This window comes from Olsenella sp. Marseille-P4559 (assembly GCF_900605015.1).
Lineage (GTDB): Bacteria > Actinomycetota > Coriobacteriia > Coriobacteriales > Atopobiaceae > Tractidigestivibacter.
On the sequence record NZ_LR027574.1, the window covers coordinates 388,479 to 446,149 of the forward strand.

The following is a 57,671-nucleotide window of genomic DNA, read 5'->3' on the forward strand; positions in this document are numbered from 1 at the left end:
CATGTGCTTCGCATTATACACCGCGTAACACAACGTAACAAGATAAATACTTAAAATTTGACATAAAAAATGCCCATCTAGCTGGGCAAGGGGTGGGAGGTCAGACTAGGGCAACTGCAAAACTACGGTGGGCCAGGTGGGTCCTATGTCGACAACAATTTCGAGGTTCTGGCGGTTTCCAGTTGATGTGCCGTCGGCCCCGTGTTAGAGTATCTACTCGTGTGGGAGATGGCTCGCACGAAACGGGTGGTGGCGCAGCTTGGTAGCGCACTTGACTGGGGGTCAAGGGGTCGCTGGTTCGAATCCAGTCCACCCGACCACGAGACAGCAGGTCAGACGGGGTGTTTTCCGCCTGGCCTTTTCTTTTGCACCACCTCAACCTGTGGGCAATCTCCAAATGCCGCATGCCAGTACACCAAACGCGATTCAGCGAGCGGCAGTTCGAATTAACGTGCGCCTTGCAGTTATACGAACCTCACATTCGAGTGTGAACCGTACGTCACCGATTGCCGCGATGCCACTTACTGCGGCTTGAACGGAAGGTCGGAATGGCTCTTCGTTCAGTCGATGGAAAGAAGAAGGAGTCACTTTGCACGAAATGGCCCTATCGCCGGGAAATCTGGACTCCGCTGCACAAAACGGACCTACCGCTGGGTGCTTTTTGCGCATCGGTTTCGATATTGATGGAATGTATCCATATATTTGATAGTTTTAGCTAAGATATACATAACCATGAAAATGTAGTTGCGTAATTTATATTAATCCCATTAAACGCCCCGCGATAGCGCGGTTTTGTGCAGTGGCATCACAATCTCCCAGCGATAGCACCGTTTTATGCGTCCCACGAGTCCCCTAGAGCAACTTGCGGACACCCCACAGCAACGACCTTTCCCAGTACCGCTTGCCCTCATTGTTACCGCAGCAAAATCTATGTGCCGGCGCAAAGCCCATCGAGACAGACGCCAGCCCGGGAACTGGCTGTTCAGGCATCTCATCCCCGAGCCAAATACCAGGATGGGCATCAGGTCGTACGAGCAGAGCTGCCTAAGCTTGTGAGGTGCGCTCTTCTTTTGCTCTGGTATTGCCGTGAACGGTACTTCGAACGTGACTCCGATGGGCCATTACTCCTCAAAACCTTCAACACAGTATTGACATTACCGTATATATACGATATATACGGTAATAACAGTAGAGAGGAGATGAGCCCATGGTAGACATTCTGCTTTCGAACGCATCGGGAAAGCCCATTTACGAGCAGGTCGCCGATGGAATCAGGGCTCAGATCATGTCAGGGGACTTAAAGGCGGGGGAGCAGCTACCATCCATCCGCCAGCTCGCGGCGAATCTGAGAATATCGGCAATCACGACAAAGCGAGCCTACTCGGACCTCGAAGCCCAGGGCTTTATCGCAACGGTATCCGGCAAGGGCTCCTTCGTAGCGGAGGACACCCTTGGCCTCATCCGCGAAGAGCAGCTGCGGCTCGTTGAGACAAACCTTGCGACGGCCGTAAAAGAGGCGCACACGATAGGGCTTTCCCTGGAAGAGCTCCGTGACATGCTCAATTTGGAATGGGAGGAATCATGAGCACGACGTCCGCATCCTTGGCATTCGACAGACTTGTGAAGCGCTACTCCGGCTTCACGGCCGGCCCCATTACACTGGACGTGCCCAAAGGCACTGTCTGCGGCCTTATCGGCCAGAATGGCGCCGGCAAGACGACCCTCATTCGATCTGCGCTCGGCCTCGTGAGGCCCGACTCTGGACGTATCTTCCTGTTCGGCAGAAATCCGGCAGAAGCGCCTTCGCAAGAGACGCTCGCTCTGAAGCAGAGGGTCGCCTCCGTCGCAGCCGTTTGCCCCTATCCCGGCGAGTACACGACGGAAGACATTGTGCGCGTCGAATGTGGTCTCTACCCTTGCTTCGACATCGCCTATTTCGATGCGCTTCTCGGCCGCTTTGGGCTTGCTGAGAAAGACAGGGATTTCCGGCATGCCAGCATCAAGGCCTTCTCGCGCGGACAGGGCATGCAGCTCCAGATTGCGCTTGCCCTGGCCACGGGGACAGAGCTCCTTCTCCTCGATGAGCCGACGGCCGGACTCGATCCCGTTGTGCGCGAGGAGGTGCTGTGCGCCTTGCGCGAGCACCTGGCCCAGGCCCCGGAGACCTCGGTTCTCATCTCCTCTCACATCACGTCTGACCTCGAGTCCCTTGCCGACCGCATCCTCCTTATGGACAAAGGCCTGATCTGCTTTGCCGAGGACGCTGACGTTCTCGAGGAACGTTTCGCCACGCTTGCTATGAGAACTGCCGACTTCGAGCAGGAGCGGGGTGCGCTGAGAGAGGCGGGGGTCACTCGCTGCCTTGCGGAAGGCGGGCATGTGCTTCTCCTGGTAGAGGACCGTAGGCGTCTTGAGCGCGCCTTCCCGAGTCTTTCCCTCGACACGCTTTCCCTCGACGTTCTTCTTCGCCTTGCCGTGAAAGGAGAGGATCTGTGATGATGAAAAGTCTGCTTCTCAACGAATGGTTCTCGTTTCGCCACTCCCTGAAGGCCCTCGCCACCATGCTTGTGTTTGCTGCGGTGATTTTCATCCCTAGCTTTATGGAGGGAAGCGCGACGCAGCTCATTGTTCCTGTCTGCCTCGTCTCTTCCCTCCTCGGAGGCACGATTCCGTTCTATTTTTGCATCCAGGTCTTTGCGGCTGACGAGAAGAGCCAATGGAGGGAGGCCCTGCTTGCACTTCCCACCACGCCTCAAGGTGTGGTGCTAGCCCGCTATCTTTTCTGCCTCATGCTGCTTGCCATCTGCCTTTCTCTTTCGCTCGTGGTAGATGCTGTGGTATTGGCCGCCTCTGGGAGTGGGCCTGACCTCTTCATATCGGAGCAGCTCTTCCTGATTCCCATGTCCATTCTCTTCATTTTCCTCGCAATCCTCGCCCTTCTTGTACCCCTGCTCTATGCCTTTGGCCAGAGAGGGTACGTGGCGGTTCTCGTCTTTCCTCTTGCCCTTGGTGTTGCAGCTCCCATGTTGAAGCCCAGTATCGAGCCCGTCGTGATCTATTTGGTTCAGGAGAACCTGTCGGGTCTGCTTGTTGCCATCCTCGTCGTCATAGGCCTTGTGCTCTACGTAATCTCCTACCTCATCTCAACCCGAATCATGAAGCGCCGCTCGTTCTAAGCGCCATTGCAGGCGTGGGCGCGTGGTTGCCTTTTTGGTCAGAATTGGCGGTTGGTGGCAGTTTTTCGGGGATACCCCGAGTACAAAGAGGTTTAGTAATTGATAAAATGCAGGTCAGAGATTTGCGCCTGTGTCTATGTCATATAAGGTGTTGTACAAATTCTGCCACCAACCGTCAAAGTAGGTTTTGGCCTTCGACACCGGCCTTTGTCAACTGCGGGGTTCTCGGCCGTTACGCCGTCTCGCCCACAACCATGCGGTGGAACCGACGAAAACCGCAGCCACCCATAATGATGATAGCGACAACCAGGCCGGCAGACGGTACCCATTTCCTAGATTGACGGTTGGTGGCAGCTTCCAGCAAATTCTTGATATGTTATTTTTTTTAGTCACAATTTGTCTACCTGGTGTTTATCAGAAATGCAATTAGTTAATACTCAGGGGCATCCCCTAAAACTGCCACCAACCGTCAATTCATGCCATCAGCTATGCTTGAAGCGACGGCGCAGGCAACCAGGCCGTCTCGACTACCCCTGGAGCGACGCCTCGCCCCACTCCCTGAGTTCCATGAGGATGGGAATCAACGATTGGGCGCGCGGCGTGAGGCTGTACTCCACGCGAACGGGCATTTCCGGGTACTGCCTGCGCTTGACGAGGCCGTCGGTCTCGAGCTCCTTGAGCGATGAGGCTAGCATGGTGTTGGTAATCCCATAGACAAGTCTCTTGAGTTCGCCGTAGCGTAGCTCCTCGGACTGCGAGAGGGCAACCAGCAGTAAGATCTTCCACTTGCCGCCGATGGCGTCTAACACGCGACGTAGTGCGCATCCGGATCCCGTGATGCTGGGGTCGGCGCTGCCCAGGCAAGGGGAGACTGCCTTCTGCTGGTCTGTGGTCATGGTCAGATATTCCTTACCACCTAAATATAAACTGCGTACTTGCTCAGCATTTTATACCACCTATGCTGGTACTCAAGAAACGGATGCGTCCCCAAGGGGCGCTCACGTGGCCAGCGCCGCAAAGCCAGGGCGCGGTCACCAGCGGAGAAGGAGTTTTGTCATGGAGTACCAGTTCACGTCCAGAAACTTTCAGCAGGAGGTTCTCGACAGCAAACAGCCCGTCCTCGTCGACTTCTACGCAAACTGGTGCGGTCCGTGCCGCTCGATGATGCCTACGATTGCCCAGCTTGCAGACGAGTACAACGGCCGCGTGAAGGTCGGCAAGGTCAACTCCGACGAGGAGCCGGAGCTTGCGCGGCAGTTTGGGGTCATGAGCATCCCCGCGTTCTTCATCCTGAAGGACGGCAAGATCGTTGACCAGATGGTTGGCGCCATGCCCAAGCCTGCGCTTGAACAGCGCCTCAACGCGCAGCTCTAAACGATGTGGCTGCATTCGGGGGAATCCCGAGTGCATGATGCTGGGGAAGCGAGCATTGCCAGCCCGTCCACGGCCGCATCAACCGCACGCTGGAATGGGACGCTGTCCAGCCCTGTCTCGACGGTCACGCGAAGCGCTCCGCCGCCGCCCTCGACCTGTCTCACACGGGAGAGGGGCATGCCGTCTATTGCTGCAATGACCTGCTGCCTGCTTGCGCTGGCGGCAAGGGAGAGTGGAAGCGTGACGGTGGAGCTCCAGGGCTCGGAGGCAGCCCAGAACCCATCTAGGGCCTGAGCCATGCCGGCAACGTCGTGGACGCGCAGGATGCGTGCCCCGCGAGCGACCGCCGCAAGCGAGATTCCAATGGTTGCATCGTCACGATCTGCTGCCGCGACAACGCCGCTTACGGTGCCAACGAAGCGCTTGCGCGAAACAGCGCACATGAGGGGGTATCCAAGGCTTGCCAGCTCACTGGTGGCGCGGAGAATGACGATGTTGTCCTCAGGGCTCTTGCCAAAGCCCACGCCCGGGTCAAGGCAGATGCGAGATGCCGCGACGCCATGTGCCTCGAGGTCGTGAGCGCGGTCGAGAAGATACCCCCCAAGTAGCTTCATGACGTGGGCGGAGTCGGGGAGAAGCGGACTGCCCTTCTCGGCCTCCCAAGATCTATCGCCCGCGGAGGCGCCACCCATGAGGGCGGACAGATCGTCCTTGTCGGCTGATGCCATGACCGCGGAGCTGCCGGTGGCCGCACCAGACACGGGACCCGAGTGCATGACCACGCATCCGCAGCCGGAGCTTGCGGCAACGTTGGACATCCTGGGGTCCGAGAAGCCCGTCACGTCGTTGATGATTTGGGCGCCAAGGTCAACGCATCGGCGCGCGACCTCGGGATGGCGCGTGTCAATCGAGACGAGCGCACCCTCCTTCACAAGCCAGCGTACCGTGGGCTCCAGGCGGCGGAGCTCCTCGTCTGGCTCAACGGGAGTGAATCCCGGGCGCGTGGACTCGCCCCCGACGTCGATAAGGTCCGCACCATCTGCCAACATGCGCTCGGCCGTCGCGATTGCCGCCTCGGGGGCGTTGTGCGTCCCTCCGTCGGAGAAAGAATCGGGGGTCACGTTGAGGACCCCCATCACGCGGGGGCGTGACAGGTCGAGAGTAACGTCCGAGCAGTTCCAGATCGGTGAAATCGGCATAACGGTCTCCCTGGGCACATGGTCGGACCGCCCCGAGCCAGCGTTGTTCGGCGTCGCTGCCGGTTGGGCGCGGTAGGCCCAACGATTGAAATGATACAGAACATCAGTAGTGGGGTGAAGCGGGAGTCGGCTGGGTGGGGTATTGGTGCCGTTGGGGAGTGCCGTTCGCATCTGGTCGCGAGAAAAAAGTTCAAAATGACGGTTGCATCCCTCGAGGCAACCCGTATACTTATTTCTCGCATTGAACATTCCCCGGTGGCGCAGTGGTAGCGCAGCTGACTGTTAATCAGCGTGTCGCAGGTTCGAATCCTGCCCGGGGAGCCAGAATTTGATGAGTGGGGCGGCATCAGCCGCCCCACTTTTTGCATCGCTTGGCCTTGGGCGCTGCCTGCTAAGCCCTCTGCCGTTTATGTGACAGCTGAGCCCCTGTGCTAGCATTTTTGCAAACACATGGCACCCGGGGGGCACATATGCCCCAATAATTCCTTCGACGGGAGGAACCTTGGCATCAGACATCGAGTCCGCGGAGAGGGACGCGAATCAGGCAGCAGTGACAGCTCCTGTCGCCGCGGTCCCAGTGCATGTAACCTCCGCGCGCGACGCGTGGTATCCTGCGGGTAAACGCGACCTCTTCATCCTGCGCGAACTTGTCTCGAAGGACTTCAAGCTCAAGTATCGCCGCAGCGTCCTCGGCGTCATCTGGAGCGTGCTCAACCCACTCTTGATGATGCTTGTGATGTCGCTGGTCTTCTCGTTCTTCCTTCGCTACGACAACATCGAGCACTACCCGCTATACCTCATCGTGGCCAACATCACGTGGCAGGTCTTCTCGGATTCAACCAATTCCGGCATGATGTCAATCATCGATGCGGCGCCGCTGCTCAAAAAGGTGCGCGTCAAGAAGGCCGTCTTCCCGGTCGAGAAGGTCCTGTTCTCTCTGGTCAACTTCCTCTTCTCGCTTATCGCCGTCTTTGTCGTCATGTTATGGGAGGGCGTGGCGCCTACGCCCCTGATCCTTTTGGCCCCCGTCTGCATCGCACTGCTCATGCTGTTCTGCGTGGGACTCTCGCTTCTCCTCTCGGCGCTCGCCGTCTTCTTCCGTGACCTCGTGCACCTGTGGGGCGTTCTTCTCATGGCGTGGATGTATGCGACGCCGCTCTTCTGGCCCGTCTCGATGATCGAGCAGGTCCCTTACCATGCCGTTCGCGTTCTCATGTACGCAAACCCCATGTACAACTTCGTCACCTTCATGCGTGACACGGTGATTTACGCGACCATACCTCCCACCGAGGTGATTGTGAGCTGCGTTGTGTGGGCGCTGGTCTCGCTTGCCTTGGGCTACCTGGTATTTCGCACCAAGGAGCATCGCTTCATCCTCTTCATCTAGCATCCAGGCCGGGCGGTCGCTTCAAGCGACCGCCCACAGGCTCAAACCGTAAGGTCAGGTGGCACAAAGTGCAGGACACGCTCAAACTGGACGGCGGCGGAAGCGTCTTTCTCGGCCTCTCCTCCACATCCATCCGCGTGGGTGACACGCTCCAGGTCACACCGCATTTTCGTGGGGTCGAGAGGGAGAGCTACCTCTGCAACTACGTCTGGAACCTGGACGGCAGCTGGGAAAAGGGCGACTTCGATTCCACCATTGAGCGCATGGGGCATACCATTCCCCAGTACACCTGGGAGTTTGTGCCAAAGCGACCTGGACGCTACCGCATCGCCGTGGACATCGAGGACTCCAACAGGCGCTTCCTCGGTAACGTCGAGCGTTGGATTATTGTGGCGGGCAAGAACAGCTTCATGCGTCCGTCTGTCCCGTCACCAGACGCCCCCACGGCGGTTCTCGCTGACGATGTCTCGATGATCTTCAACATCGCTTCCGAGCAGTACAACTCCCTCAAGGAGTACTTCATTGCGGCCGCCAGGCACGAGCTCACGTTCAAGGAGTTCCGCGCGCTTGACCACGTTTCTTTCGAGGTCAAGCGTGGCGAGGCGTTTGGCCTGGTAGGGACCAACGGCTCCGGCAAGTCGACCATGCTCAAGATCATCGCGGGAGTGCTCGAGCCCTCGTCCGGCAAGGTCAACGTGGCGGGCACCATCGCGCCCCTCATCGAACTTGGCGCAGGCTTTGACATGGAGCTTACCGCCAAGGAGAACATCTACCTCAACGGCGCACTCCTCGGCTACCGGAAGGACTTCATCGAGGAGCACTTCCAGGACATCGTCGACTTTGCCGAGCTCGATGGCTTCATGGACATGCCCCTCAAGAACTACTCCTCGGGCATGGTCGCGCGCATCGCCTTTGCCATCGCCACGGTGACCGAGCCCGATATCCTCATCGTGGACGAGACCCTCTCTGTGGGCGACTTCCTCTTCCAGCAGAAGTGCGAGTGCCGCATTAAGGAGCTGGTCGAGTCCGACAACGTGACCGTGCTTCTCGTGAGCCACGACATCAGTCTTGTTGAGCGCATCTGCGACCGCGTGTGCTGGATCGAGAAGGGCCACATGCGCATGCTGGGCGAGACGGACGAGGTCTGCGAGGCGTATCGCTCACTCGAACGGGAGTAGGGGCTGGGCCTTTGCGAGTCCGGGTCCCGCTGTGCGCAATTTCGGCGGTCCGGCTCCAACGCCTGTCAACAATCCGCGGTCGTGCGTACGCACGATGGTGGGAATTTGACGATTTCGACCTTCTGAAGGGGCCATTAGGCAGAATTGCTCGGTCATGCGTACGCACAATCGACGCTTTCTGACATTGCGCTGACATTTGTCCAGTTGGCTGAGAAGGGCATGGCAGCAGGCGGTCATCGTGCGTACGCACGATAATGGTTTTCTGCCCTGTGGCCTCCCGTGCCGGAACTTCGTGGTAAAGTGTCCACGACCTTTAAGCGCGCACGAGATGCCCGCAAGGCTCAGGGGAGTTCGCATCGCCATTCGTATGCGAGCAAACCAGACACATGGCCTTCCATCATGGGATGTCTCGTGCCGGCTTGCGTCGGTTCGGGCATCTTTTTTGAAGGGAGTCCCATGGGAGAGCCAAGGCTCAAGGCCGTCATCATGGATGAGCAGGCCATGGAGCGCGCAACAACGCGCATCGCTCACGAAATCATCGAGCACAACGAAGGCTCAGCAAACATCCAGGTGATTGGCATCATCCGTCGCGGGGAGACCCTTGCCAACCGTCTCGCTGACGAGATCGAGAAGATCGAGGGCATGCGTCCCCCCGTCGGCTCGCTCGACATCAGCTTCTACCGCGATGACGTCATGCGCCACATCCAGCCCGTCGTCCACGGCACCCACATCCCCTTCGAGATCGACGGCAAGGACATCGTCCTCGTCGACGACGTCCTCTATACGGGTCGTACCGTGCGCTCCGCGCTCGACGCCCTCATGGATTACGGCAGGCCCAAATCCGTCCAGCTTGCCGTGATGGTCGACCGCGGCCATCGCGAGCTGCCCATACGTGCCGATTATGTCGGAAAGAACGTCCCCTCCTCGCACGAGGAGGATGTGCGCGTCTGCGCGCGTCCGCTCGACGACCACAACGGCGTCGAGATCTGGGGCATCGAGGGAGGGGAGAGGTAATGCTCTCGGTCAAGAACCTCATTGACACCTACAGCCTCACGGCAGATGACATCACCCAGATTCTGGATACCGCCGCGTCGTTCGAGTCGGTAAACAACCGCGCCATCAAGAAGGTCCCCGCGCTGCGTGGCCGTACCGTCGTGAACCTGTTCCTCGAGCCCTCCACGCGCACGAAGAGCTCCTTCGAGCTGGCCGAGAAGCGCCTCTCGGCAGACTCGCTTTCCATGGGTGGCAACACGTCATCCGTCGTTAAGGGCGAGAGCCTCGCCGATACCATCCAGACCATCTCGGCCATGAACGTTGACATGTTCGTCTGCCGCGCAAAGCTCGCCGGCACGCCGCAGCGCATCACCGAGAACACCGACGCGGTGGTCATCAACGCCGGAGACGGCAAGCACCAGCACCCCACCCAGGCCATGCTTGACCTCTACACCATCCGCAAGAACTTCGGCCACCTGGACGGCCTCAAGGTCGCCGTCGTGGGCGACCTCGCGCATAGCCGCGTGTGCGGCTCGCTGGCACCAGCGCTCAAGACCATGGGTGCCGAGGTCACGCTCGTGGGCCCCCCTACCTTCCAGGTGGATGACCCGGACTGGTTTGGCTGCCCCCAGACGGCAAGCCTCGACGACGTGATCGAGGACATGGACGTGGTCTACATGCTCCGCGTGCAGCTCGAGCGCATGGAGGGCGCGGCCATCCCGTCTCGCCGTGAGTACAACCGCCTTTACGGCCTCGACGTGACCCGCGTGAACCGCATGAAGCCTTCCGCCATCATCTGCCACCCGGGCCCCATGAACCGTGGCATGGAGATTAACGCCGACGTGGCCGACTGCGCCCACTCGCGCATCCTGGACCAGGTCAACGCGGGCGTCCTCACGCGTATGGCCGAGATGTACCTGCTTTTGGGAGGAGAGAACAATGGCCTTTCTGCTTAGGGGTGCGCACGCGGTCGATCCTCAGATCGACCTCGATGACGCCTGTGACGTGCTCGTCGATGACGGCAAGGTCGCTGCCGTGGGGGAGGGCCTCGAGCCTCCCGAGGGCTGTGAGGTTATCGACGCCCGCGGCAAGTACCTCGTACCTGGCCTTGTGGACATGCACGTGCACTTCCGCGATCCCGGCTTTGAGTACAAGGAGACCATCGAGACCGGTGCCCGCGCGGCAACGCATGGTGGCTTCACCGACGTCGCGACCATGCCCAACACCGATCCCGTGACCGACACCGGCGCCGAGATTCGCTACCAGCTCGACCACGCCCGCCAGGCGGGCCTCTGCCACGTGCGTCCCATCGGTGCGCTTACTGTCGGCGAGAAGGGCGAGCAGCTCGCCGAGATTGGCGACATGGTCATGGAGGGCGCCTGCGCCTTCTCCGATGACGGCCACGGCGTCCAGAGCGCCGGCATGATGCGTACCTGCATGGAGTACGTCTCCCAGTTCGACCGCGTGGTCTCGGCACACTGCGAGATCGAGACGCTCACCACGCACGGCGTTATCAACGAGGGCAAGGCCTCCACGCGCCTGGGTATGTTTGGCTGGCCCGCGCTTGGCGAGGAGCTCGAGATCTACCGCGACATCGAGCTGTGCCGACTCACCGGCTGCCCCCTGCACATCGCCCACATCTCCACGGCTAAGGGCTTGGGCCTCGTGCGCAAGGCAAAGGCCGAGGGCCTGCCGGTGACCTGCGAGGTCACCCCGCACCACCTCTTCTTGAACGAGGGCGACATCACCCCCGCCTACAACACCAACCTCAAGATGAATCCGCCCCTGCGTACCCCCAAGGACATGGCGGCGCTCGTCGAGGGCGTCCTCGATGGCTCCATCGACTGCGTGGTCACCGACCACGCACCGCATGCGCCGCACGAGAAGGACTGCGAGTGGGAGATTGCCTTCTTTGGCACCGTTGGCCTCGAGACCTCGCTGCCGCTCATGCTCACCAAGCTCGTGAACACGGGCCGCATGAGCTGGAAGCGCCTGGTCGAGGTCATGGCCGTGAACCCCAGGCAGATTCTGCGCCTTGCGCCCGTGTGCATCGAGCGCGGATCGGCCGCAGACCTCACCCTTGTCGACCCCACTGCCGAGTTCGAGGTCACGCCCGATTATCTGGTGGGCAAGTCCAAGAACTCCGCCTTCATGGGCTGGCACCTCACCGGCCAGGTCTCTGATGTCTTCGTGGACGGCCGTCGCACGCTGGCCAACGGCGTGGTGGCCTAGGTGAAGGCGGCAAGGGACAGCGCACGTGCGCGGCTCTTCGACTTCGAGGTTGTCTCGAACGAGAGGGTTGCCGAGGACGCGTGGTGCATGGTCTTTACCAGCGGGGTCGCGGGGCTTCTCGCCCCCGGCCAGTTCGTCGAGGTTTCCGTTCCCGGCGATGCCTCGCAGGTCCTGAGGGTGCCGCTGTCATTTTCCAAGGCAGATGCGGCTGCGGATGCCGTGCGCATCGAGTATGCCGTCGTGGGCGACGGCACGCGCCGGCTCTCCCTCATGCGTCGCGGTGACGCATCCACGCTGGTGGGCCCCTGTGGGAATGGCTGGTGGCTGCCTGGTGGAGAGGGCCGCTCGCTTCTCGTGGCAGGAGGTATTGGCCTTCCGCCCGTGCTCGCCGCAGCCGAGATGCTCACGCGTGCGGGGCTGCCGTTCGACGCCGTGGTGGGTGCCCAGCGTGGCTCCAAGCTGGTAGGCGTTGACGTTGACCTCCTGCGCGGGGCAGCATCCGGGGACCCGGAAGGCCGTGTGGTCGTGTGTACCGATGACGGCAGCCTGGGGCGTGCCGGCTTCACCACAGACGCCATGGCGGACCTTCTCGCCGAGCGCATCTACGAGACCGTGTTTGCCTGTGGTCCTACGGTCATGATGGCGGGGGTTTCCCGCCTCGCCGAGGAGGCTAGTGTGGCCTGTCAGGTCTCGCTCGAACGCATGATGGGCTGCGGCTTTGGTGCCTGCAGCTGCTGCAACGTGGCGATGCGCGATGGCAGCAGCCGCTCGTGCTGCATGGACGGTCCCGTCTTCGACGCTAGGGAGGTGGCCTGGTGAGCAAGGTGAACATGGCTGTCGACCTTGGCGGCATTCGCATGAAGAACCCCGTCAACACCGCGTCGGGCACCTACGGCCACGCCTGGCAGTTCGAGGGATTCTACGACGTGGCGCGCCTTGGGGCCGTGACCTGCAAGGGCGTGGCAGCCGAGCCCTGGCCCGGCAATCCTGCGCCCCGCGTGTGCGAGGTCTCCTCTGGCATACTCAACTCCGTGGGCCTCGAGAATCCCGGTGCGCGCGCCTTTGCCGAGCAGTACAGCGCCTACCTTGCCGAGCTTGTGTCTCGCGGTTGCGCGGTTATCGTGCAGGCCGTGGGTCACTCCGTTGACGAGTGCCGCCGCTCGGTGGAGCTTCTCGACGAGATGGCCCCATGGGCCGCGGGCATTGAGGTCAACGTCTCGTGCCCCAATCTTTCACGCGGCGGGCGCCTCCTCGGCGGTACGCCAGCCGACGCGGCCGAGGTTGTGTCGGCCGTGCGTCCGTTGACGAGAAGGCCGCTGCTCGTCAAGCTGGCCCCCGTGCGTGTGGCCGAGATAGCTCGCGCCTGCGAGGCTTCCGGCGCAGACGCGCTCTCGCTGGTGAACACTGTGAACGCCATGTCCATTGACGTCCACACCCGTCGCTCGAGGCTCTCGCGACCCACGGGTGGCCTTTCCGGTCCCGCGATACACCCCATCGCCGTGCGGATGGTGTGGGATGCGGCGCAGGCCGTGAGCATCCCCATCAACGGCATCGGCGGCGTTGCCACGGCCGAGGACGCGGCTGAGATGATTCTTGCGGGAGCCACCACGGTATCGGTGGGAACTGCTAGCCTGTACGACCCTGCCGCTGCCTCCCGTGTTGTCGACGAGCTTGAGGCCTGGGCTGTCGAGCAGGGTGTGCCTGATATCAACGAGCTGATAGGAGCCTTCGAATGCTAAGCGAGAACGAAGCGCGCGACGCCGTTATCGTCGCACTGGACTGCGACCACGACCGTGCCATCGAGCTTGCGGACGCCCTCTCTGGCATTGCCTCGTGGGTCAAGGTCGGGATGATGCTCTTCTTCCGAGAGGGACCCTCCATCGTGCATGCGATGCAGGAGCGCGGTCTCTCAGTCTTTCTCGATCTCAAGGTGTTCGACATCCCGTTCCAGGTGAGAGGTGCTGTTGAGTCTGCGTCGCTCTCCGGTGCGGACATCCTGTCCATCCACGCCCTGGGCTCTTCTGCCATGGTCGCTGCTGCCCGTGAGGGGGTAGAGGCTGCGGCCAAGGGACGAGGCGGAAAGCGCACCCAGCTCGTCTCCATCTCGGTCCTTACGAGCATGGACCAGTCCCTGCTCGAGGAGATCGGCATTGAGCGCCCGCTTGAGGAGGAGGTCGCCCGTCTCGCAAGCCTTGCCGTAGGTGCGGGCTCCGATGGCATTGTGTGCTCCCCGCAGGAGGCTGCCGAGATGCGCACGCTTCTCGGTCCGGAGGCCCTGATCGTGACGCCCGGTGTGCGCCCTGCCGGTGCTGTCGCAGGCGACCAGCGCCGCATCGCCACACCTGCTGCCGCCATTGCCGCCGGTGCCTCGAAGCTCGTGGTGGGCAGGCCCATCACGCAGGCAGGGGACCCCGCTGCCGCGATGGAGGCCATCGTAGGCGAACTCTGCCACTAGCAGGGGCGTTTCTGTGCATCCCAGATGTGCAATTTGTGCCTTTGGATGTGCGCTCATTTCGATCTGATTGTGTATACGCTGCATTCCTGCTGCTAGTAGTGATAAAAGACTTGTAAACTGGTCGAGGAATTGGCAAACTAGCTAATTGTGTCGCTGGGGCGGTCCTGTGGTTCCCTCCCAGCCCCTCATAGCAGTTTGTCTCGATGTTTGGAGGAACAATGGCTCTACCCCAGCTTACCGATGAGCAGCGCAAGGAAGCACTCGAGAAGGCCGCCAAGGCTCGTCATGAGCGTGCCGAGCTTCGCGAGAAGATCAAGAGTGGCAAGGTCACCCTCGAGGAGGTCCTCGATTCCGATGACCCCATCGCCAACCGCATGAAGGTCTCTGCGCTCATCGAGTCCCTCCCTGGCTATGGCAAGGCCAAGGCCGCCAAGATCATGGACGAGCTTGGCATCTCCGCCACCCGTCGCGTCAAGGGGCTTGGTGCCCGTCAGCGCGAACAGCTCATCGAGGCGCTTTCCAAGTAGTGGAGCGCTCCGCTAGGCTCTTCGTCGTATCTGGACCGTCAGGCGTGGGCAAGGGGACCCTGGTCGCAAAGGTTCGTGGCGACCGCCCCTCGCTTGGCCTGACGGTTTCGGCTACAACGCGACCTCCTAGGCCCGGGGAGGTTGATGGCGTCTCGTACTATTTTCTCGATGACGCCGAGTTCTCTCGCCGGGTGGGCCAGGGCGAGTTCCTTGAGTGGGCCAACGTGCACGGGCACCGCTATGGCACACTGCTCTCCGAGGTGAGGAGGAACCTCTCCGAGGGGAGGTCGCTCATCTTGGAGATTGATGTCCAGGGCGGCCTTAACGTGCGCCGCATTCATCCTGATGCGGTTCTCGTGTTTGTCGAGCCGCCATCTATGGATGAGCTCGAGCGTCGCTTGCGTGGCCGCGGTACCGAGGATGAGGCGTCCATCGAGTGCCGACTCGAGAATGCGCGGCGCGAGATGGCTATGGCTGAGTCCTACGACGAGAGGATTGTGAACGATGACCTCGAGCGTGCCGCTGGTGAGCTCGAGCGAACCATCGACCTGTACGAGTCAAATGGAGGATCTACCAAAGATGTCAGTGATTAAGCCCGAGATCGATACCCTGCTCGAGAGTACCGAGCACAACCCGTTCCTGCTCTGCTCGGTTGCTTCCAAGCGCGCATGCGACATCAACAACATGCTGCGTGGCCAGCACCTTCGCGTTACGGCCATCCAGGACTTCGACGATATCACCACCATCGCGTCTGGCAAGGACTCGGTCTCCATCGCGATGGGCGAGATCGCTGACGGCACCCTTAGCTTTGTCCAGGATGACTTCGACGAGGCCATTCGCGGCGAGAATGCGGGCATTCAGTAGGCCATGACCGAGAGACTCTGCCTGGTCCACTACCACGAGATTGGCCTCAAGGGAAAGAATCGCTCGACCTTCGAGAACCAGCTCGTGACCAACCTGCATCGCGCCCTCAAGGCGTTTCCCGTCTCGAACGTTCAGCGCATCTCTGGCTACATTGTGGTCGAGACCGAGGACCGCATGGCTACGCCAGAGATGGCCCATGCTATCGCCAAGGTGCCTGGCGTCGCACGCGTCTCGCTTGCCTATAAGTGCGGGCTTGACGAGGGGGAGTACAGCGCTGCCGCCATTCGCGCACTGCGCGAGGCGGGGGAGTTCTCCACCTTCAAGGTGCATGCGCGGCGCAGCTCGACCACCTATGCAGTGCATAGCATCGACATGAACCACATTGTGGGGTCTGCGCTTTGCGAGGCATTCCCTGGCAAGCTCGTCCAGATGCATGACCCCGACGTTACCGTGGTGGTGCATGTGGTACAGGGCTCGAGTTTTGTCTATGCGGCTTCGATGCCGGGTGTGGGCGGGCTTCCCGTGGGCACGGCAGGCAAGGTCGTGACGCTGCTCTCGAGTGGCTTTGACTCGCCTGTGGCCACGTGGATGGTCGGAAGGCGTGGCGCAACCTGCATTCCCGTGCACTTCTCGGGCAGGCCCATGACATCCGATACCAGCGAGTACCTGTGCCATGACATTGTCGAGGCACTGGCGCCCTCGGGCGTGGTGGGCCGCATGTACGTGGTGCCGTTTGGCGAGTGCCAGCGCCAGATTTCGCTTGTAGTGCCGCAGAGCCTGCGCATCATCATGTATAGACGCGTCATGTACCAGGTGTCCGAGAGGGTCGCACGGCTCGAGGGCGCAAAGGCCATCGTTACGGGCGAGTCTTTGGGACAGGTGGCCTCGCAGACGCTCGACAACATCGCTGCCGTGAACCAGGCCGTTACGATTCCCGTACTGCGGCCTCTTATCGGCTCGGATAAGCAGGAGATCATCCGGCGTGCCCAAGAGCTGGGGACCTATGACATTTCCTCGCAGACGGCTCCCGACTGCTGCACGCTGTTCATGCCGCGCCGTCCCGAGACGCACGCGCGCATGCGCGAGGTGCTCGACGCGTGGGAGCTCTTCGACCATGAGGCCATGGTGAACTCGCTGGTGGATTCCATCGAGTACGAGGACTTCTCTCAGTGCCCGAGCTACCATGCGCCCAAGGGGCCGCTGCGCACGCACCACTCGTCGCTTGCTCCCTGCGACGGTGAGGGGATGCGGTAGCGCGGCGGCTCTCCTCGAGCGGTGCCCGTCGCAAGGCACGTTTACGTAGATATCGCGTACGCAACGCCCCTATGGTGCCAACCTGCGCCATAGGGGCGTTCTCTGCAGGTAACGCCTGCGGAATTGACGCCTGCGGCGTCATTTTGCAAGAAGCCCCTCGGCGACATCAGGGGACACTCCAGAGCGCCTCATTGCCGCTCGGGAGAAATCCTGCCATTCGCGCCTGCGAAAACGCTGCGAGCGGTTGTGCGCGATAACAGGAAAAGCATCTCTCACATACCTGTTTTCCTGCAATAACAATGCTTTCTGACAGTAACGCGCCAGCATGCTGCCAGCATCCTGCCGGGCTTTCTGAGAAGGATGGCCGGACAACTCGATTGCGCCCCCATCATTGGCGTATGGAGGTGGTAGCGATGGCACAGGAATCAAGAGTGCATGAAGACATGGGCGCACGGGCTCGGTGCAGGGCGCGCGCTCTGGCGAGAAGGGCGGGGCTCTCGCCGGCGCTGATGGCCGGGATTGCGGGAACCGTGCTCGTTGTGGCTCTTGTGGCAATTGCCGGAATCAGCTTTCTCTTGCGCCAGCCAGCGGAGTCCTTTGCCATTGAGCGAGGCGAGGCCGCTGTGGCCGAGGTTGGGCCGGTGGGGGAACCCGTCCAGGACGAGGACGGCAACGCTGCTAACGCTGCGCCCACAGATGAGACGCCCACCATAGTGGTGCACGTCGATGGCATGGTGGCAAACCCCGGGGTTTACAGCCTCCAGGGTGACGCTTTGCGCATGAACGACGCAGTTGAAGCGGCAGGTGGGCTAGCGGAAGGGTCTGATACATCGCGGCTGAACCTTGCCGAGCCTCTCACTGATGGCGAGAAGGTACATGTGCCCGCCGTAGGAGAGACCGTAGCAACGGAGGGAGGCAATGGCTCGGCATCGTCCTCTGGCGTTGTGGCGTCGTCTGATGGCAGTGTCTCAAGCGCTTCGGCCGACGCCCTTGTGAACATCAACACCGCGACGGCAGCGGAGCTCACGACGCTTCCTGGCATCGGTGAGGCAACCGCCACAGAGATTATCCGTGACCGAGAGGCCAATGGAGCCTTCACCAGCACGGAAGACCTTATGCGGGTCTCGGGCATAGGCGAGAAGAAATTCGCCAAGATCAAGGACAAGATTCGTGTCTGAGGTTGCGAAGCGGGCCGTCATCGAGAGACGCGACGCTCGAATGCCCGCGCGTCCGACGATTCCCATGACGCTTTGGGGCTTGGTGGCCACCATCGCTGCAGAGCGCATGGTCCTATGCTACGGAATGGCGCCGAAAGAGAACTCCACGGCCTTTCTCGTGGGTGCTCTGGTTGCACTTGGAGCGGTCGGCGTCCCTCTCGCGCTCTTCCGCGGGGCGATGCGTGGCGGCAAGCAGGTGCCACAGGTACCGGTTGCCTTCGCCTTTGTTGCCACTACGGCGCTTGCCGGCGCTCTTCTCGGGTGGCTTGCACTCGAGCGGGTCCTTGATGCCGCGCAGTCGCTCTCGACGACTCCTGTCTCTGCATGGGAGCTGCAAGTGGAGGGGGACATGCCCGAGGGCGGGCACGGGTGGTGGGGACGCGCCCGCGCGAGGGGAAGCGAAGGGACGGAGGTGGGGATGGTCTGGCTCAGCTCCTCCGTCGAGCTCGAGTGTGGCTCGCGTGTGCGCTGCGTGGGGAGGTTTGAGCCCAACGGTGATGATGAATGGGGCATCTCTTCGCGCATGCAGGGCATCGCGGGTACGGTGTCGGTTATCCGCGTGACGTCTGTGCGCGGGGCGGAAGGTCCTCTGGGCACCGTGCTGTGCATGAGGCGGGCTGTGCTTGCATCCTTCTCGCCCTACTCGTGCGATGCCGCGGCCGTGCTTGCCGGCAGCGTCTGCGGCAATCGCGCTCCTATACGCTCACGGGGGTTAGACGGTGCCTTCTCCACCTGCGGGGTCTCCCACCTCGTTGCGGTCTCCGGGGGTCACCTTGCCATCCTCACGGGTGCCCTTGCCGCCATGCTTGGCAGGTCGCGGTTGAAGCCCGGGATGCGCGGGACGCTGACGCTCGGTGTGGGTGCGCTTTTCATCGCGTTCTGTGGGGCACCTGTGTCCGCCGTGCGTGCAGGCATCATGAACTGCATATCGTTTGGCGGAACTCTTGTGGGGAGAAGGTCCCACGCGCTTTCTTCGACGTGCGCAGCCGCCCTCGTCATGGCCCTGCTCGACCCCTTTGCCTCCGGTCAGCTGGGATTTCTCCTCTCGATTGCCTCGGTGGTGGGAATCTGCCTCTTTGGCAGCCATTCCAGTCACGTGCTCGATGTGCTCACGAGAAGCTCGCGGCACCACAGGGGGCGGACTCCGGGGATTACGCGCGCACTTGGCCGCCTGAGGTCAGACTCTTGCGACGTCCTTGGCGTCTCCCTGGTCGCGCAGCTCTTCACGCTACCCCTGACCTGCCCGGTATTTGGGGAGGTTTCGCTCATTGCACCACTGGCGAACCTCATGCTGGCACCGCTCTTTGCCGGTCTGGTCTCGCTGGGCTTGGGTGCGGCCCTCCTCACGCCGCTGCCGGCTTTGCAAGCGCCGGCTCTTGGCGCTGCGAAGGAGGTGTCTGCCGTGTTCTGCACGCTGCTCTCCGCCCTGGCGAGGCTTCCGCTTGCCTGCATTCCTGTAGAGGTGGGAGGCATCGTCTTGCCGGCGGTGCTTTGTGCTCTGTGGGTCGCGCTCTATGTGGTGTGGCCCGTTCCCAGGCGCCGGCATCTTGCGGGGGCTGTGGCGGTGCTCGTCACAGTTGCGTCGGTGGCTCTGCTCGGCCTTCGCTTCCTGCAACCCACCAGGGTCACGGTTCTGGACGTGGGCCAGGGTGACGCCATTCTCGTGGCGGATGGCGGTGCGGCCGTGCTTATTGATGCGGGACCGGACGAGGTGGTAGCCCAAGAGCTTGCAAGGCAGGGCATCATCCACCTGGATGCCATCGTACTGACCCACCTCCACGACGACCACGTGGGGGGCATCGATGACCTGGCGGGTCGCGTTGGCTGTGAACGCGTGCTTGTCGCCCAGGGTGTAGCAGACAATATGCCGGCCTCGCTTGGTGAGAGCGTCATCAAGCTCACGGGCCACGATGCGGAGGAGCTTTCCTATGGGGATTCCATCCTCGTGGGGTCGTTCCTGCTTCGCGTGGTCTCGCCGGTCGGGGAGGTCACAGGGAACGACAATGCGGACTCCGTGATGCTCTCGCTTTCTTGCGAGCAGGGAGGTCGCACGCTTTCGGCTCTGCTCACTGGTGACGCCGAGAAGGACGAGACGGGTGCCTGCCTTGCCCGTGGCGATGTGGGCGACATCGACTTTCTCAAGGTGGGACACCATGGCTCCGAGATTTCTGTGACGGTCGATGAGGCGGCCCGCCTCGACCCCGAGGTCTCTGTGGCAAGTGCTGGGGAAGGGAACAGGTACGGTCACCCACGCGCGGAGTGCGTGGATGCTCTCGAGGGCGCGGGTTCGCTATTTCTCTGTACAAAGGATGTTGGGTGCGTCACCGTCCGGCCAGGAGTCGAGGGGCCAATTGTCTCCACGGAGCGCCCGCTGGGAGGAGAGGCAGGAGAAGCGCTTGTGTCTGGCCTATAACGATGCTCGGGTTGTGGCAAAGTAGGGAGGTCTACTTGATGAGGGGGACGCATGGCAAAGACGGCAAAGCTGCTGCCGGCATATCTGGTGGTGGGCGCAGACGAACTCAAGCGCAAAAGCGCGGTCACGCGCCTTAAGGGCTATCTGGACGAAGGCCTTGCGGCGTTCAATCTTGATGAAATTACGCCTTCGGCAGATATGGACCCTATTGGCGTGATTTCGTCTCTCAACACGATGCCTGTGGGCAACTCGCCGCGCATCGTAATCATCGAGCCTGCCGACAAGCTCCCCAAGTCCGTCTCAGAAGCCATCGTGAGCTACCTCAAAGACCCCAACCCCGTCTGCACGTTGCTTCTCTCGGCAGCCACCCTCGCAAAGTCAACCCGCCTCTACAAGGCGGTGGCGAAGGTTGGCGCCAAGGCAATCATCGACTGCACGCCAGCTACGAAAAGGGACCTTCCCGCATACGTGCAGAAGCTCGCTCGCTCTCACTACCTCTCGATAGACCAGAAGGCGGCGCGGGCGCTTGTGGACCGCGTGGGCGAGTCGACCACCATGCTCGACACCCAGCTGCGCACGCTCTCCGCACTCAAGGGCGGACAAGGTCAGGTGACGCTCTCGGACGTCGAGAGAAACGTTGCCCGCATCGCCGAGGTGAAGCCGTGGGAGTTTCTGGACCGCCTGAGCGAGCGAGATGCCCGCAGGTCGTTGGAGCTCTTCGCGCTGCTCAGGGGCTCCTCTCAGGTGGGGCTGCTTACACTTGCAACCATTCGCATCCGCGAGTTGATTTGTGCGCGTGCACTCGACGCCCGTGGTGAGGGCGCAGACGTTGCGAGGGCGTTGGGCAAGCAGGACTGGCAGGTGAGGAACTACGTCCGCTGGGCCCGTCGCTTTGGGCCGGGTGAGCTCGAGCATGATCTGGCCGCATGTGCCGCGTGCGAACGTGCCCTCAAGGGGTCGGCAGACTCCGAATCAGCGTTTCTCTCGCTTATTGCGACCATCTGTGGAGTGTGCGCCTAGCAGTCGCCTGACCGGGCGCGAGGAGGGGGCGGACCTTTTCTCGCCAAAAAAGGAGCCCGGCATGCACCGGGCTCCCGAAGGTTCGTGCCATCTCAGAGGGGCGGCTCTACTTCATGGAGTTGACAAGCTTCTGGACGCCGGACTTGCGGTCGGCGGCCTGGTTCTTGTGGATGATGCCCTTCGCAGCGGCCCTGTCGAGCTTGCGGCATGCAGCGTTGGCTGCAGCCTGGGCGGCCTCGACGTCGCCGGCCTCGACGGCGGCGTGGACCTTCTTGACGTAGGTCTTCAGCTCGGAGCGGACTGCCCTGTTGCGCATGCGGGCCTTCTCGGCAGTGATGATGCGCTTCTTCTGAGACTTGATGTTTGCCACGGTGCGGATCCTTTCAAATGCTTGTTCCTAGGGGCCTCTTAAGAGCTAGTAGGTGGGAAGTGGGGGTTCCGCACCAGACACGGCGAGGTCAACTAGAGCAGTATAGCAGAGCCATCAGCATTGGTTCCCTCTATTCGGGGCGATTCTTGGGCTTTGGGCATTCATCGGGCAAACTTCACATGTCGGGAGTCGTTGGGGCTTGGCATCTGCACCTGTTGGCGGTGCCTTTTCGCGAAGCAGGCAATCGCGACCGCGGGCCAGTAGGACCTGAATTCGAGAGAAAGCGATGAACTCCGGCCTCCAGCGGTTGGCTCAGGCGAGACGTGCGGGGCATGCGCTATGATGTCTCGCATGAAGACGACACACACCTCACACATCCGCAACTTCTCGATTGTTGCGCACATAGACCACGGCAAGTCGACCATCTCGGACCGCATCCTGGAGCTCACCCACACGGTGGACGAGCGCGACATGGCCGACCAGCTCCTCGATACCATGGACATCGAGCGCGAGCGCGGCATCACCATCAAGTCGAATGCCGTGCGCATAGTCTACGATGCCGATGACGGGGAGTCCTACCAGCTCAACCTCATCGACACGCCGGGACACGTCGACTTTACCTACGAGGTCTCCCGTTCGCTTGCCGCCTGCGAGGGCGCGGTTCTCGTCGTCGATGCCACGCAGGGCGTGGAGGCGCAGACAGTCTCCAACGCGACGCTGGCCATGAATGCCAACCTCGACATCGTGCCTGCCATCAACAAGATCGACCTACCATCGGCCCATCCCGAGGAGGTCAAGAAGGAGATCGAGGAGGACCTGGCCATCCCGGCAGAGGATGCCGTGCTTGTATCGGGCAAGACCGGCGAGGGCATCCATGACCTGCTCGAGGCCATCGTCTATCTCGTCTCACCTCCCAAGGGCGATGCTACGGCGCCGCTCAAGGCCCTTATCCTGGACTCGTATTTCGACGAGTACAGGGGCGTCGTAGCCACGGTGCGCGTCTTTGATGGCAGCATCAGGAGGGGCGACCACCTGCGCATGATGGCGCTCGGTGACACGTTTCTCTGTGATGGCGTGGGTTGCAAGCGCCCCGTCGAGACGCCGCTTGACGAGCTGGGCGTGGGCGAGGTGGGCTACGTGGTCACGGGCCTCAAGGACCCCGCGCTGGTCAAGACCGGTGACACGATCACCTCTGAGGAGCGCCCCTGTGCCGAGGCATGCCCCGGCTACCACGAGGCAAAGCCCATGGTCTTCACGGGCCTTTTCCCCATCGACAACAAGCAGTACGAGAACCTTCGGGACGCCCTCGAGAAGCTCAGGGTGAACGACCCCTCGCTCATCTGGTCGCCCGAGACGAGCGTTGCCCTTGGCTTTGGCTTCCGTGTGGGATTCCTCGGCCTTCTTCACATGGAGGTCGTGAAGGAGCGCCTTGAGCGCGAGTTTGGCCTCGACCTTATCGCCACGTCACCCTCCGTCGACTATCACGTGTTCAAGACCGATGGCGAGATGATCGACATCACGAGCCCTCAGGACCTTCCGGACGTAACCCGCATAGGCCACATCGAAGAGCCCTACCTCAAGGCAAAGGTCATTGTCCCACCAGATTACATGGGTGCCGTGATGCAGCTTGTGGTCGACCATCGTGGCGAGACGAGCGACATGGTCTACCTCTCGGAGAAGTCCGTCGAGATCCACTTTGACATCCCGCTGGCCGAGCTGATCTTGGACTTCTTTGATCAGCTCAAGAGCCGTACCAAGGGTTACGCGTCACTCGACTACGAGATTGGCGACTACCGCACCAGCGACCTCGTGAAGCTCGACATTCTCCTTTCGGGCGAGCAAGTCGACGCCCTCTCGTTCATCGTCCCACGAGACCGTGCCTACGATATGGCGCGCAGCCTGTGTGACAAGCTCAAGGAGATCATCCCGCGCCAGCAGTTCGAGGTGCCCATTCAGGGGGCCATTGGCAACAAGATCATCGCGCGCTCCACGGTCAAGGCGGTGCGCAAGGACGTTCTCGCCAAATGCTACGGTGGCGACATCTCGCGCAAGCGCAAGCTTCTCGAGAAGCAGAAGGAAGGCAAGAGGCGCATGAAGTCCATCGGCTCTGTCGAGGTGCCGCAGGAGGCCTTCCTTGCCGTCCTCAAGGTGGATGACGAATGACGCCTTCCCAAGTTCTGGCCGAATGGGGGCCGACAGCTGGGCTTTTGGGCGAGTTGCCGCCTGTCCCCATGGCAGCGGGTGGACTCGGCCTCAAGTCGAGGTTGGGGAACAACCCCCTTCTCATGGCTCCCATGGCGGGCGTGTCTGACGCGGCATACCGAACCATGGCACGCGCGGGTGGAGCGGGCCTTGCCTACACCGAGATGGTCTCATGCGCAGGGCTGCACTTCGGTGGCGAGAAGACCTGGGAACTCGTGGACCCTGCCGAGACGGAATACGACGTTGCGGTGCAGCTGTTTGGATCAAAGCCGGAGTTCTTCCGCGAGGCAGCTGCGAGTGTCGTCGAGCGCCTGGGGGACCGCCTTGCCCTCATTGATGTCAACATGGCCTGTCCCGTCCCCAAGGTGACCAAGAAGGGCGAAGGGTCCGCCCTCCTGGATGACCTCGGGCTGTCAGGCAGGCTTGTGCGCGCCTGCATCGAAGGGACGGGCGGAGCCGTGCCGGTGACAGTGAAGATTCGTCGTGGCAGGCGTATGGGCGAGGAGGTCGCTCCGGACTTCGCCCGTGCCATGGAGGACGCTGGGGCCTCTGCCATCGCCGTCCACGGCCGCTTTGCCAATCAGCTCTACCACGGCGAGGCCGATTGGGACTGCGTTCGTCGCGTGGCCGACGCGGTGAGCGTGCCCGTCATTGGATCGGGAGACGTCTCGTCTGCCTCGGCTGCGGCGCGGATGCTCTCCGAGACCGGTGTGGGGGCCGTGATGATCGCCCGGGGAAGCTATGGCAACCCGTGGATCTTTGGGGATGCGGCAGCAATTCTCGCAGGAGAGGGGCCGCGTGTCCACGACTCGCGCGAGAAGATTGCCGCGTTTCGCTGCCATGTGCGCCTCCTTGCTGCAACGAGCGCACATCTCAAGCGTGCGCGAAGCCTCGCTGGGTGGTACCTGCGCGGCATGCCGGAGGCGGCACGGGTCCGCGGCATGGCAGTAACCTGCCGGACCCTTGACGACTACCTTGCCGTGGCAGATGCCGCGGAACGGATGCTCCAAGATGCCTGACGGGTACGGGCTCGGGCGGAGTGCCGGCTGGTCCGAGCGCCTTCACGCCACAGGTGCAGATGCCCTCTACCTGCATGTGCCTTTCTGTGCCAAGAAGTGCGCATACTGTGACTTTGCCTCCTGGGCGACGCCACGTGGCGACGGCTTGTCGCAGCCCTATGCCCAAGCGCTGGCAGAGCAAGTGGAGCAGGTTGCGTCTCTCGGCTTTCTCGGAAGGTGCGAGACTGCCTACATTGGCGGTGGCACGCCCACGTTCCTAGGCAAGGGGCTGGGGGGCCTTGTTCGACGCGTCACCGCCGACGCTCCCGGGCTTTGCGAGCTTACGTGCGAGGCAAACCCAGACTCCCTGACCGATGGGGTTCTCGCTGACATTGCGTCGGCCGGAGCCACTAGGATTTCCATGGGCGTACAGAGCCTTTGCGATGCCGAGCTTGTCGAGCTTAGCAGAATCCACGATGCAGAACAGGCCCGCAACCGCGTCCGGGCTGCCGTCTTGAGCGGGCTTGACGTCTCCTGCGACCTCATGTGCGCCATACCGCGCCAGATGCCTGCCTCGTGGCGGACCACTCTCGAGGAGGCTGCCTCGCTGGGCGTTGGGCACGTGAGCATCTACCCCCTCCAAATAGAGGGGGGCACCACTCTTGCGAGAAGAGTCGGTGATGAGCAACCCATATGGAACTCTCCAGACGTGCAAGCCTCCAGGATGAAACAAGCTCAAGTTGAGCTTGAGGATTATGGCTTTCACAGGTACGAAGTGGCAAGCTATGCCCGTTCGGCTGACAAGGAGTGCCTGCATAACCAGGTGTACTGGACAGGCAGGCCCTATTTGGGTCTGGGTAGTGGGGCTGCATCGATGCTCACTGCCGAGGGTTATCTCAGGCTTCTTGAGGCCTGCCCTCAACTTGGGCCTCTACCTGACGGAATGACTCGCGTACGACTCAAGGTTCTTTCCGGAAGAGATGAGATTTCCAATAACCGTGGCCTCGCGTCTCTCTCGTTTGAAGAGGAGTTCCTCACCGAACGTCAGGCGGTGGCCGAGGACCTCATGCTCGGCGCGCGCCTTGCGCGTGGCCTTGACGCGGGACTCGTCTCGTATGCTCGCAGCATCCTCGCCCCATCTCTTGATGAGAGGCTGGAGCGCCTTGTGGGGGAGGGGCGTCTTGACGACTCGCTCGCCCCAACCGAAAAGGGCTGGCTTTTGGGCAACGAGCTCTACGGCGGGCTGTGGGACCTGGCGGGGGATACCGAGACGCTGGTGAGACGCAGCCCCTAGGCATTGCGGGTGGAATGGCCCTTGCAGGCGGACTTCCAGTTACCACGACCCACCGTCGGAACGTAAACATCTTGATTTGTCGGCTCCCTCACGGCATGCTAGGCCAAATTGCAATCTACGTCCTCTCCTTTGGGGCGACCGAACTAGAAGGGAACACCATGGCTGGCGAGCGAACAGACGTTATCTCTTGGGATGAGTTCTTCATGCGGGTTGCCATTGCGGCGAGCCTGAGGAGCAAAGATCCCAACACGCAGGTAGGGGCCTGCATCGCGGACACGAACCACAGGATCCTCTCCGTGGGCTACAACGGGACGCCCTCGGCGCTTGCCGACGCAGACTTCCCCTGGGGCACTTCGAGCGACCCCTTGCACGATAAGCACAGCTACGTTATCCACGCTGAGGCAAACGCCATTCTCAACTATCGAGGTTCGCTCAAGGACATGGCCGGAGCCACCGTCTACGTGACGCTCTTCCCATGCCACGAGTGCGCCAAGACACTCGTCCAGGCGGGTGTCGGCGAGGTCGTCTACCTGGATGACAAGTACGATGGCACCGAGGACAACCTCATCTCCAAGCACGTGCTCGACGAGTGTGGAGTGACCTATCGTCCCATCGGCATCGACCTCTCCGCGGCCTCGTGCCGGTAGTGGGACATGGGGACAGCCCCCTTGCCTCATGGTAAATGCGTTGGGCCGTGTCCCCGCCCTGTATAGAAATACCGCCTTCCGGCTACAATCGTGCGAAGTCGGACCCATCGAGGGCCCGCCCCAATCTCGGCAGGAGACTTCGCATGGCTTCGATGAACGACAAGGACTACTACGCAATCCTCGGCGTCGACAAGGACGCCTCGACGGAGGACATCCGTAAGGCCTTCCAGCAGAAGGCCCGCAAGCTTCACCCTGACGTCAACAAGGCTCCCGACGCCGAGGAGAAGTTCAAGGAGGTCTCGGAGGCATATGCCGTTCTCTCCGATTCCGAGAAGCGCTCCCGCTACGATGCCATGCGCTCGGGCTCGCCGTTTTCGGGTCCCACGGGTTCTACGGGCTCGCCCTATGCTGGCGGTTACGGCGGGGGAGACCCCTTTGGCTGGGGCTTCCCGTTTGGCACCAACGGGTATGCCCGTCGCTCCTCCACGCGTGGCCGATCTCGCTCCTACAACCCGCGCGTGGGTTCGGATGTGGTCTTTGACCTCACGGTTGATGCCGCCACGGCCCAGAAGGGCGCCAGCCGCGGCGTCACCTACCAGCGCTATGCCGCGTGCGAGGTCTGCCAGGGTAAGGGCTCCGTCCAGACCGAGCATTCGGAGACCTGCCCCACCTGCCACGGTACGGGACGCATCTCGGTGGATCTCACCGGCCTCTTCGGCTTTGGCGTCATGGACATGGAGTGCCCGGAGTGCGAGGGTACCGGCCGCGTGGTCGCAGACCCCTGCGAGGCCTGTGGTGGCTCGGGGCGCGTCCTCACGGCGAGCGAGGTCGTGGTGAACGTCCCTGCGGGCTCCCACGATGGCGACCTCATCCGCGTAAAGGGCATGGGCAACGCGGGAACCAACGGCTCGGCATCGGGCGACTTTGTCTGCAGGGTCGTGGTCCCGGAGGAGCGCCTCGATCCCTATCAGGCCATGGGCTTCCAGATTCTCGGCTTTGACGTGCCGTTCCTTGTCTTTGGCGCGCTCGCGAACACGCTTTCGGGGCTTCTTGCGTTCATCGTTGTCATTGCGGTGGTGGGTGCCGTCTTCGTGGTGCGTGGCGGCGGCTTCAAGAGCAATTCGCACTGGTGGAGAAACGCTCTTGCCTCCCTGGGCAACGGAGCTACCACTGGCCTACTCATCGCCCTGCTCACGGTGTCGATGTTCTCGTGCACGGCGGCAAGCCCAGGCACGAGGTACTACGGCTTTCTCTGGTAGGTCAAGGCAACTTGCGCCCCCGGCTTTTTCTCGCGTTCATCGGGCGTGCCTTTGGGTAGAGAAGACCCTTGTACGCGCTGCTACGGCGGTGCCATGTCTGCAGGTTTTGGCCCCGGGGTTGGGGTGGCATCGGGAGTTTGGTGAGATTGGATTCGAAGAAGGACTACTACGAGGTCCTTGGCGTGCCTCGTGATGCGGACGCAAAGACGATAAAGAGGGCTTTTCTCAAGAAGGCACGGGTGCTCCATCCCGACGTCTCCGACGACCCCGATGCCGAGGAGAAGTTCAAGGAGGTCAACCAGGCCTATTCGGTCCTCTCCGACGAGCGCAGGCGCGCGAACTACGACCGCTATGGCGACGAGAACGGTCCTGCCGGCTTTGGCTCGGACTATGTCGACATGTCCGACATCTTCAACGGGTCGGGCTTTGGCATCAACGACATCTTCGACTCCTTCTTTGGCGGCGGCGCCTCGGGCGGCACTTCTCGTGTGTCTCGTACGCGCGGCCGCGACATGGGGATCCGTCTCACGGTGACGCTTGCCGAGGCGGCAGCCGGTGTGACCAAGACCATTGCCTATGACCGTTTGGCCCCGTGCGACGACTGCGGCGGTACGGGTGTTGCCGAGGGCGGACGCGAGCGCATCTGCGACCGCTGCCACGGCACCGGCCGTGTCATCGAGGTCCAACGTACCATCTTTGGCCAGATGCAAACCCAGACCACCTGCCCCGTGTGCCATGGATCCGGCAAGGTCGTCGACAAGCCCTGCGAGACGTGCGAGGGCCAAGGCCGTACCCCGTCGCGCGAGGCCGTCGAGGTCAAGGTACCCGCAGGCGTCCACTCCGGCCAGACCATCCGCGTTTCGGGCAAGGGCGAGGCGGGCGTTCGTGGTGACGTCTCCGGTGACCTTGTCGTGAGCATCGAGGTTGCCCAGGACGAGCGTTTCGAGCGCCAGGGAGACGACCTCTACACCACCGTGCGCGTGGATGCCCTTGAGGCCATCGTAGGCACTACGGTGACGGTCGACGGCATCATGAAGGGCGAGCGCGTCAAGGTCGAGATTCCCGCAGGATGCCAGTATGGCCAACAGATCAGGGTCGAGCGCCGTGGCATGCCGCGTCAGGGCATGATCTCTCGCGGGAGCCTTATCGCCGTGGTCCAGGTCATTGTCCCCACCGGCCTCGATAAGCGCCAGCTATTCGACATAGCTGGCATAGTCGCCGAGCGCACCCTCGGGGACGAGGGCGGCGTTGCCAGGGAGGGGGCGCGCGCCGAGGGAGAAGGTGACTCTCCCGCCAAGGACGAGGAGGCCGAGCACCTTGCCGATGAGCGCTGGACTGCCCCCAAGAACCCCTTCAAGGATGCCAAGCGAAAGTCTCGCCAGCGCGACAGGGGCGAGCACAAGTGAGCGACGGGTCGAGCGCCACGCAGCCATCCCGGGCATCGAGCACTCCTGCCCAGGTATCGGGTGTTGCATACGTAAACCTGGGCTGCCGTGTCAACCGCGTCGAGACGGACCTCATCGCCGACGAGCTCTCGCGCGCAGGTCTCGTGATGCTTCCCGAGGAGGAGGCCCAGGCCGTCGTAATCAACACCTGCGCCGTCACCGCCGAGGCGGAGGCCAAGGCCAGGAAGGCCGTGCGCCACGCAGCGTCGCTTCCCCAGGCACCTCTCATCGTGGCTACCGGCTGCGTTGCCAGCCTCTTTGCCGATGAGCTTTCCGCCCTTGCGCCAAACGTTATGGTCGAGCGGGACAAGTCGCGCGTGCCCGCCGCCGTCCTCGAGGGTCTGGGCCCCGGTGCGCTTGCCGTGGGGGATGATGGGGAACTCCTCGTCACGCGTGTCCCTGGCTCCGCCTCGGCGCCAACGCCTACTGGTCGCGCGCGTCCAGGCATAAAGATCCAGGATGGTTGCGACAACCGCTGCAGCTTCTGCATTGTGTGGAAGGCGCGAGGGGGCTCGCGCTCTGTGGGGGCGGCACGCGTGTGCGAGCTTGTGCTTCGCTCTCTCGAGCGTGGTGCCACAGAGGTCGTGCTTACGGGCATCAACCTAGGCGTCTATCGCGCCAATCTTCCGGATGGCTCTGAGGTGGGGCTGCCGGGGCTTCTCTCGTGGCTTCTTTCGGCCACGGACGTGGGCCGCATCAGACTCTCGTCCATCGAGCCTCCCGATGTCACGCCCGAGCTTCTTGCTGCCATGGCTGCCTCGGAAGGCCGTGTTGCGCCCTTCCTGCACATATGCCTTCAGTCCGGGTGCGACGCAACGCTCCGCCGCATGGCGCGCATCTATGACACGGCCCTCTTTCGCACCGCCGTTGAGCAGGTCCGCACGCTGTTGCCCCAGGTCTCGTTGGGGACGGACCTCATCGTGGGCTTTCCGGGCGAGACGGACGAGGAGTTCGAGCAGTCCCTTGCCTTCTGCCGTGAGATGGGCTTCTCTCGCATGCACGTATTCAGGTACTCGAAGCGCCCGGGTACCCCGGCCGCAACTGCGGAAGGCCAGGTAGATCCCCGCGTGATGGCCGAGAGAAGCGCTCGTGCGCGTTCCCTTGCCCGAGAGATGCGCATCGAGGCGGCCCAGCGCCTCGTGGGGGCACGTGACCTTGTCTGCGTGCAGGCACCCTTCAGGGGCGTCTCTGGCGGCCTTTTCGATGTCATCCTTGATGCCGAGGCGCCCATCGACGCGATCGTTCCCGTGTGCGTGACAGGCACCTTGCCGGACGGCACCACGCTGCTCGGGCATGCGCTCTCTGGAAACGAGAGTCCCCTGTGACGTGCCCCACGTCATTCGTTTGGCTATGATTGGTTTCTGCGGCCTGTCCCAGCGAGGGCGTCAACTGCGCGAGGCCGTTCTCACACACACGTCCGCATTCCGCCCGGAGGAGCATGGAACCCACCCGCGTCCGTCTCACGATACCCGACACCGTCGACCTTGCTGCCCTCATGGGCCCTGCTGACGGCCATCTGCGCCGCATCGAGGGCGCCTTTGACGAAGCCATGGTCGTGGTGCGCGGCAACCAGGTCCTCATCGTGGGCCCCGCGGAGCAGGTCGAGCAGGTGACTTCGGTCTTCTCGCAGCTCATCAAGGTTGTCGAAGGGGGAGATGTTCCCACCTCGGATGAGGTGGACATCCTTCTTGGCCAGGTGACGCATGGCGCGCGGGCAGACCACGGGCGCTCGGGCGACGTCATCCTCAGCCATCACGGGCGCCCGGTGGGGCCTAAGACCGCAGGGCAGCGGCGCTACGTGGAGGCCATCCGCTCGAACGCGATCACCTTTGGCGTGGGGCCCGCCGGTACGGGCAAGACGTATCTTGCCATGGCCATGGCGGTGGCCGCCCTCAAGCGTCACGAGGTGAGCCGCATCGTCCTCACACGCCCGGTTGTGGAGGCGGGGGAGTCGCTGGGGTTTCTTCCGGGTACGCTTGAGGAGAAGCTTGACCCCTACGTGCGACCGCTCTACGACGCCCTTCTCGACATGGCAGATGCCAAGAAGGTCGCCGCCTACATGGAGCAGGGCACCATCGAGATCGCGCCGCTTGCCTTCATGCGCGGCCGCACCTTTAGCGATGCCTTCGTGATTCTCGACGAGGCGCAGAACACCACGCCCCAGCAGATGAAGATGTTCCTCACCCGCATGGGCTTCTCATCGAAGTTTGTGGTCACGGGCGATGCCACGCAGCGCGACCTCGTGGGGCCGGGTGGCCTTGACCATGCGCGCGAGGTACTCTTGGGCATCGACGGCATCGAGCTTGTGGACCTCGACCGCAATGACATCGTGAGAAACGCACTGGTCGCGCGCATCGTTGACGCCTATGATCGCATGGCGGCCGGGTGCGGATCGAAGGCATCCGACAAGGGAGACGGCCATGGCAAACGAGTTTGACATCACGGCAGAGGAGGGCGTGAGCGCCCCCGTCACCGATGACGAGATCTGCGCGGACCTCAACTGCGTGCTGGCCGAGGAGGGCGTGGGTCGCGACTGCCTGGTCTCCGTCTCCATCGTGGGCGACGAGCGCATCCGCGAACTCAATGCGGAGTGGCGTGGGCGCGATGCCGCCACAGATGTCATATCACTCGAGTGCGAGCGCCCCGATGACCCCGACCTTACCTTAGACGAGCCCTGCGAGCTTGGTGACATCGTCCTCGCGCCAGACTACATCGCCCGCCAGGCAGCTCGCTTTGGGACCACGGCGGCAGACGAGTTCAGGCTGCTCTTGGTCCACGGAACCCTCCATCTCCTGGGCTACGACCACCTTGAGGACGATGAGGCCGAGGCCATGGAGGCGCGCGAGGATGCGCTTCTCGCCCTGCTCCCGCATGATGGCGCCATGCGGCCCGTCACGCTCACCAGGCATCGTGAGGAGGTAGGCGAGTGATTCCAGGGTCGAACAGCGACCACCCGTCGTTTCGCAAGAGCTTCCTCTTTGCCATTCAGGGCTTTAGGACGGCGGTGCGCACCGAGCGCAACATCAAGGTGATGATCGCCGGGGGCATCGCTGCCATTGTCGCTGGTCTCATTGTTGGCTTCGATGCCGTGAGCTGGGCAGTAGTGCTCGTATGCTGCGGGGTCGTGATTTCGGCGGAGCTTCTCAACACCGCCGTTGAGACCGTTGTCGACCTCGTGTCACCCGAGTTCCACCCGCTTGCCGGACGCGCCAAGGATATCGCTGCGGCAGCCGTGTGGATTCTCTCGATGCTCGTTGCCGTGGTGGGCATCATCGTCTTCGCAAACGCAATCTTCTTTAGGTGAGATGGACGGGGCCTAGCCCAATCCAGCAAGGGAGCAGCAATGGAGAGCAGTGCCGGGAATGCCCCGTTTAGAAGTGGCTTCGTGGCTCTTGTGGGCAGGCCAAACGTGGGTAAGTCAACGCTGGTCAACGCCTGCATGGGCGAGAAGGTCGCCATCACGAGCCCGGTGGCGCAGACCACCCGCAAACGCCTTCGTGCGGTGGTGAACACGCCTTCCTCGCAGCTGGTCATCATTGATACGCCAGGTCTCCACAAGCCCAAGGACAGCCTTGGCAAGGAGCTTAACCAGGCGGCTCTCGTCGAGCTGGCAGATGCGGATGCCGTGGCGTTTCTCGTCGATGCCACCAAGCCCGTGGGCACGGGAGACGCTTGGGTGGCACGTCACGTCGACAGATCCGAGGCGGCGTTCAAGCTCCTCGTGATTACGAAGGCCGATAAGGATACGCCCGAGCAGGTGACCTCGCAGCTCGCCGCTGCCCGCGAGCTTGCCCGCTTCGATGACGAATTGGTCATCTCCGCCCGCGAGGGCTTCAACGTCGATTCGTTCGTAAAGCTCGTCTCGGCCCATCTTCCCGAGGGCCCCAAGTGGTTCCCCGATGACATGGATACCGATGCCACACCCGAGGACTTGGTGGCAGAGTTCATCCGCGAGAAGCTCTTCCTCAACCTGCGCCAGGAGGTGCCCCACTCGATTGGCGTCATCTGCGACGACATTGAGTATGCCAAGGACGGGCACGCCTCTGTCACGGCAACGGTGCTTGTGGAGCGCGCGGGTCAGAAGGGGATCGTGGTTGGCAAGGGAGGCTCGATGGTCAAGCTCGTGGGCACCGAGGCCCGTCGTGACATCGAGCGCCTCCTTGGCTGCAAAGTCTACCTTGACCTCTCTGTGCGCGTTCATCCACAGTGGCGCCGCGATGCCAACGAGATCCGTCGTCTCGGCTATAGCGCCGAGGGCTAGGGGAGCAGCACCCATGGCTGGCCGCCGGACCCAACGTACGCGCGGAATTGTGCTCGACCATGTCAAGCTGGGTGAGCAGGACCTCATCGTGACGCTGCTCACCGCCGGCGGTGAGCAGGCGCGTGCCGTGGCAAAGGGGGCGAGAAAACCGGGGGGCCGCCTTGCCGCCCGCGTGGAGCTGTTCTCCGAGGCGGACTTTCTTCTGGCCTCGGGAAGAAACCTGGACATCGTGTCCGAGGCCGCCCTCGTGGACCCGCACGAGCGGCTACGCGGGGACCTGGAGCGCGTGAGTGCGGCGTCGGCTGCGTGCGAGGTGGCCCGCCTCACGTCCTTCGAGGACGCCGAGGACCCCTTCGTCTACCCGCTTCTCTCCCGGTCTCTCAAGGCCTTCGAGGAGACGGCCGACCAGCCCCATCTCGACATGGCCGTCGCCGCCTACGCCTTCAAGGTGCTTGCCCATGAGGGGTGGCGGCCCGAGCTCGACCACTGCATCGCCTGCGGAGACCCTGCGCCGCTGTGGTTCTCGGCTGGTGCTGGCGGTGCGCTCTGCGAGAGCTGTGCGCGAGAGGTTCCAGGCGCCGAGCCCGTCTCGTCCTCGCAGCTTGCTTGGGTGCGGGCCCTTGTCGGATCAACCTTCGACCAGCTCCTTGCGGCAGACGTTTCCGCCGAGGGCGCGCTCTGGCTTCTGGGGACAGCACACACCTGGGCGGCCACCCACCTTGACGCGCGCCTCCGGGCATTCGAGTTCATGCTTGCGCTGTGAGGGCGGCTGTGGTGCACGTACAATCAAGATGAATGCCATCGTCAGGAAGGTTCGAGATGCCACTTGTCTCAATTGTGGTTCCCGCGTACAACGTCGAAGATTACATTGGAGCTTGTTTGAGAAGTCTTCTGTCCCAAACGCTCCGTGACATTGAAGTCATTTGCGTGGATGACGCCTCGACAGATGGCACATCGAGAATCGTCCAAGAGCTAGCCAAAAGCGACTCTCGCCTTCACTATGTTCGGAACGAGCGCAACCTCAACCTGTTCGCGACGCGACACGTTGGTGTCGCGCGAACGACCGGCACGTACGTGACGTTCGTCGATGCAGACGACGAGCTTGTGCCGGAAGCTTGCGAGAGGCTCGTCGACCAGATGTCCCGCGATGAGGTGGATATACTCCACTTTGGCGTGCGCGTGGTTGCCGAACCCCGGTGTGACGAGAAGACTGTCGCTGGAATAGAGAGGACGATGAATCCCACGGAGCGCAAGCTCGAGGGAAAAGCCATTCTCTCGACGTGTTTTCTCGACTGGTCCTACGACTACAACCTCAACCACAAGCTCTACAGGGGCGACCTGGTCAGGAGGGTCCTCGGCGGCCTTGGACTTACTCCCGGGATTTCGGCAGCGGAGGACGTGGTCGAGTACTTCGCCGTGGCGCGTGAGGCCCAGACGTACCGTGCGGTCTCGCCGTCTGCGTATTATGTCTACCATATCGGGCGTGGGCAGACGGGCGCGGAGGGCATCTCGCCTGCGGGCTTCTCCAGGTCCAGCAAGCTAAAGCGCAGGTGCTGCGACGTCCTTTCCGATTATCTGATGAAGACCGGGGCGTTGGCCGACGCAACCGTCTCACGCTGCCTGGAATCCGTGTCTCGCCATGAGCTCGAGCACACCATGAACGTATGGCAGGACGAGGTCCCGCTTGAGGTGCGGCGCGAGACCCTGGAGACCGTCCTCGGCCTCTGGGATGAGCACGATGTTGCTAGGGAGCTCTATCGCTTCCTCCGCGACGACGCCTATGGCGTTGCGCATGGCGAGATGGACCAGGCCCGCCGGGCGCGCTTCCGCGAGCGTCTCGAGGTGAACAAGGTCTGCCTTGAGGAGTCCGTGCCCCAGTCCCAGCTCTGGGAAGACGCTGGGGAGCTTGACGCGATGCGCCAAAGCGCCCGTATCCATTACGACGAGTTCCTCGACGTCGTTTTGGCCGAGGAGGGCGGCTTTGCCGAATCTGCAAGTCAGATCATGGCAGCCGGGAGCCAGGAGGAACGCTGTGCGCGTCTGGATGCCGTCCTTTCTCATGGTCGGCCAGACCAGGTCTTCTCTGCGATTTTTGGCCGAATCTTCGAAGATGGGCGATTCGAGGCGATCTCTACGCTCCAAGGCGCTCGCTCCCTTGCCGTGTCGCGTCGTTCCGTCCACACCATTGCGCTCTACTACTTCCAGCTTGCCGGTGGGGGAGCGGAGGCCGTCACCATCTCGCTTGCCAGGATGTTTCTCTCCGAGGGCTACCAAGTCGTGCTCCTCTGCGACGTGCTGCCTTCCGAAGGGACAATCCCTGCTGGTACGGCCCTTGTCCGGCTGCCCGACTTCAGGTCCTCGGGACCGTCAAACTATCTCCGGCGCGCCCATGTGCTCGAGGAGGCCCTTGTCCGCCATGGGGTCGATGTTCTCGTCTACTCGCAGTGGCTGAGCCACTGCCTGGAGTGGGACCAGTTCGTGACCAAGGCGCTTGGCATCGCGTTCGTCGTTCACACGCACGGCTCGTTCACCAACCTTGTGGACCAATCCTCCGAGGACGAGCTCGCCCTTCCGGTGAACTACCGGCTCTCCGATGCGGTCGTCTGTCTCGACCAGCTCGATGCCGAGTTCTGGCGCCAGTTCAACCCACGGGTCTTCACAACCGTCAACCAGTGCTCCATATCGACCAAGGCCACGCCTCAGGCGGCGCTTTCGTCCCATGACGTCATCTGGGTTGGCCGACTCAGTGCGGAAGAGAAGCGACCTGAAGATGCCATACGCATCATCGCCAGGGTGAGAGAGACCGTACCCGATGCCCGCCTGCTGTTCGTTGGCCCCGGCGAGGAGAGCGAGGTACGCCTTCTCCACGCGCTCGCAGAGAGCGAAGGAGTCAGCGACGCCATCGAGTTTCTCGGAGCCCGTAAGGACGTGCCAGAGCTCATGCTGCGGTCCTCCGTCCACCTCATGACATCACCAAGTGAGGGATTTCCCCTGGCGGTGGCCGAGTCGAAGGCCTGTGGCGTCCCCTGCGTCATGTACGAGCTGCCCATCCGATTCTCTCGGGAGGCGCGCGGACTGGTAAGCGTGCCACAGGGAGGCGTCGACGCCGCTGCTCAGAAGACCTCTCAGCTGCTTCGTGATGACGCCCTTCGCAAGGCGATGGGAGACGAGGCGCGTAGAAGTGCGGAGGAACTGGAGGCATTTGACATCGACGGCCTCTGGAAACGGATCCTCGAGGCGTCTGTGTCCGACCATCCCGTACTTGCTGGCTCCAATGGGCTTCGACGGGAAATGCAGGAGGTTCTCTGCGGGGTCGCCTACGCCAAGGTGCTCGCTCGCAATAGGGAGCTGCATGAGAGGGGCGAGAAGATCGACGAGCTCGAGCGGAGGGTTTCTGAGCTTGGATCCGAGCTTTCCTCGCTTCAATCCTCAAGGACATATCGGGCCGGAGAGGCGATTGCCGGACCCATTCGCGCCTTCAGAAGGATTGTGGGGGAGGGCGGCAAGTAGGGGCGCCTATACTTTCTTTCAGCCTAATGCATGGCCTGGTCATCGGCGACCCCGGAGATAGCACCCATGAGATCCGTGACGGGATGTAGGAACGCGCTGCTCGTAATGGCGCTCAGCTTGGTATGCTCCCTGGGGGTCCCCTCCATGGCGCTCGCCGCCGATTCCGCAGACGCCTCGGGAAGCGAGGCCGCGGCTTCTGCGCCTGCAAGTACCGAGGTCGGGCCTGCCTACGCAAACGACGGGGAAAGCAGGGCCACTGCCTCCGATGCTGCCAGTACGGCTGTGCCCATCTGGGAGTTCTCCGGCGTATCGCTCTCCGCCTCGCGCGTGACCTCCGGCCAGACCGTGACCGTGACGCCGCAGGTTTCCGGCGACCTCGACGGCGCCACATACAACTACGTGTGGTCATACGGGGGTGGCTGGGACCTCTGGGGCTCGACCGTCCACGACACGGGGAAGGCGACCGCGGAGGCCACTGGCACGCTCTCGCTCTACCGCCCCGGCCGCTACGTGGTCTACGTTGACGTCATTGACCGCTCGGGCCAGAAGCGCACGATGTCCGCGGAACTTGAGGCCTACGACGACTCCTGGTCGCTCGACGGCGTCGTCGCCACCCCCTCCTCGGTCGTAGCCGGCGACGAGGTGACCTATGCCCCCAAGGTCTCGGGCGACACCTCTGGCTTGACCTACAACTACGTCTGGCAGTGGGAAGGCTCCTGGGCCGAGGGCGACTGGGGCTCGACCGAGCTCTACACGGGTGCCGACACCACGGAGGCCTCCCACACGGGCGCACTCGGCGCCCCGGGCCGCTACACCCTCTACGTGGACGTGGTCTCCGCCCGTGGCGAGAGACGCACGGCATCGGCCGAGGTCGTGGCGTGGGGTGTGACGGGCGTCTCCGTCTCCGGATCGGCTGCCTCCGGCTGGACGGCGCGGGCCGACCTCTTCGATGGCCGCGAAGTCTCGGGTGCGCTCTACCGCTTCCGCTGGATCTCTGCAGACGGCTCGGCCTCGGGCACGCTCAACGACTGGTCGAGCACAACTTCGGTGAGCTTTTCGTGCGACACCCTTAACTCCAGCGCAACGACCTATGAAATCTATCTCGATGTGAAGTGCCCCAACGGCAAGCAGTCGACCTTCTCTGCCGAGGTCCACAAGTCTGGTTGGTATACCTCTGGCGGGTCCTGGCATTATGCGTATGACTCCGGTTCCGACGCCACGGGTTGGGCTAGCATCAACGGCTCCTGGTACTACTTCAACGGCTACGGAGTCATGCAGACCGGTTGGCTCAACCAGGGCGGGAAGACGTACTACCTCGACCCCTCTACGGGCACAATGGCAACCGGTTTCGCCGCTGGAAGCTACTTCGACCCCGACGGCGTCTGGCTGTGCTACTCGGGCGAGGCCAGCTCTGCCGTGAACATTGCCAGGTCCGCCGGCAGCCCCACCAATTACCTTTTACTCATCGACAACTCGAACTGCACGACCTGGGTCTTCAAGTGGGTCAACGGCGATTGGTGTGCCATTTACAAGTGGATTTGCTCGCCTGGAAAAGCATCGACTCCCACGGTCCGCGGCACGTATTCCATTGGGTCTCGTGGCTACAGCTTTGGCAACGGATTCACCTGCTACTACTGGATTCAGTTCTATGGCAACTACCTGTTCCACTCCGTCCTGTACTATCAGGGCACCCGCTCTGTGATGGACGGGACGCTTGGGGTTCCGGCTTCGCACGGATGCGTGCGTCTCGACATCAACAACGCGTACTGGATTAACCGGAACATCCCAACTGGGACCAGGGTCTACAGCTACTAGCTGCATCAGCTAGGCACCTCGTATGCGGCGATTGTGTGGGTGCGATTGCAGCTGCGAGGTGCGTGCTATCATACCTAGGTCATTACCCCGCACCTAGCGGCCCGCCAACTGCCTGGCGACCGACCCAGTCCGGGGCGAATACGCAGAGCGAAAGGGGTTCCACATGGCAGTTACCAAGGAGCGCAAGGCCGAGCTCGTCAAGCAGTATGGCAAGGACGAGAAGGATTCCGGTTCCGCAGCCGTTCAGGTTGCACTGCTCACCGAGCGCATCAAGGGCCTCACCGAGCACATGAAGTCTCACAAGAAGGACTTCCATACCCGTCGTGGCCTGCTCATGCTCGTCGGCAAGCGTCGTCGCCTGCTCTCCTATATCAAGGCCCAGGACATTGAGGAGTACCGTTCCCTCATCAAGAGCCTCGGCATCCGCGATAACATCCAGTAAGTGTCTTACGGGGCGCCTTCGGGCGCCCCTTGTATGTGCGCCCGAGAGAAGCGAGGGCGTGCCGCGGGCGTGCGATGCGTCGCACACGGTTTTTGTTCTCCGCGCGTGGTGCGGAGGCTCGCTAGACGGCCCGCCTGCAATGGGGCAGGCGGAGATAAGAGGAAACGTATGACAAAGGTTACACACGAGTTCGACCTCTACGGAAAGCACTACGCTCTCGAGGCAGGCGAACTCGCGAAGCAGGCCACGGGTGCCTGTCTGGTGAAGAGCGGGGACTCCACCGTCCTCGTCACCGCCGTCGTCTCGAAGGAGCGCAAGGACTACGACTTCTTCCCCCTGACGGTCGACTTCATCGAGAAGATGTACGCCGTGGGCCGCATTCCCGGGGGCTACCTCAAGCGTGAGGCAAGACCCTCCGAGAAGGCCACCCTCACGGCCCGCATGATTGACCGCCCGCTGCGTCCGTCCTTCCCCGACGGCTTCCGTAACGAGGTCCAGGTCGTGGCCACCCCGCTCGTGGCCAATCAGACCCACTCCGTCGACACCATCTGCGTGATGGGCGCCTCCGCCGCCCTCACGATCGGCGGCGTGCCCTTCGAGGGGCCGCTCGCATGCGTGCGCATTGGTCGCAACCCCGAGACCGGTGAGTTTCTCGTGAACCCCACCTACGAGGAACGGGATGCCTCCGACCTTGACCTTGAGCTTGCCGGCTCTTCCACCTTCATCTCGATGCTCGAGGCGGGTGCCAAGGAGATCAGCGAGGAGGACATGCTCGCTGCCATGGCCTTTGGTCAGGAGGCCATCGCCGCCTTCTGCGAGGAGGAGAAGAAGTTCTTCGCCAAGTGGGAGGAGGCCAACGGTGCGATCGCCAGGAAGGAGTACGTGCTCGACGAGCCCATCCCCGAGGTCCACGACCGCATCTTTGCTCACTTTGACGAGATGAGCGCCGCCCTGAAGGATGCAGACAAGCTCTCCCGCATGAGCAAGGTCGAGGCACTCAAGGGCTCCATCAAGGCCGAGTTCACCGAGGACGAGCAGGCTCAGTGGAGCCGTTCTATTGCCGTAGAGCTCAAGGGGCTCGAGAAGCACGCCATGCGCAAGATGGTCGTGGAGACTGGCGAGCGCGTCGATGGCCGTGCTCCCACCGAGATTCGTCCGATCATGGTCAAGCCCGACTATCTACCGCTGGTCCACGGCTCTGGCCTCTTCCAGCGCGGCCAGACCCAGGTCCTCTCCATCTGCACCCTGGGGATGCTCAACGAATGGCAGCGTCTTGACACCATCGAGCCCGTCGACGGCAAGCGCTACATCCACCACTACAACTTCCCACCCTTCTGCACCGGCGAGACCGGTCGCATGGGCAGCCCCAAGCGCCGCGAGATTGGCCACGGCGCGCTTGCCGAGCGCGCCCTGCTCCCGGTGATTCCCACCGAGGAGGAGTTCCCCTATACCATCCGCGTGGTCTCCGAGGTCATGGAGTCCAACGGCTCCAGCTCGATGGCTTCCACCTGCGGCTCCACACTTGCGCTCATGGATGCGGGCGTGCCCATCAAGCGCCCGGTCTCAGGTGTTGCCATGGGCCTTATCCAGGAGGAGGGCAAGACCGTTGTCCTCACCGACATCCAGGGCCTCGAGGACTTCCTCGGCGACATGGACTTCAAGGTGACGGGCACCACCAAGGGCATCACGGCAATGCAGATGGACAACAAGGCCACCGGCCTCACGCCCGAGATTCTTCGCAAGGCGCTCATGCAGGCGCACGAGGGCCGCATGTTCATCCTCGACAAGATGCTCGAGCAGATTCCTGCACCGCGCGAGCACGCCAAGGACACTGCGCCCCAGATCATCAGCCTCCAGATCCCCACGGACAAGATCCGCGACGTCATTGGCTCCGGCGGCAAGGTCATCCGCGGTATCCAGGAGGACACGGGTGCCACGGTTGACATCCAGGAGGACGGCACGGTCTTCATCGCCGGTACCAACGGCGCGGGCGAGGCTGCCGCAGAGCGCATCAAGGCCATCGTCAAGGTTCCCGAGGCGGGGGAGGAGTACACCGGTCGCGTTGTGGGCATCCAGCCCTTTGGTGCCTTTGTCGAGCTCTTGCCTGGCAAGGACGGCCTGCTCCACATCTCTCGCGTCGCGAAGGGCCGTGTCGACAAGGTCGAGGACGTGCTCAACATCGGTGACGAGGTCAAGGTCACGGTTCTTGAGGTCGACGAGAAGGGCAAGATTTCCCTCGACCGTCTCGACAAGCCCGAGGCTCCTGCCGGCTCTGGTCACGCGGGACACGGCGAGAGCAACGGCGGCGAGCGTTCCAGCGAGCATCGCACCCGCGCGCGTCGTCACCCTGGTGATCGCGGCGAGCGCTCTGGTCGCCCCAACAATGGTGGCGAGTTCGGCGAGAAGCGCCAGCCGCGCCGTCACCACGAGGCGTAGGTCCTGGCAGCGTCTCTCGGCAATTCTCGGCAGCACGGCTTGCGAGGCCGACTGGGCATCCCGGTCGGCCTTTTCTTTATGTGATGCGGGTGCCGTTGCTTCTCATGCCAACTCTTGTCCTTGCGATTGTGCGGCCCGTACAATCGTCAGTTCCACACAATCATTCTGCCCTGGTGTCGCCCTCCAGTCCCTCTCCGCAATCATGATGGAGCCTCAGCACGCTTCCCCTGGCTTGGTTACAATGGAGAAGCCGCTGTCCCGGCGCGTCGGCCCTCGACCGTCGGAACACCAAAACCGTAGCTGTTGCGGCTGGCAGCACTCGGTTGCCAGGACCGCTCACTAGATAACGGCGCAAAGCCGTGCGTATAGACCTCGACGAAAGGATTTCTCCAGCAATGCCAAAGAAAGAAACCCCCCTCAAGATCATCCCGCTTGGTGGTCTTGACGGGATTGGCAAGAACATGACCGTGTTCGAGTACGGAGACGACATGGTCATGATTGACGCCGGCCTCATGTTTCCCGATGACGAGCAGCCGGGCATCGACCTCATCCTCCCTGACTACACGTATGTCTTGGAGAATGAGGACAAGCTGCGCGGCATTATCATCACCCACGGCCACGAGGACCACACGGGCGCCCTGCCCTACCTCCTGCAGGACCTCACGCACAAGGTCCCTGTCTACTCCAGCAAGCTCACCCTTGGCATCATCGAGGGCAAGCTCGCCGAGCACAACATCAAGAGCCCCAAGTTCCGCGAGGTGCAGGACGGCTCAACCATCACGCTTGGCTCCTTCAACATCACGTTTTTCGCGATGACGCACTCCATTCCCGCCGCGTTTGGCGTCTTCATAAACACGCCTGCCGGAAACGTCATGCACACTGGCGACTTCAAGCTCGACCAGACGCCCATCGACGGCGTACGCCCCAACTACGCGGCTATCAACCGATTTGCGGCCGAGGGCGTCGACGTCCTTCTCTCCGATTCCACCAACGCCACGCGTCCTGGCTTCACGCCCTCCGAGGCAGCTGTTGGCCCCGCGCTGCGCCACATCATCAAGAATGCGCCCGGACGTGTCTTTGTGGCCTCGTTCTCGAGCCACATCCACCGCCTGCAGCAGATCTGTGACGCCTCGGTGGCCGTTGGCCGAAAGGTCGTCGTGACGGGTCGCTCGATGGTCACGAACACCAAGGTGGCCCGTGGGCTTGGCTACCTGCGCATTGCCGACGAGAACATCATCGACGCCTACGACCTCGAGAAGATTCCAGACGAGAAGATCGTTGTCCTCTGCACCGGCAGTCAGGGCGAGCCCCTCTCGGCGCTTGCGCGCATGGCAAACGGCGAGCACAAGAGCCTCTCGATCCATGAGGGAGACGCAGTCATCATCTCGGCAAACCCCATCCCGGGCAACGAGAAGAGCGTCCAGGCCATCGTCAACTCGCTCTCCAAGCTCGGCTGCGACATCTACGACAAGAGCCAGGCGCTGGTCCACGTCTCGGGTCACGGCTCCCAGGAGGAGCTCAAGCTCATGCTTGCCATGGTCAAGCCGCGCTGCTTCATGCCGGTCCACGGCGAGGCCCAGCACCTGCGTGCCCACGCAAAGATCGCCCAGCAGGTGGGTGTCCCCGAGCGCAACATATTCATTCTCGACAACGGAGACTCCCTCGAGGTGCGCCACGGCAAGGCGCGCCGTGGTCCCTCGGTCGACTCCGGTGTGGTCTATGTTGACGGGCTTTCCATCACCGACGCCAATCCGGTGGTCCTGCGCGACCGCCAGCGCCTCGCGCAGGATGGCGTCATCACGTGCGTGGTGGCCATCAGGTCGAGAAACCATTCTGTCGACACCATTGATCTCTCCGGTCGTGGCGTCTCGTTTGCCTCGGATGAAGCCCTCATGGACGATGCCCGCGCTCTTGTCCGCTCCCAGGTGGAGCGCCTCGAGAAGGGCAATGGGGCGAGCATTGACACCGTCCGGAAGGGTGTGAGAAACTCACTCTCCAACTTCCTCTGGAGCAAGACGCACACGCGACCGATGGTGATACCGGTCGTGATGGAGGTCTAAGGTACATGCCCTCGAATCGCAGATCAAACGCAGCAGGCAAGGCAGCAAGGAATGGCTCGAAGGCACGGGGTGCAGCCCCGCGCCAGGCGGGTCGTGGTCGCGGTGCCGCCGATAAGGACCAACAGGGCCTCTCGTCCACGCAAAACGACATAGTCGGCGTGGCCTTGGCCGTTATTGCCGTTGCCATGTTTGTCTCGCTGGTCGTCCCGACGTCGGCCATCGTGACGAGCATGGTAGGGCACGCACTCTCGCAGCTCTTTGGTGCAGGTGCGATTCTCGCCCCCATAGCCCTCTTCATCTTCGCGTGCACGTTCTTCATGGATGAGGATGGGCCAATCTCCGGGCGCGTGGCCGGCGGTCTTGTGCTCATCGTGCTCTCCGTCTTGGCACTGCTCTCGCTCAACCACCCGGGCGTCGCGGATGCCCCCTCGATCGCGCTCTCGGCGCTTACGGTTGAATCTGCTGGCGGTTACGTGGGCGGCTTTTTCTCCTACGTCCTCGTCCGCTTTGTTGGGGCGATTGTGGGAAACGTCATCCTGGTGGGCGTCATCGTCGTTGGAGCCGTCATCTGTGGCTTCTCTGTTTCTGGCGCTGTTGCCAAGATTCACCTGCGTGCCCAAGAGGCATCCGAGAACCGCCGGCTTGCGCGGGAGCAGCGCGACGCCGAGCTTGCGGCGGCTCGCGAGCTTGCGCCATCCGCCCCCGCTCCCGCAGCTACCGTGGCACACACCCAGGGCTCGCTCTTCGACGAGACGGGCGAGGGTGAGACATCCTTCATTGGCGCGCGCAAGACGAGCGTGCTGCGCCGCGGCAGGCCCAAGAAGGCAGACGCCGTTGCCGCTGCTGAGGAAAACGCATCAGAGGCAGGTGCAACAACGCTTTTGGACGATGCGGCAGCCACCACGCTTCTCGACCCATCCGCAAGGGCCAAGAAGTCTCGCGGCTCCAAGGAGAAGGCAGACGCACCCGCCTCTCTCCCTGCCCGGTCCGCCGCGTCAAGGGCTGGCCAGCCCTCTGTCTCGGCAACGACCGATGACGGACGAGAGCTACCACCGCCTGACATGCTCAAGGTAAATCCCAACTCCGGCGTAAGCGCAGAGTCGGACGAGGAGCTCTCTGCGGTCGCGGCCAAGCTCCAGGGAACGCTTGAGGAGTTTGGCCTCACCTCGCGCGTCGTGGGCTGGGTGGCCGGCCCCTCGGTCACCACGTTCAAGATCGAGATGGGCGAGGGCGAGCGCGTTAGCAAGATAACCAACCTCCAGGATGACATCGCGCTGTCGCTCGCCTCGCGCTCGGTGCGCATCTTTGCCCCCATCCCGGGCACCTCTCTCGTGGGCATCGAGATTCCCAACAAGACCACGCAGCCAGTCTATCTGGGAGACGTTCTTCCCTACGTCAAGGGTGGCCCGCTCGAGGCTGCGTTTGGCCGTGACTCCGAGGGCAAGACCGTCGTGGTGGACATCGCGGGGCTTCCGCACCTTCTCGTTGCGGGCACTACGGGTTCGGGCAAGTCTGTCCTGCTCAACAGCATCGTCATGACCATCCTCATGCGGGCCACGCCCGAGGAGGTCCGCCTCATCATGGTGGACCCCAAGCGCGTCGAGTTTACCTACTACGCGGGGCTGCCCCACCTTTACGTACCCGTGGTCACCGAGCCCAACAAGGCGGCAAGCGCGCTTTCATGGGGTGTGACCGAGATGGAGCGCCGCCTCAAGGTCTTCGAGCACTACAAGGTCCGCGACATCAAGTCATACAACCATGCCATCAACAGCGGCAAGTACGCCGACATGGAGAACCCGCCCAAGCACATGCCGTACTTTGTCATCGTGATCGACGAGCTCTCGGACCTCATGATGGTTGCTGGCAAGGACGTCGAGGCGTCCATCGTACGCATCGCACAGCTTGGCCGTGCAGCCGGCATCCACCTCATCGTGGCCACGCAGCGCCCCTCGGCCGACGTCGTGACCGGCCTCATCAAGGCAAACATCGACAACCGCGTGGCGCTCTCCGTCGACAACGGCATGAACTCGCGAATCATCCTCGACCAGACCGGCGCCGAGCGCCTCCTGGGGCATGGTGACATGCTCTATAAGCTCCGTGGCCTGCGCCCCAGGCGCGCACAGGGCTGCTTCGTCTCCGAGGGGGAGGTGGAGCGCGTCGTATCCTTCATCAAGGAGCACCACGATACGGACTACCACGACGACATCCTCACGGCCGTCTCGCCCATGACGCCTGGCGGCCCATCCGAGCCATCCGCCCCCGTGGATGACCCGCTGCTCTGGGAGGCAGCCGACATCGTTGTGAACTCTCAGCTTGGTTCCACGTCCAGCCTCCAGCGAGCGCTCTCGGTGGGGTACGCTAGGGCGGGGAGAATCATGGACATGCTCGAGAACAAAGGTATCGTGGGGCCCGCGAACGGGTCCAAGCCCCGCGATGTGCTTCTCGACAAGGAGGGGCTTGAGGGCCTCAAGGCCGCCGAGCAGGATTTCGAGGAGGTGTAGCCCACAATGCCGTCGCGCCCGCGCTTTAGCGAGATGCTCCTTGGCCGCCGCCGCCAGCTCGGCCTTACGGTGGGCCAAGCCTCGCAGGTCTTAAAGCTCAAGGAGCAGGTCCTCATAGCTTTTGAGGAGGGGGATTTCGAGAATATCCCCCAGAGTGGCTATGCCCAAGGCATGCTCTCGTCGTATGCCCGCTACCTGGGGCTCAACCCTCGGGAGGTCGTCGACCTCTTCCAGGAGGAACTCTACGAGCACGTGCACGGGACCTCCTCGCATGAGCTTCGCCGCCGCACGCGTGACACGCAGTCGGGTCGAGGTGTTGTTCAGGGCTACGACGTGGTTAACGAGGCCGAGTCTCGCCCCAAGGCCTACGTGCAGTATCGTGGCCTTCTGCCCACGTCGGGCGGCCCCGCCGGTGACATGGGCGCCTTTGCCACCACGTCGGGACCCCGACCGCGCACGCCGTCATCGGTTCCCCTTGCTGGCTCGAGCTATTCCGCGGGTACGAGAGGCCAGTCGCCCTCGTACTCGCATGCCGAGTACGTCTACGGCAGGCCGTACAACTCAACCTCAGATCGCGTTCGCAACGAGAGCCGCAGCCGTGAGCCAGACCGTTACACCACTCGCCAGCGAAGCAGGTACGTCCAGCAGCAGCGACATCGCGTGGACGACCCCGCAAACCGCCTTCTCCGCGAGGGGCAAAATGGCGTTGAGGAGCGTCGCGAGACCGCGCGTGTCTATCGGCGTGACTCGTCACACGCCCAGCGTCTCTACGAGCGCGATGACGTGAGCACGAGAAGCGTGCGGGCGGGCGAGTACACCGACGACCTTCGATACGACGATGGCGCAAGGCCCTACGACCGTGCGTCCACCATCTCGGGCAGGCGCTCGTCGAGAAACATCGCCAGCGTCGACCGGCCTAACGTGCGCCGGCGCTCTGACAGCCAGCGAGGCCGCCTCTCGGGGCGCTCCCGCGGTCGCGTGCCACAGGACAACCGCCGCACGATCCTTCTGGTCATCGTGGCGCTTGCGCTTGTGCTTACCGTCATCTTGGTCCTCTCGGTTCGCTCGTGCGTGAACAGCAGGTCAACGTCGCAGGAGACAAAGACAACCGTTCCCGTGAGCACCACCTCGACGGACTCTTCGGACACCACGTCGACGGGATCCCCTTCCACGCCAACAACCACGACCACGACGACCACGACGACGGACGGCACGAATACCCAGGACAGCTCATCCACAACAGCTGCCCCCCAACAGACCGTGGTCAACGTCTCCGTCGCCAGCGGCGAGACCTCATGGCTCGAGATCACGAACGACGGTACGAGTGAGGTTGCGAGCACGGTTACGGGCCCCTGGGAGCAGAGCTACACCGTCACCGAATCGATTACCATCCGTGCCGGCAACCCGGGTGCGGTCACCGTTACCGAGAACGGCACGCAAAAGAGCTTCGAGTCCAAGGCGTCCGGCATAGGCTCGCTTACTATCCAGGGGACACCTGCCGCAACGTCGGAGGATTCCGCCTCGGAGACTTCAACGAGTTCGGATGACTTGACGAGCACCTCTGGAACCTCAGGCACCTCGAGCACCGCCGGCTCGCAGAGTTCCACCACCGCAACGACGTCCAACAAGACCTCTGGGTCAACGAATATGACGAAGGGCAACTAGAAAGGGCTCGTAAGGGCCCCAAGCGTAGACAGATAGTCCCCACCACGGGGAGCAACTGCCGCCGCACAGCCAAAGAAAGGATGAGCATGGCTAAGGATTCGAGCTTCGACGTCGTCTCCGTCGTCGATATGCAGGAGGTCGACAACGCCTATCAGCAGGCGACCCGCGAGATCTCTCAGCGCTACGACCTCAAGGGTACGGGTGCCTCGCTTGCGCTTGCCAAGGGTGAGGGCGCGTTCACGGTGGAGGCCCCGTCGGACTTTGTTGCGGGGCAGGTGCGTGACATTCTCGGCTCCAAGCTCGTGAAGCGCGGCGTGGACCTTACTGCCCTGCGCTGGGATAAGCCGCAGGCGGCTTCCGGCATGAGCGTTCGCCAGCAGGGACACCTCGTCCAGGGCATTGACGCCGAGGTGGCCAAGAGGATCTCCAAGGACATTCGAGACTCGAAGTTCAAGGTCAAGGCCATCATCGAGGGTGACAAGCTCCGTGTGAGCTCGGCTTCGAAGGATGCCCTGCAACAGGTCATAGCCCTTCTCCGCGGCAACGATTACGGCCAGCCCCTCCAGTTCGTCAACTACCGATAAGGCCATTACATGCCAAGCATTCTCTTCATTACCCGTGGATGCGCAAAAAATGAAGTCGACACCGACCGCATGCGCGCCTTGCTTCTGGGTTCCGGCTACGACGAGACGGATGACCCCGACAAGGCGGATCTTGCGCTGATCAACACATGTTCCTTTCTCGTCAGCGCCACACAGGAGTCCCTCGACACCACGCTCGAGCTTGCGCAGCAGGGGGAGGGCTGCGCCCTTCCCATTGTGATGTGCGGATGCGTCCCCTCTCGTTACGGCGCATCTCTCGCAGAGGAGCTTCCGGAGGTCTCGGCCTTTGTGGACGCAGACGACGAAGACGGAATCGTTGGGGTAGTCGATGGCGTCTTGGGCCTTGAGCGCGACGTTACGCGGGGTGTCCCCCAGGGAGTGCTGCGCACCGTTGACGGGGCAAGCGCCTACGTGAAGATCTCCGAGGGCTGCGACAGGTTCTGCGCATTCTGCGCCATTCCCTACATCCGCGGCCGCTACCACTCGCGTGACGCCGCGGAGATATGCGACGAGGTCCGCTCGCTCATGGAGGGTGGCGTGCGCGAGGTCGTCCTCATCGGCCAGGACACAGGTATCTGGGGCTCGGATTTCGAGGAGCCCCGCACGCTTGCCTCGCTTTTGCGCCAGGTTGCTGAGGTCGTTCGTCCCTTTGGTGGTTGGGTCCGCGTGCTGTACCTTCAGCCCGAAGGGATGACCGAGGAGCTCGTCTCGACCATTCGTGACGTCGACGAGGTGCTGCCCTACATCGATATTCCCATCCAGCACTGCTCGGCGCCTGTGCTCAAGCGCATGGGCAGGACTGGCTCTGCCGAGGAGTTCTCGAGGCTCTTCGCGCACCTTCGCCAAGAGATTCCCGGCATGGTGCTGCGCACCACAGCCATGGCGGGCTTTCCTGGTGAGACGGACGAGGAGGCTCAGGAGCTGCTCGACTTCCTGCAGGGCGAGGAGTTCGACTACTGTTCCGTCTTCACCTACTCGCCTGAGGACGGAACGCATGCCGCCGCGATGCCCGACCAGGTGCCTGAGGAGGCTAAGCTCGAGCGCACGCAGCAGCTCATCGACCTCACTGAGCAGCTTGGCTTTGCCGCTGCCGAGAGGCACGTTGGCGAGCGCGTCCGCGTCATCATCGACGGCGTCGAGGAGGGGGGCGATGGTCCGGAGCTCGTCGGCCATGCATGGTTCCAGGCCCCCGATTCCGATGGCGTCGTGCACATCGAGAGCGGCGGGCACGCTGTGGGGGACGTTGTGACCTGCGACCTTGTCGACTCCTTCACCTACGACCTCGTGGGCGAGGTCGTAGGTGATGGGGAGGGTGCGTGATGGGCACGCCTGCCCCTGCCGAGAACGGTGGCGGTAAGTCCAGCCTCTGGACGCCCGCCAACGTCGTCACCTGCGTACGCGTTGTGGCCGTCCCCCTGTGGCTGCTCGTTGCGGAGCTGTCTTCTGTGGCCGGCGCGGGTTCCGCATGGTCAATTGGCGTCTTTGTCTTCTTCGTGGCGCTCTCGCTTACCGATAAGCTCGATGGATATCTCGCACGAAGCAGGGACGAGGTTACGACCTTTGGCAAGTTTCTCGATCCCATTGCCGATAAGCTCGTCGTGGTTGTCGCCCTGTGCTTCCTTCTCGAGCGTGGCGAGGTCTCCTCGTGGGTGCTGCTTGTGATTGTCGCGCGCGAGTTTCTTGTGTCTGGCCTGCGTATGGTTGTGGCCTCGGCCGGAACCGTTATTGCGGCCTCTCCTTTGGGCAAGGGCAAGACGGCGGTCACGATGGTGGCAATTTCGGCGCTCCTTCTCGTTATGGCGCTTCCGGCTGGTGGAGCCTCAGATGCGCTATGGCTCCTGGGACAGGGGCTCATGCTTGCCGCGGTGATTCTCACCGCCTGGTCCGGCATCGACTACTTCGTGAAGGCATGGTCGTACGTGGTGGGGAAGCGATAGCCTTGGTACCCTCGGTGACCTTCGATGGCGAGACACTTGATGCGTGTGAGGCGCTGGTCGCCGCGTGCCGCTCGCTCGGCGTCACGGTGGGCACGGCGGAGTCATGCACGGGCGGCCTCGTTGCCTCTGCAATTACGTCAATTCCCGGCTCCTCCCAGGCCATTCGCGGTGGGATCGTAAGCTACGCCATTCCCGTCAAGCATGAGGTGCTCGGTGTCCCCAACGGCATCCTTGATGCTCCGGGGGTGGGTGCCGTCTCAAGCGAATGTGCTGCCGCCATGGCCGAGGGCGCGCGTCGCTTGCTCGCCTGCGACGTTGCCGTCTCTGTAACTGGCATTGCGGGGCCTGGTGGAGAAGAGCCGGGAAAGCCTGTGGGCACCGTTTGGATGGGGCTTGCCACGCCGGTCATTACGCGCACGTTTCCCAACCTCTTCGAGGGCGACCGTGCTCAGGTGCGCGCATATGCGGTGAGGCGCGCGCTCGATCTTCTCTTATGGGGCGTGAGGACGACTGCCGAGAAGGATTAGTTTTTCTTCTCGCTACAGGTTTTTGCATGCGAGTCCCTCCTTTGAGCAGTATGGTTTTTGCAGGTAGATAGCCCTGTCTGTCAGATTGGTGACGGCTGCGTGCAAGCGAGCGGTCCGTGCTGCGTCAGAAACCTGATAGCACTCCCCGATAAGCTATCCTTAGCGATGTTGACTACGAACGGATGTTCGTATAGTATCGATGACAGCCAACAGATGAGGAGCAAGCATGGCCAAGAGCAAGGGTACCGCCAAAGAGGTTAACCACCCTGGGACTACGGAGGAGCGCGACAAGGCGCTCGAGGTTACTACCCAGGAGATAGAGAAGAAGTTCGGCAAGGGTGCCATTATGCGTTACGGCGACGATAGTGCCAGCCTCGAGGTCGAGGCTGTCCCAACGGGGTCTCTGGCGCTTGATGCCGCATTGGGTATAGGTGGCGTGCCACGCGGTCGCATCGTCGAGATCTACGGTCCCGAGTCCTCCGGCAAGACCACGCTCTCGCTTGAGATCCTTGCCGAGGCCCAGGCGATGGGTGGGGTCGTTGCGTTCATCGACGCAGAGCACGCGCTCGACCCCGGGTACGCCGCGCGTATCGGCGTGGACATTGACGAGGTTCTCATCTCGCAGCCGGATACGGGCGAGCAGGCGTTGGAGATCTGCGACATGCTGGTTCGCTCTGGTGCCATTGACGTGGTGGTCATTGACTCCGTGGCGGCACTGGTCCCTCGTGCAGAGATCGAGGGCGAGATAGGAGACACCACAGTTGGTCTCCAGGCTCGCCTTATGAGCCAGGCGCTTCGTAAGCTTGCGGGCTCCCTCTCGAAGTCGAATACCACCTGCATCTTCATCAACCAGCTTCGCGAGAAGATTGGCATCATGTTCGGCAACCCCGAGACCACGCCTGGCGGCCGGGCACTCAAGTTCTTCTCGTCCGTACGCATGGACATCAGGCGCGTTGACGGCATCAAAGTCAACGGGGAGGTTGTGGGCAACCGTGTGAGGGTCAAGGTCGTCAAGAACAAGGTCGCCCCGCCCTTCAAGCAGGCGGAGTTCGACATCATGTATGGCACGGGCATCTCCAAGGAAGGCTCGATCCTCGACATGGCTGTCGAGTACAACATCGTGGACAAGTCTGGTTCTTGGTTCACGTACGAGGGCGAGCGTCTTGGACAGGGTCGCGAGGCTGCTAAGGCATTCCTTGCCTCTAACCCAGACCTCATGGACGAGATTGACCACAAGGTACGCGTTGCCTGTGGTCTTGCCTTGGGTGATGAGCGCGTGGGCGAGCCTATCGAAAATGCCGACTCCGTTGAGGATTCCCAACGGTGATGCGAGCTGCAAAGGGCGAATGGCCCAAGACGCCTCTCGATTGGGGGGTCTGTCTGCCCCAGCGTGGATCTCGCGGCTTAGGGCAGGCGGTTTCTCGCGGCGAGGTTGTGGTAAGAACCCCGCAACACGGAGAAGAGCGCATCAGCGTGCCCGTTGCCGTCGCTCGTGCACTCGATTCCAAGGCGAGGTGCCGTGAGCTTCTGCCTTCCTCAAGGACAGAGCTCTTGCATGCGATGGGTGAGGTCTCTCGTGCGTGCGCCATGGAGCGGACGGCATCCCTCCTCGACCGAAGGGATTACTCCGAGGGAGAGCTCTCTGCACGGCTGCTCAGAGACGGCTACACAACCCAGACAGTTGAATACACGTGTCGAAGGTCTGTCGAGTGCGGACTTGTCGATAACGCACGCTTCGCCGACGCCTTTATCCGCTCGAAGCTCTCCCAGGGCTGGGGGAGAGTCCGCATCGAGCGCGACCTCTCGCGTCGTGGCATCGACATGGCTGATGTGCCCGGGTGGCCTGAGCTCTACCTTACCCAGGAGTCCGAGGAAGAGTCAGCCTACGCGCTTGCTTCACGTCGACGCCTCACGGGAAAGAACGACTACGAAAAGACGGTGCGTTTCCTCGTGACGCGCGGGTTTCCCCTGGGGCTTGCTACGCGCATGGCCAGACGCGTCCTTGACGAGAGGGGGGAGTCCGACGAGTGATGAGCCCCTTGGCCCGTCGCTTGGAGCGGGCCCAAACGCTTGGATGCAGCCGTTGCGGGGCATCTCGGATATTTCCGTGAAGCGGGCCTTCTTTGGGTGCGGGCGGTACCCTGACAATTTGACAGGTACCAAATGCGAACATAAGATTAAGAGGCCTGAGAGCGTATCTTCCGCTGGTTAACCAGCTGTGCATTGCTTTTTAGTTTCACCGCGTCAGCATCATGGAACGTCATGCCTATGGCATCTGCGGCCGGATACCCCGATGGCGGGTTCCCTGCGCTTTGCGTTGGGGTCTCCTGAACAATCATGTGAATTCGTCATCTGAGGAGCTGCCATGGAATTTGTCATAGGAGTTATCTGTCTGGTAGTCGGTGCGGGCTTGGCGTACTTCTTCCTTGCCGGAAAGAGCAACTCCAAGCTCAGGACGGCCAATGACCAGATCGAGCAGGCGCGCGGGGAGGCCGAGCGCATTACATCCGAGGCGCGTCGCCAGGCGGATACCGCCAAGAAGGAGGCCGTGCTCGAGGCTAAGGAGGAGATTCTCCAGCTCAAGCAGAACTCTGAGGCTGAGGAGAAGAAGCGCAAGGGCGAGCTGCAGTCCATGGAGGGTCGCATCATGCAGCGCGAGGAGTCCCTTGACCGTCGCAATGACGCCCTGGACAAGCGCGAGCGCCAGCTCTCTGGCATGCAGAGCCAGCTCGACCGCCGTAAGAACGACCTCGATGCCCTTGAGGGCAAGCAGACCACCGAGCTCGAGCGCATTGCCGGTCTTTCGAGGGAGGGCGCCCACGACGAACTCATCGCTCGCGTGCGTGCCGAGAGCGTTCGCGACGAGGCGCAGGTTCTCCGCGAAGCCGAGCAAAACGTACGTGCCAAGGCCGATAAGACCGCCCGCGAAATCATCTCCACGGCCATCCAGCGCTGCTCAGCCGATCAGGCTGGCGAGATAACCGTCACCACGGTTCACATCCCCTCCGACGACCTCAAAGGCCGCATCATCGGCCGCGAGGGCCGTAACATACGCACCTTCGAGCAGGTCTCCGGCGTCTCCCTCGTTATCGATGACACCCCCGAGACCGTTGTGCTCTCGAGCTTTGACCCTGTCCGCCGCGAGACTGCCCGCGTGGCACTCGAGAACCTCATCGCCGACGGGCGCATTCACCCCGCTCGCATCGAGGAGCTCTACAAGAAGGCGGAAGACCTCGTCAACGAGCGCGTCCGCGAGGCCGGCGAGCAGGCCGCCTTCGACGCCGGCATCCACGACCTCCACCCGGAGATCGTGAAGACCCTGGGTGCTCTCAAGTATCGCACCTCCTTCGGGCAGAACGTCCTCTCTCACTCCATCCAGGTCTCTGCGCTCTGCGGGATCATGGCCTCCGAACTTGGCATGGACCCTGCGTCCGCCAAGCGTGCCGGCCTTCTCCACGACATCGGCAAGGCAATCGACCACGAGGTCGAAGGCCCTCACGCCGTCATTGGTGCCGACCTCGCCCGTCGCTATGGCGAGCGCCCTGAGATCGTGCACGCCATTGAGGCCCACCACGCAGACGTCGACCCCGACACCGTCCTCGACGTTCTCGTCCAGGCGGGAGATGCCATCTCTGCCGCGCGCCCCGGTGCTCGCCGCGAGTCTGCCGAGACCTACATCAAGCGTCTCGAGAAGCTCGAGGAGATCTCTAACGCACATGAGGGCGTCGAGCGCACCTATGCCATGCAGGCAGGTCGAGAGCTTCATGTCATGGTCGAGCCCGAGAAGATCTCTGACGCACAGGCAACCGTCCTCGCCCATGACATTGCCAAGCAAATCGAGGACGAGATGGAGTACCCCGGTCAGGTTCGCGTTGTGGTCATCCGCGAGTCCCGCGCCGTCGGCGTCGCCAAGTAAGCGGGAGATGGCATGGTGGCAGAGGAGCGGGGCTCTGATGCGGCGGGGCTGGCCGATTTCGTCGCGCGCATGGGTGGTGAACGGTCACTTCGTGTCGAGGAGAACCTCGGCGAGGGCTATGTCCGCCTCCGCGTTGCGGAGGCGGAGCGCCGCCAGGCAAAGCATGACATCCGCTGCGTCGAGGACATGGTCATCGAGCTTCTTCGCAACTCGCGCGATGCCGGCGCAAAGCGCATCTACCTTGCCACCTCGCATGAGGGTGACCTTCGCACCACCACCATCCTTGACGATGGGTCGGGCATCCCGCAGGACATGCAGGAGCGCATCTTCGAGGCGCGCGTGACCTCCAAGCTCGAAAGCATCCACGTTGACCGCTGGGGTGTCCATGGGCGAGGCATGGCCCTATACTCCGTGCGCGAGAATGCCGAGTCGGCGCGTGTCGCCTCCTCTGCCCCTGGCAAAGGGACGTCCATCTCGGTGGTGACAAATGCTACAAGGCTTGCCGAGAGAACAGACCAGTCTACCTGGCCTGTCTTGGGGGAGGACGAGGACGGCAGGCGTACGTGTACGCGAGGGCCGCACAACATCGTTCGCACCTGCTGCGAGTTTGCGCTCGAGGAGTATGGGACCTGCGAGGTCTACGTTGGCTCTCCCGCAGAGATCGCCGCAACCGCACGCGCCCGCATCCCGCCCTCGGTAGACTCGTCAGAGCTCCTCTTTATGGATGACCTCTCTGCGTTACCGGTGCTCGAGCGTCTTCGCGCCGCCGCCGATGCTCGTGAACTCCTTTCGATCTGCAAGGGCCTGGGTCTCGAGATGAGCGAACGGACGGCGCACCGCGTGGTGTCAGGCCAGATCCGCCCCCTGAGAAGCGTCGCCTCCCGCATGCTCCGTAAGTCCGATGCCCCGGCGGGCCCCAAACCCGTCGATCTCTACCGTGACCGACGCGGACTCAAGCTCTCCAAGCCCGACGCCGAGGAGTTCTCGCGCGTGCTCGCCAAGGACTTCTCGTTTATCGAGGATCGCTATTACGTCTCGCTCGTGCATGATCCAAAGGTGAGGGTTGGGAAGGGTCGCATCGTCGTAACCTTCGACCTTGAGGACGCGGACTAGGGATTTGGCATCTGTTGCTCGGTTTGCTGCACCCTGCGATTGCAATGCACATCCGGGACATTACAATCGTTCCTATGCATGGCTACAGCAAGAAAGACAAACGCACCACCCTGACAACCACCGCACTATTGGAGTATTAGCAGCATGGATTTCCTGAAGGTCTCGAGCAAGTCGTCCCCGGCATCGGTTGCCGGGGCCATTGCCGGCATGGTCAAAGACGGCGTTCCCGTCAACATGCAGTGTGTCGGAGCCGGTGCGGTCAACCAGGCCGTGAAGGCCCTTGCCATCGCGCGCGGCTTTCTCATTCCCACGGGTGTCGACATCTCCTGTGCCCCCACCTTCTCCGATATCGACATAGCTGGCGAGAAGCGCACTGCCATCCGATTTGCCGTCTATGTCCATAGGCTCACCCCGCATAGCGTTTCGGCGAACGCAGTGGACGACGGGGGAGTGGTTGCGTAGATGGCATCACCCGATACCCAGGTGCTTGTCGGCAAGACCTACAGCATCAAAACCTTCGGCTGTCAGATGAACATGCACGATTCCGAGAGGGTCTCCGGCCTTCTCGATTCGTGTGGCTGCATTGAGGTCGAAAGCCCCGATGACGCAGACATCGTTGTATACATGACCTGCTGCGTCCGAGAGAACGCTGACCAGCGCCTTTACGGACAGGCCTCTTCGATGGTGTCAGCCCCTACGCCGCCTTCTGGCAGGCGCATTGTCGCCGTTGGCGGCTGCATTGCCCAGCGAGACGGTGAGCGCCTGCGCGCTCACATCCCCAATGTCGACGTGGTCTTTGGCACAAGTGCTCTTGCCAGCCTGCCGAGGCTCCTCTCTGAGGCCTTTGGTGACCAGGTTGGAGCCATTGAGGTCGACACCGGTGAGCCGGGAACGGGCTTCTCAACCGACCTCCCAAGCCATCGAGCCGAGCGTCATCACGCGTGGGTGCCCATCATGAGCGGCTGCAACAACTTCTGCACCTACTGCATCGTTCCCTATGTCCGCGGACGCGAGCGCAGCCGGACCATCGAGAGCGTGGTGGCAGAATGCAAGCTGCTCGTTGCCGATGGCGTACGGGAGATATGCCTGCTCGGGCAGAATGTCAACTCTTATGGCAGGAACGTCTACGATGAGCCTCGCTTTGCAGAGCTTCTGCGTGCGGTGGGCGAGACGGGCGTAGAGCGCATTCGCTTTACGTCGAGCAACCCAAAGGACCTCTCCGATGAGACCATTGCAGCCATGGCAGAGGTCCCCGCAGTGATGCCGCACCTCCATCTTGCGGTCCAGTCTGGTTCCACACGCGTCCTCAAGGCAATGAATCGCAGCTACACGCGCGAGGAGTACCTGGCACTCGTGTCGAGGCTGCGTGCGGCCATCTCCGA

General features: G+C 62.3%; 51 protein-coding genes and 2 tRNA genes (1 of these 53 only partly in view). 50 read left to right on the plus strand and 3 right to left on the minus strand.

Going from position 1 to position 57,671, the window contains the following annotated elements; translation table 11 throughout:
* Positions 1-243: 243 nt before the first annotated feature.
* The 4 genes from E0E00_RS07930 to E0E00_RS07945 all read left to right on the plus strand — a co-directional run bounded on the left by E0E00_RS07930 (position 244) and on the right by E0E00_RS07945 (position 3,176).
* Positions 244-320 (plus strand) — tRNA-Pro (locus E0E00_RS07930).
* Between the two features lie 887 nt (positions 321-1,207).
* Positions 1,208-1,585: a GntR family transcriptional regulator gene (locus E0E00_RS07935; RefSeq protein ID WP_130811997.1), complete on the plus strand. Its 378-nt coding sequence runs from the start codon at positions 1,208-1,210 to the stop codon at positions 1,583-1,585.
* Positions 1,582-2,496, plus strand: a complete 915-nt coding sequence (locus E0E00_RS07940; protein WP_165443619.1) for an ABC transporter ATP-binding protein — start codon at positions 1,582-1,584, stop codon at positions 2,494-2,496. Before E0E00_RS07935 ends, E0E00_RS07940 begins: the two co-directional genes overlap by 4 nt.
* Positions 2,496-3,176, plus strand: coding sequence for an ABC-2 transporter permease (locus E0E00_RS07945; RefSeq protein WP_165443620.1), 681 nt, complete (start codon positions 2,496-2,498; stop codon positions 3,174-3,176). The genes E0E00_RS07940 and E0E00_RS07945 overlap by 1 nt, the downstream gene beginning before the upstream one ends.
* A gap of 527 nt (positions 3,177-3,703) precedes the next feature.
* Here E0E00_RS07945 and E0E00_RS07950 read toward each other — a convergent pair.
* The gene (locus E0E00_RS07950; RefSeq protein ID WP_130812000.1) at positions 3,704-4,072 is read right to left on the minus strand and encodes a helix-turn-helix domain-containing protein; all 369 of its coding nucleotides are present in this window, start codon (positions 4,070-4,072) and stop codon (positions 3,704-3,706) included.
* A gap of 160 nt (positions 4,073-4,232) precedes the next feature.
* Here E0E00_RS07950 and trxA point away from each other — a divergent pair, with 160 nt between their 5' ends.
* Entirely contained in the window at positions 4,233-4,550 is a 318-nt protein-coding gene (trxA, locus tag E0E00_RS07955) for a thioredoxin (RefSeq protein WP_130812001.1), read from the plus strand.
* Here trxA and folP read toward each other — a convergent pair.
* Positions 4,547-5,749: a dihydropteroate synthase gene (gene folP, locus E0E00_RS07960; protein ID WP_165443621.1), complete on the minus strand. Its 1,203-nt coding sequence runs from the start codon at positions 5,747-5,749 to the stop codon at positions 4,547-4,549. The two genes, trxA and folP, sit on opposite strands and share 4 nt — an antisense overlap.
* Before the next feature lie 249 nt (positions 5,750-5,998).
* Between folP and E0E00_RS07965 the strand changes: the two genes are divergently transcribed.
* The 16 genes from E0E00_RS07965 (at position 5,999) to holA (ending at position 21,289) form a co-directional block, all read left to right on the plus strand.
* A tRNA-Asn gene (locus E0E00_RS07965) sits at positions 5,999-6,073 on the plus strand.
* Positions 6,074-6,251: 178 nt separating this feature from the next.
* On the plus strand, positions 6,252-7,136 hold the full coding sequence (locus E0E00_RS07970; RefSeq protein ID WP_371683387.1) for an ABC transporter permease: 885 nt from the start codon (positions 6,252-6,254) through the stop codon (positions 7,134-7,136).
* A 68-nt stretch (positions 7,137-7,204) separates the two neighbouring features.
* Entirely contained in the window at positions 7,205-8,314 is a 1,110-nt protein-coding gene (locus tag E0E00_RS07975) for an ABC transporter ATP-binding protein (RefSeq protein WP_242622190.1), read from the plus strand.
* Between the two features lie 456 nt (positions 8,315-8,770).
* Positions 8,771-9,328 (plus strand): bifunctional pyr operon transcriptional regulator/uracil phosphoribosyltransferase PyrR, encoded by a 558-nt coding sequence (gene pyrR / locus E0E00_RS07980; protein ID WP_130812003.1) that lies wholly within the window; start codon positions 8,771-8,773, stop codon positions 9,326-9,328.
* A complete protein-coding gene (locus E0E00_RS07985; protein WP_130812004.1) occupies positions 9,328-10,263 on the plus strand; it encodes an aspartate carbamoyltransferase catalytic subunit in 936 nt (311 codons plus the stop codon). Before pyrR ends, E0E00_RS07985 begins: the two co-directional genes overlap by 1 nt.
* Complete coding sequence (locus tag E0E00_RS07990; RefSeq protein ID WP_130812005.1) at positions 10,247-11,539, plus strand: dihydroorotase; 1,293 nt, start codon at positions 10,247-10,249, stop codon at positions 11,537-11,539. The genes E0E00_RS07985 and E0E00_RS07990 overlap by 17 nt, the downstream gene beginning before the upstream one ends.
* Positions 11,540-12,358, plus strand: a complete 819-nt coding sequence (locus E0E00_RS07995) for a dihydroorotate dehydrogenase electron transfer subunit (protein WP_242622191.1) — start codon at positions 11,540-11,542, stop codon at positions 12,356-12,358.
* On the plus strand, positions 12,352-13,278 hold the full coding sequence (locus tag E0E00_RS08000; protein WP_130812006.1) for a dihydroorotate dehydrogenase: 927 nt from the start codon (positions 12,352-12,354) through the stop codon (positions 13,276-13,278). The genes E0E00_RS07995 and E0E00_RS08000 overlap by 7 nt, the downstream gene beginning before the upstream one ends.
* Complete coding sequence (pyrF, locus tag E0E00_RS08005; protein ID WP_130812007.1) at positions 13,272-13,994, plus strand: orotidine-5'-phosphate decarboxylase; 723 nt, start codon at positions 13,272-13,274, stop codon at positions 13,992-13,994. Before E0E00_RS08000 ends, pyrF begins: the two co-directional genes overlap by 7 nt.
* 218 nt (positions 13,995-14,212) lie before the next feature.
* Positions 14,213-14,521 carry an integration host factor, actinobacterial type gene (gene mihF, locus E0E00_RS08010; protein ID WP_130812008.1) on the plus strand — a complete coding sequence of 103 codons (309 nt, stop codon included), beginning with the start codon at positions 14,213-14,215 and terminating at the stop codon, positions 14,519-14,521.
* Positions 14,521-15,114, plus strand: coding sequence for a guanylate kinase (gmk, locus tag E0E00_RS08015; protein ID WP_130812009.1), 594 nt, complete (start codon positions 14,521-14,523; stop codon positions 15,112-15,114). The genes mihF and gmk overlap by 1 nt, the downstream gene beginning before the upstream one ends.
* Positions 15,101-15,385 carry a DNA-directed RNA polymerase subunit omega gene (locus E0E00_RS08020; protein ID WP_130812010.1) on the plus strand — a complete coding sequence of 95 codons (285 nt, stop codon included), beginning with the start codon at positions 15,101-15,103 and terminating at the stop codon, positions 15,383-15,385. The genes gmk and E0E00_RS08020 overlap by 14 nt, the downstream gene beginning before the upstream one ends.
* Before the next feature lie 3 nt (positions 15,386-15,388).
* Positions 15,389-16,639: a tRNA uracil 4-sulfurtransferase ThiI gene (gene thiI / locus E0E00_RS08025; RefSeq protein ID WP_130812011.1), complete on the plus strand. Its 1,251-nt coding sequence runs from the start codon at positions 15,389-15,391 to the stop codon at positions 16,637-16,639.
* A gap of 413 nt (positions 16,640-17,052) precedes the next feature.
* Positions 17,053-17,817, plus strand: coding sequence for a helix-hairpin-helix domain-containing protein (locus E0E00_RS08030; RefSeq protein WP_165443622.1), 765 nt, complete (start codon positions 17,053-17,055; stop codon positions 17,815-17,817).
* Positions 17,810-20,269 carry a ComEC/Rec2 family competence protein gene (locus E0E00_RS08035; RefSeq protein WP_130812013.1) on the plus strand — a complete coding sequence of 820 codons (2,460 nt, stop codon included), beginning with the start codon at positions 17,810-17,812 and terminating at the stop codon, positions 20,267-20,269. Before E0E00_RS08030 ends, E0E00_RS08035 begins: the two co-directional genes overlap by 8 nt.
* 51 nt (positions 20,270-20,320) lie before the next feature.
* A complete protein-coding gene (gene holA / locus E0E00_RS08040) occupies positions 20,321-21,289 on the plus strand; it encodes a DNA polymerase III subunit delta (protein ID WP_130812014.1) in 969 nt (322 codons plus the stop codon).
* Between the two features lie 106 nt (positions 21,290-21,395).
* Here the strand turns inward: holA and rpsT are convergent, their stop codons facing one another.
* On the minus strand, positions 21,396-21,659 hold the full coding sequence (gene rpsT, locus E0E00_RS08045; protein ID WP_130812015.1) for a 30S ribosomal protein S20: 264 nt from the start codon (positions 21,657-21,659) through the stop codon (positions 21,396-21,398).
* Positions 21,660-22,010: 351 nt separating this feature from the next.
* Here rpsT and lepA point away from each other — a divergent pair, with 351 nt between their 5' ends.
* The 29 genes from lepA to miaB form a co-directional block, all read left to right on the plus strand.
* Positions 22,011-23,822, plus strand: coding sequence for a translation elongation factor 4 (gene lepA, locus E0E00_RS08050; RefSeq protein ID WP_130812016.1), 1,812 nt, complete (start codon positions 22,011-22,013; stop codon positions 23,820-23,822).
* Positions 23,819-24,880 (plus strand): tRNA-dihydrouridine synthase, encoded by a 1,062-nt coding sequence (locus E0E00_RS08055; RefSeq protein WP_130812017.1) that lies wholly within the window; start codon positions 23,819-23,821, stop codon positions 24,878-24,880. The genes lepA and E0E00_RS08055 overlap by 4 nt, the downstream gene beginning before the upstream one ends.
* Entirely contained in the window at positions 24,873-26,153 is a 1,281-nt protein-coding gene (locus E0E00_RS08060; protein WP_242622192.1) for a coproporphyrinogen-III oxidase family protein, read from the plus strand. Before E0E00_RS08055 ends, E0E00_RS08060 begins: the two co-directional genes overlap by 8 nt.
* Positions 26,154-26,311: 158 nt before the next feature.
* Complete coding sequence (locus E0E00_RS08065) at positions 26,312-26,800, plus strand: dCMP deaminase family protein (RefSeq protein ID WP_130812019.1); 489 nt, start codon at positions 26,312-26,314, stop codon at positions 26,798-26,800.
* 143 nt (positions 26,801-26,943) lie between these two features.
* A complete protein-coding gene (locus E0E00_RS08070; RefSeq protein ID WP_130812020.1) occupies positions 26,944-28,059 on the plus strand; it encodes a DnaJ domain-containing protein in 1,116 nt (371 codons plus the stop codon).
* 146 nt (positions 28,060-28,205) lie between these two features.
* Positions 28,206-29,465 (plus strand): molecular chaperone DnaJ, encoded by a 1,260-nt coding sequence (gene dnaJ / locus E0E00_RS08075; RefSeq protein WP_130812021.1) that lies wholly within the window; start codon positions 28,206-28,208, stop codon positions 29,463-29,465.
* A complete protein-coding gene (locus E0E00_RS08080) occupies positions 29,462-30,829 on the plus strand; it encodes a MiaB/RimO family radical SAM methylthiotransferase (RefSeq protein WP_130812022.1) in 1,368 nt (455 codons plus the stop codon). Before dnaJ ends, E0E00_RS08080 begins: the two co-directional genes overlap by 4 nt.
* A gap of 113 nt (positions 30,830-30,942) precedes the next feature.
* Positions 30,943-31,941 (plus strand): PhoH family protein, encoded by a 999-nt coding sequence (locus tag E0E00_RS08085; protein WP_130812023.1) that lies wholly within the window; start codon positions 30,943-30,945, stop codon positions 31,939-31,941.
* Positions 31,925-32,434: an rRNA maturation RNase YbeY gene (gene ybeY, locus E0E00_RS08090; RefSeq protein WP_130812024.1), complete on the plus strand. Its 510-nt coding sequence runs from the start codon at positions 31,925-31,927 to the stop codon at positions 32,432-32,434. Before E0E00_RS08085 ends, ybeY begins: the two co-directional genes overlap by 17 nt.
* A complete protein-coding gene (locus E0E00_RS08095) occupies positions 32,431-32,808 on the plus strand; it encodes a diacylglycerol kinase family protein (protein ID WP_130812025.1) in 378 nt (125 codons plus the stop codon). Before ybeY ends, E0E00_RS08095 begins: the two co-directional genes overlap by 4 nt.
* Before the next feature lie 39 nt (positions 32,809-32,847).
* Positions 32,848-33,765 (plus strand): GTPase Era, encoded by a 918-nt coding sequence (gene era, locus E0E00_RS08100; protein ID WP_130812026.1) that lies wholly within the window; start codon positions 32,848-32,850, stop codon positions 33,763-33,765.
* A 13-nt stretch (positions 33,766-33,778) separates the two neighbouring features.
* Positions 33,779-34,528, plus strand: a complete 750-nt coding sequence (gene recO / locus E0E00_RS08105) for a DNA repair protein RecO (RefSeq protein ID WP_130812027.1) — start codon at positions 33,779-33,781, stop codon at positions 34,526-34,528.
* 56 nt (positions 34,529-34,584) lie between these two features.
* Positions 34,585-37,275 carry a glycosyltransferase gene (locus tag E0E00_RS08110; protein ID WP_165443623.1) on the plus strand — a complete coding sequence of 897 codons (2,691 nt, stop codon included), beginning with the start codon at positions 34,585-34,587 and terminating at the stop codon, positions 37,273-37,275.
* A gap of 66 nt (positions 37,276-37,341) precedes the next feature.
* Positions 37,342-39,090: a L,D-transpeptidase gene (locus E0E00_RS08115; RefSeq protein ID WP_165443624.1), complete on the plus strand. Its 1,749-nt coding sequence runs from the start codon at positions 37,342-37,344 to the stop codon at positions 39,088-39,090.
* Positions 39,091-39,253: 163 nt separating this feature from the next.
* Positions 39,254-39,532: a 30S ribosomal protein S15 gene (gene rpsO, locus E0E00_RS08120; RefSeq protein ID WP_130812030.1), complete on the plus strand. Its 279-nt coding sequence runs from the start codon at positions 39,254-39,256 to the stop codon at positions 39,530-39,532.
* A gap of 168 nt (positions 39,533-39,700) precedes the next feature.
* Positions 39,701-41,968 carry a polyribonucleotide nucleotidyltransferase gene (locus E0E00_RS08125; protein ID WP_130812031.1) on the plus strand — a complete coding sequence of 756 codons (2,268 nt, stop codon included), beginning with the start codon at positions 39,701-39,703 and terminating at the stop codon, positions 41,966-41,968.
* A 395-nt stretch (positions 41,969-42,363) separates the two neighbouring features.
* Positions 42,364-44,028, plus strand: a complete 1,665-nt coding sequence (locus E0E00_RS08130) for a ribonuclease J (protein WP_130812032.1) — start codon at positions 42,364-42,366, stop codon at positions 44,026-44,028.
* Between the two features lie 5 nt (positions 44,029-44,033).
* The gene (locus tag E0E00_RS08135) at positions 44,034-46,529 is read left to right on the plus strand and encodes a DNA translocase FtsK (protein WP_130812033.1); all 2,496 of its coding nucleotides are present in this window, start codon (positions 44,034-44,036) and stop codon (positions 46,527-46,529) included.
* A gap of 6 nt (positions 46,530-46,535) precedes the next feature.
* Positions 46,536-48,194, plus strand: a complete 1,659-nt coding sequence (locus E0E00_RS08140) for a RodZ domain-containing protein (RefSeq protein WP_130812034.1) — start codon at positions 46,536-46,538, stop codon at positions 48,192-48,194.
* A gap of 86 nt (positions 48,195-48,280) precedes the next feature.
* Positions 48,281-48,778, plus strand: a complete 498-nt coding sequence (locus E0E00_RS08145) for a YajQ family cyclic di-GMP-binding protein (protein WP_130812035.1) — start codon at positions 48,281-48,283, stop codon at positions 48,776-48,778.
* 9 nt (positions 48,779-48,787) lie between these two features.
* Positions 48,788-50,116, plus strand: a complete 1,329-nt coding sequence (gene rimO, locus E0E00_RS08150; protein WP_130812036.1) for a 30S ribosomal protein S12 methylthiotransferase RimO — start codon at positions 48,788-48,790, stop codon at positions 50,114-50,116.
* Entirely contained in the window at positions 50,116-50,733 is a 618-nt protein-coding gene (pgsA, locus tag E0E00_RS08155) for a CDP-diacylglycerol--glycerol-3-phosphate 3-phosphatidyltransferase (RefSeq protein WP_130812037.1), read from the plus strand. Before rimO ends, pgsA begins: the two co-directional genes overlap by 1 nt.
* 2 nt (positions 50,734-50,735) lie before the next feature.
* A complete protein-coding gene (locus E0E00_RS08160) occupies positions 50,736-51,260 on the plus strand; it encodes a CinA family protein (protein WP_242622193.1) in 525 nt (174 codons plus the stop codon).
* Between the two features lie 226 nt (positions 51,261-51,486).
* Positions 51,487-52,587 (plus strand): recombinase RecA, encoded by a 1,101-nt coding sequence (gene recA / locus E0E00_RS08165; RefSeq protein ID WP_130812039.1) that lies wholly within the window; start codon positions 51,487-51,489, stop codon positions 52,585-52,587.
* A gap of 146 nt (positions 52,588-52,733) precedes the next feature.
* Entirely contained in the window at positions 52,734-53,291 is a 558-nt protein-coding gene (locus tag E0E00_RS08170) for a regulatory protein RecX (RefSeq protein ID WP_165443625.1), read from the plus strand.
* Positions 53,292-53,625: 334 nt separating this feature from the next.
* Positions 53,626-55,176, plus strand: coding sequence for a ribonuclease Y (gene rny, locus E0E00_RS08175; RefSeq protein ID WP_130812041.1), 1,551 nt, complete (start codon positions 53,626-53,628; stop codon positions 55,174-55,176).
* Between the two features lie 12 nt (positions 55,177-55,188).
* Positions 55,189-56,289 (plus strand): ATP-binding protein, encoded by a 1,101-nt coding sequence (locus tag E0E00_RS08180; RefSeq protein ID WP_130812042.1) that lies wholly within the window; start codon positions 55,189-55,191, stop codon positions 56,287-56,289.
* Between the two features lie 144 nt (positions 56,290-56,433).
* Complete coding sequence (locus tag E0E00_RS08185) at positions 56,434-56,751, plus strand: stage V sporulation protein S (RefSeq protein WP_130812043.1); 318 nt, start codon at positions 56,434-56,436, stop codon at positions 56,749-56,751.
* Positions 56,752-57,671 carry the 5' portion of a tRNA (N6-isopentenyl adenosine(37)-C2)-methylthiotransferase MiaB gene (gene miaB / locus E0E00_RS08190; protein ID WP_130812044.1) on the plus strand. It continues 454 nt past the right edge of the window, so 920 of the gene's 1,374 nt are visible here — the first part of the coding sequence; its start codon is at positions 56,752-56,754; the stop codon falls past the right edge of the window.

What these genes read in the sequence shown, in the direction of transcription:
- E0E00_RS07935 (WP_130811997.1), top strand. Translation starts at nt 1,208, where the DNA reads ATGGTAGACATTCTGCTTTCGAACGCATCGGGAAAGCCCATTTACGAG.
- E0E00_RS07940 (WP_165443619.1), top strand. Translation starts at nt 1,582, where the DNA reads ATGAGCACGACGTCCGCATCCTTGGCATTCGACAGACTTGTGAAGCGC.
- E0E00_RS07945 (WP_165443620.1), top strand. Translation starts at nt 2,496, where the DNA reads ATGATGAAAAGTCTGCTTCTCAACGAATGGTTCTCGTTTCGCCACTCC.
- E0E00_RS07950 (WP_130812000.1), bottom strand. Translation starts at nt 4,072, where the DNA reads ATGACCACAGACCAGCAGAAGGCAGTCTCCCCTTGCCTGGGCAGCGCC.
- trxA (WP_130812001.1), top strand. Translation starts at nt 4,233, where the DNA reads ATGGAGTACCAGTTCACGTCCAGAAACTTTCAGCAGGAGGTTCTCGAC.
- folP (WP_165443621.1), bottom strand. Translation starts at nt 5,749, where the DNA reads ATGCCGATTTCACCGATCTGGAACTGCTCGGACGTTACTCTCGACCTG.
- pyrR (WP_130812003.1), top strand. Translation starts at nt 8,771, where the DNA reads ATGGGAGAGCCAAGGCTCAAGGCCGTCATCATGGATGAGCAGGCCATG.
- E0E00_RS07985 (WP_130812004.1), top strand. Translation starts at nt 9,328, where the DNA reads ATGCTCTCGGTCAAGAACCTCATTGACACCTACAGCCTCACGGCAGAT.
- E0E00_RS07990 (WP_130812005.1), top strand. Translation starts at nt 10,247, where the DNA reads ATGGCCTTTCTGCTTAGGGGTGCGCACGCGGTCGATCCTCAGATCGAC.
- pyrF (WP_130812007.1), top strand. Translation starts at nt 13,272, where the DNA reads ATGCTAAGCGAGAACGAAGCGCGCGACGCCGTTATCGTCGCACTGGAC.
- mihF (WP_130812008.1), top strand. Translation starts at nt 14,213, where the DNA reads ATGGCTCTACCCCAGCTTACCGATGAGCAGCGCAAGGAAGCACTCGAG.
- E0E00_RS08020 (WP_130812010.1), top strand. Translation starts at nt 15,101, where the DNA reads ATGTCAGTGATTAAGCCCGAGATCGATACCCTGCTCGAGAGTACCGAG.
- thiI (WP_130812011.1), top strand. Translation starts at nt 15,389, where the DNA reads ATGACCGAGAGACTCTGCCTGGTCCACTACCACGAGATTGGCCTCAAG.
- E0E00_RS08030 (WP_165443622.1), top strand. Translation starts at nt 17,053, where the DNA reads ATGGCACAGGAATCAAGAGTGCATGAAGACATGGGCGCACGGGCTCGG.
- holA (WP_130812014.1), top strand. Translation starts at nt 20,321, where the DNA reads ATGGCAAAGACGGCAAAGCTGCTGCCGGCATATCTGGTGGTGGGCGCA.
- lepA (WP_130812016.1), top strand. Translation starts at nt 22,011, where the DNA reads ATGAAGACGACACACACCTCACACATCCGCAACTTCTCGATTGTTGCG.
- E0E00_RS08055 (WP_130812017.1), top strand. Translation starts at nt 23,819, where the DNA reads ATGACGCCTTCCCAAGTTCTGGCCGAATGGGGGCCGACAGCTGGGCTT.
- E0E00_RS08060 (WP_242622192.1), top strand. Translation starts at nt 24,873, where the DNA reads ATGCCTGACGGGTACGGGCTCGGGCGGAGTGCCGGCTGGTCCGAGCGC.
- E0E00_RS08065 (WP_130812019.1), top strand. Translation starts at nt 26,312, where the DNA reads ATGGCTGGCGAGCGAACAGACGTTATCTCTTGGGATGAGTTCTTCATG.
- E0E00_RS08070 (WP_130812020.1), top strand. Translation starts at nt 26,944, where the DNA reads ATGGCTTCGATGAACGACAAGGACTACTACGCAATCCTCGGCGTCGAC.
- E0E00_RS08085 (WP_130812023.1), top strand. Translation starts at nt 30,943, where the DNA reads ATGGAACCCACCCGCGTCCGTCTCACGATACCCGACACCGTCGACCTT.
- ybeY (WP_130812024.1), top strand. Translation starts at nt 31,925, where the DNA reads ATGGCAAACGAGTTTGACATCACGGCAGAGGAGGGCGTGAGCGCCCCC.
- era (WP_130812026.1), top strand. Translation starts at nt 32,848, where the DNA reads ATGGAGAGCAGTGCCGGGAATGCCCCGTTTAGAAGTGGCTTCGTGGCT.
- recO (WP_130812027.1), top strand. Translation starts at nt 33,779, where the DNA reads ATGGCTGGCCGCCGGACCCAACGTACGCGCGGAATTGTGCTCGACCAT.
- E0E00_RS08110 (WP_165443623.1), top strand. Translation starts at nt 34,585, where the DNA reads ATGCCACTTGTCTCAATTGTGGTTCCCGCGTACAACGTCGAAGATTAC.
- E0E00_RS08115 (WP_165443624.1), top strand. Translation starts at nt 37,342, where the DNA reads ATGAGATCCGTGACGGGATGTAGGAACGCGCTGCTCGTAATGGCGCTC.
- rpsO (WP_130812030.1), top strand. Translation starts at nt 39,254, where the DNA reads ATGGCAGTTACCAAGGAGCGCAAGGCCGAGCTCGTCAAGCAGTATGGC.
- E0E00_RS08125 (WP_130812031.1), top strand. Translation starts at nt 39,701, where the DNA reads ATGACAAAGGTTACACACGAGTTCGACCTCTACGGAAAGCACTACGCT.
- E0E00_RS08130 (WP_130812032.1), top strand. Translation starts at nt 42,364, where the DNA reads ATGCCAAAGAAAGAAACCCCCCTCAAGATCATCCCGCTTGGTGGTCTT.
- E0E00_RS08135 (WP_130812033.1), top strand. Translation starts at nt 44,034, where the DNA reads ATGCCCTCGAATCGCAGATCAAACGCAGCAGGCAAGGCAGCAAGGAAT.
- E0E00_RS08140 (WP_130812034.1), top strand. Translation starts at nt 46,536, where the DNA reads ATGCCGTCGCGCCCGCGCTTTAGCGAGATGCTCCTTGGCCGCCGCCGC.
- E0E00_RS08145 (WP_130812035.1), top strand. Translation starts at nt 48,281, where the DNA reads ATGGCTAAGGATTCGAGCTTCGACGTCGTCTCCGTCGTCGATATGCAG.
- rimO (WP_130812036.1), top strand. Translation starts at nt 48,788, where the DNA reads ATGCCAAGCATTCTCTTCATTACCCGTGGATGCGCAAAAAATGAAGTC.
- pgsA (WP_130812037.1), top strand. Translation starts at nt 50,116, where the DNA reads ATGGGCACGCCTGCCCCTGCCGAGAACGGTGGCGGTAAGTCCAGCCTC.
- recA (WP_130812039.1), top strand. Translation starts at nt 51,487, where the DNA reads ATGGCCAAGAGCAAGGGTACCGCCAAAGAGGTTAACCACCCTGGGACT.
- rny (WP_130812041.1), top strand. Translation starts at nt 53,626, where the DNA reads ATGGAATTTGTCATAGGAGTTATCTGTCTGGTAGTCGGTGCGGGCTTG.
- E0E00_RS08180 (WP_130812042.1), top strand. Translation starts at nt 55,189, where the DNA reads ATGGTGGCAGAGGAGCGGGGCTCTGATGCGGCGGGGCTGGCCGATTTC.
- E0E00_RS08185 (WP_130812043.1), top strand. Translation starts at nt 56,434, where the DNA reads ATGGATTTCCTGAAGGTCTCGAGCAAGTCGTCCCCGGCATCGGTTGCC.